50 protein-coding genes, 3 tRNA genes and 1 pseudogene (2 of these 54 only partly in view) are annotated in these 57,671 nt (G+C 48.3%); 29 read left to right on the top strand and 25 right to left on the bottom strand.

The window, feature by feature from the left end:
* On the bottom strand, nt 1-255 hold the 5' portion of the coding sequence (ltrA, locus tag AC56AD_RS02035; protein ID WP_012507238.1) for a group II intron reverse transcriptase/maturase. The gene continues 987 nt to the left of window position 1, outside the view; the window shows 255 of its 1,242 coding nt (coding positions 1-255); its start codon is at nt 253-255; its stop codon lies beyond the left edge, outside the window.
* Between the two features lie 517 nt (nt 256-772).
* Nucleotides 773-1,846, bottom strand: a pseudogene (locus AC56AD_RS02040) (ISL3 family transposase); the annotation flags it as partial.
* Between the two features lie 976 nt (nt 1,847-2,822).
* Here AC56AD_RS02040 and AC56AD_RS02045 point away from each other — a divergent pair.
* The 3 genes from AC56AD_RS02045 to AC56AD_RS02055 are packed head-to-tail and all read left to right on the top strand — an operon-like array spanning nt 2,823 to nt 4,748.
* Complete coding sequence (locus AC56AD_RS02045; RefSeq protein ID WP_012507240.1) at nt 2,823-3,059, top strand: hypothetical protein; 237 nt, start codon at nt 2,823-2,825, stop codon at nt 3,057-3,059.
* Nucleotides 3,052-3,465: a type II toxin-antitoxin system VapC family toxin gene (locus AC56AD_RS02050; RefSeq protein ID WP_012507241.1), complete on the top strand. Its 414-nt coding sequence runs from the start codon at nt 3,052-3,054 to the stop codon at nt 3,463-3,465. The genes AC56AD_RS02045 and AC56AD_RS02050 overlap by 8 nt, the downstream gene beginning before the upstream one ends.
* Nucleotides 3,466-3,479: 14 nt before the next feature.
* Entirely contained in the window at nt 3,480-4,748 is a 1,269-nt protein-coding gene (locus AC56AD_RS02055; protein WP_012507242.1) for an ABC transporter permease, read from the top strand.
* Between the two features lie 14 nt (nt 4,749-4,762).
* Here the strand turns inward: AC56AD_RS02055 and AC56AD_RS02060 are convergent, their stop codons facing one another.
* Both AC56AD_RS02060 and glmM read right to left on the bottom strand, forming a co-directional pair.
* On the bottom strand, nt 4,763-6,604 hold the full coding sequence (locus AC56AD_RS02060; RefSeq protein WP_012507243.1) for an ABC transporter ATP-binding protein: 1,842 nt from the start codon (nt 6,602-6,604) through the stop codon (nt 4,763-4,765).
* Nucleotides 6,597-8,033: a phosphoglucosamine mutase gene (gene glmM / locus AC56AD_RS02065; protein WP_012507244.1), complete on the bottom strand. Its 1,437-nt coding sequence runs from the start codon at nt 8,031-8,033 to the stop codon at nt 6,597-6,599. The genes AC56AD_RS02060 and glmM overlap by 8 nt, the downstream gene beginning before the upstream one ends.
* A gap of 55 nt (nt 8,034-8,088) precedes the next feature.
* Here glmM and AC56AD_RS02070 point away from each other — a divergent pair, with 55 nt between their 5' ends.
* The 10 genes from AC56AD_RS02070 to AC56AD_RS02115 all read left to right on the top strand — a co-directional run bounded on the left by AC56AD_RS02070 (nt 8,089) and on the right by AC56AD_RS02115 (nt 15,299).
* Nucleotides 8,089-8,226: a hypothetical protein gene (locus AC56AD_RS02070; protein ID WP_190274011.1), complete on the top strand. Its 138-nt coding sequence runs from the start codon at nt 8,089-8,091 to the stop codon at nt 8,224-8,226.
* Between the two features lie 98 nt (nt 8,227-8,324).
* On the top strand, nt 8,325-8,600 hold the full coding sequence (gene rpsT, locus AC56AD_RS02075) for a 30S ribosomal protein S20 (RefSeq protein WP_012507245.1): 276 nt from the start codon (nt 8,325-8,327) through the stop codon (nt 8,598-8,600).
* A 120-nt stretch (nt 8,601-8,720) separates the two neighbouring features.
* On the top strand, nt 8,721-9,323 hold the full coding sequence (ruvA, locus tag AC56AD_RS02080; protein WP_012507246.1) for a Holliday junction branch migration protein RuvA: 603 nt from the start codon (nt 8,721-8,723) through the stop codon (nt 9,321-9,323).
* A gap of 9 nt (nt 9,324-9,332) precedes the next feature.
* On the top strand, nt 9,333-10,601 hold the full coding sequence (locus AC56AD_RS02085) for a bifunctional folylpolyglutamate synthase/dihydrofolate synthase (protein WP_012507247.1): 1,269 nt from the start codon (nt 9,333-9,335) through the stop codon (nt 10,599-10,601).
* A gap of 319 nt (nt 10,602-10,920) precedes the next feature.
* Entirely contained in the window at nt 10,921-12,210 is a 1,290-nt protein-coding gene (gene rho / locus AC56AD_RS02090) for a transcription termination factor Rho (RefSeq protein ID WP_012507248.1), read from the top strand.
* Between the two features lie 369 nt (nt 12,211-12,579).
* A tRNA-Lys gene (locus AC56AD_RS02095) sits at nt 12,580-12,652 on the top strand.
* 34 nt (nt 12,653-12,686) lie between these two features.
* Nucleotides 12,687-12,768: transfer RNA gene (locus AC56AD_RS02100), tRNA-Leu, on the top strand.
* Nucleotides 12,769-12,866: 98 nt separating this feature from the next.
* On the top strand, nt 12,867-13,616 hold the full coding sequence (locus AC56AD_RS02105) for an electron transfer flavoprotein subunit beta/FixA family protein (RefSeq protein WP_012507250.1): 750 nt from the start codon (nt 12,867-12,869) through the stop codon (nt 13,614-13,616).
* A gap of 31 nt (nt 13,617-13,647) precedes the next feature.
* Entirely contained in the window at nt 13,648-14,631 is a 984-nt protein-coding gene (locus AC56AD_RS02110; RefSeq protein ID WP_012507251.1) for an electron transfer flavoprotein subunit alpha/FixB family protein, read from the top strand.
* 74 nt (nt 14,632-14,705) lie between these two features.
* Nucleotides 14,706-15,299 (top strand): bifunctional nuclease family protein, encoded by a 594-nt coding sequence (locus AC56AD_RS02115; protein ID WP_012507252.1) that lies wholly within the window; start codon nt 14,706-14,708, stop codon nt 15,297-15,299.
* Between the two features lie 109 nt (nt 15,300-15,408).
* Here the strand turns inward: AC56AD_RS02115 and bamA are convergent, their stop codons facing one another.
* Both bamA and uppS read right to left on the bottom strand, forming a co-directional pair.
* Entirely contained in the window at nt 15,409-17,913 is a 2,505-nt protein-coding gene (gene bamA, locus AC56AD_RS02120) for an outer membrane protein assembly factor BamA (protein ID WP_012507253.1), read from the bottom strand.
* Between the two features lie 22 nt (nt 17,914-17,935).
* Nucleotides 17,936-18,784, bottom strand: a complete 849-nt coding sequence (gene uppS / locus AC56AD_RS02125) for an undecaprenyl pyrophosphate synthase (protein WP_012507254.1) — start codon at nt 18,782-18,784, stop codon at nt 17,936-17,938.
* Between the two features lie 221 nt (nt 18,785-19,005).
* Between uppS and gatA the strand changes: the two genes are divergently transcribed.
* Complete coding sequence (gene gatA / locus AC56AD_RS02130) at nt 19,006-20,433, top strand: Asp-tRNA(Asn)/Glu-tRNA(Gln) amidotransferase subunit GatA (protein WP_012507255.1); 1,428 nt, start codon at nt 19,006-19,008, stop codon at nt 20,431-20,433.
* A gap of 46 nt (nt 20,434-20,479) precedes the next feature.
* The gene (sucD, locus tag AC56AD_RS02135) at nt 20,480-21,379 is read left to right on the top strand and encodes a succinate--CoA ligase subunit alpha (RefSeq protein WP_012507256.1); all 900 of its coding nucleotides are present in this window, start codon (nt 20,480-20,482) and stop codon (nt 21,377-21,379) included.
* Nucleotides 21,380-21,538: 159 nt separating this feature from the next.
* Here sucD and AC56AD_RS02140 read toward each other — a convergent pair whose 3' ends face one another.
* Nucleotides 21,539-22,519, bottom strand: a complete 981-nt coding sequence (locus AC56AD_RS02140) for a KpsF/GutQ family sugar-phosphate isomerase (protein WP_012507257.1) — start codon at nt 22,517-22,519, stop codon at nt 21,539-21,541.
* Nucleotides 22,520-22,644: 125 nt separating this feature from the next.
* On the opposite strand from AC56AD_RS02140, the gene AC56AD_RS02145 reads away from it, so the two are divergent.
* Both AC56AD_RS02145 and AC56AD_RS02150 read left to right on the top strand, forming a co-directional pair.
* Nucleotides 22,645-22,992: a hypothetical protein gene (locus AC56AD_RS02145; RefSeq protein ID WP_012507258.1), complete on the top strand. Its 348-nt coding sequence runs from the start codon at nt 22,645-22,647 to the stop codon at nt 22,990-22,992.
* A 23-nt stretch (nt 22,993-23,015) separates the two neighbouring features.
* The gene (locus tag AC56AD_RS02150) at nt 23,016-24,530 is read left to right on the top strand and encodes a lipopolysaccharide biosynthesis protein (RefSeq protein WP_012507259.1); all 1,515 of its coding nucleotides are present in this window, start codon (nt 23,016-23,018) and stop codon (nt 24,528-24,530) included.
* Between the two features lie 12 nt (nt 24,531-24,542).
* Here AC56AD_RS02150 and AC56AD_RS02155 read toward each other — a convergent pair whose 3' ends face one another.
* The 4 genes from AC56AD_RS02155 to AC56AD_RS02170 all read right to left on the bottom strand — a co-directional run bounded on the left by AC56AD_RS02155 (nt 24,543) and on the right by AC56AD_RS02170 (nt 27,529).
* Nucleotides 24,543-25,052, bottom strand: coding sequence for a Spy/CpxP family protein refolding chaperone (locus AC56AD_RS02155; RefSeq protein ID WP_012507260.1), 510 nt, complete (start codon nt 25,050-25,052; stop codon nt 24,543-24,545).
* 84 nt (nt 25,053-25,136) lie between these two features.
* A complete protein-coding gene (locus AC56AD_RS02160) occupies nt 25,137-25,520 on the bottom strand; it encodes a hypothetical protein (protein ID WP_012507261.1) in 384 nt (127 codons plus the stop codon).
* Nucleotides 25,521-25,586: 66 nt separating this feature from the next.
* Nucleotides 25,587-26,129: an RNA polymerase sigma factor gene (locus AC56AD_RS02165; RefSeq protein WP_012507262.1), complete on the bottom strand. Its 543-nt coding sequence runs from the start codon at nt 26,127-26,129 to the stop codon at nt 25,587-25,589.
* 17 nt (nt 26,130-26,146) lie between these two features.
* Nucleotides 26,147-27,529: a phosphoglucomutase/phosphomannomutase family protein gene (locus AC56AD_RS02170; protein ID WP_012507263.1), complete on the bottom strand. Its 1,383-nt coding sequence runs from the start codon at nt 27,527-27,529 to the stop codon at nt 26,147-26,149.
* Nucleotides 27,530-27,617: 88 nt separating this feature from the next.
* On the opposite strand from AC56AD_RS02170, the gene lpxB reads away from it, so the two are divergent.
* Nucleotides 27,618-28,760 (top strand): lipid-A-disaccharide synthase, encoded by a 1,143-nt coding sequence (lpxB, locus tag AC56AD_RS02175; protein WP_012507264.1) that lies wholly within the window; start codon nt 27,618-27,620, stop codon nt 28,758-28,760.
* A gap of 106 nt (nt 28,761-28,866) precedes the next feature.
* A complete protein-coding gene (locus AC56AD_RS02180; protein WP_012507265.1) occupies nt 28,867-29,154 on the top strand; it encodes a hypothetical protein in 288 nt (95 codons plus the stop codon).
* A 3-nt stretch (nt 29,155-29,157) separates the two neighbouring features.
* On the opposite strand, the gene AC56AD_RS02185 is transcribed toward AC56AD_RS02180, so the two are convergent.
* The 6 genes from AC56AD_RS02185 to ychF form a co-directional block, all read right to left on the bottom strand.
* Nucleotides 29,158-29,496, bottom strand: coding sequence for a hypothetical protein (locus tag AC56AD_RS02185; protein ID WP_012507266.1), 339 nt, complete (start codon nt 29,494-29,496; stop codon nt 29,158-29,160).
* A gap of 78 nt (nt 29,497-29,574) precedes the next feature.
* Nucleotides 29,575-32,475 carry a tetratricopeptide repeat protein gene (locus AC56AD_RS02190; protein WP_150085552.1) on the bottom strand — a complete coding sequence of 967 codons (2,901 nt, stop codon included), beginning with the start codon at nt 32,473-32,475 and terminating at the stop codon, nt 29,575-29,577.
* On the bottom strand, nt 32,399-34,369 hold the full coding sequence (locus tag AC56AD_RS02195) for an FAD-dependent oxidoreductase (protein ID WP_012507268.1): 1,971 nt from the start codon (nt 34,367-34,369) through the stop codon (nt 32,399-32,401). The genes AC56AD_RS02190 and AC56AD_RS02195 overlap by 77 nt, the downstream gene beginning before the upstream one ends.
* A 45-nt stretch (nt 34,370-34,414) precedes the next feature.
* The gene (locus AC56AD_RS02200) at nt 34,415-35,380 is read right to left on the bottom strand and encodes a 4-hydroxy-3-methylbut-2-enyl diphosphate reductase (protein WP_012507269.1); all 966 of its coding nucleotides are present in this window, start codon (nt 35,378-35,380) and stop codon (nt 34,415-34,417) included.
* Between the two features lie 76 nt (nt 35,381-35,456).
* Complete coding sequence (gene murI, locus AC56AD_RS02205) at nt 35,457-36,275, bottom strand: glutamate racemase (RefSeq protein WP_041526632.1); 819 nt, start codon at nt 36,273-36,275, stop codon at nt 35,457-35,459.
* 122 nt (nt 36,276-36,397) lie between these two features.
* Nucleotides 36,398-37,489 (bottom strand): redox-regulated ATPase YchF, encoded by a 1,092-nt coding sequence (gene ychF / locus AC56AD_RS02210; RefSeq protein WP_012507271.1) that lies wholly within the window; start codon nt 37,487-37,489, stop codon nt 36,398-36,400.
* Between the two features lie 117 nt (nt 37,490-37,606).
* On the opposite strand from ychF, the gene cmk reads away from it, so the two are divergent.
* Together cmk and rpsA are read left to right on the top strand one after the other, a co-directional pair.
* A complete protein-coding gene (cmk, locus tag AC56AD_RS02215; protein WP_012507272.1) occupies nt 37,607-38,302 on the top strand; it encodes a (d)CMP kinase in 696 nt (231 codons plus the stop codon).
* 123 nt (nt 38,303-38,425) lie between these two features.
* Nucleotides 38,426-40,204 carry a 30S ribosomal protein S1 gene (rpsA, locus tag AC56AD_RS02220; RefSeq protein ID WP_012507273.1) on the top strand — a complete coding sequence of 593 codons (1,779 nt, stop codon included), beginning with the start codon at nt 38,426-38,428 and terminating at the stop codon, nt 40,202-40,204.
* 180 nt (nt 40,205-40,384) lie between these two features.
* Here the strand turns inward: rpsA and AC56AD_RS02225 are convergent, their stop codons facing one another.
* The 3 genes from AC56AD_RS02225 to era all read right to left on the bottom strand — a co-directional run bounded on the left by AC56AD_RS02225 (nt 40,385) and on the right by era (nt 44,037).
* Nucleotides 40,385-42,202 (bottom strand): S8 family peptidase, encoded by a 1,818-nt coding sequence (locus AC56AD_RS02225; protein WP_012507274.1) that lies wholly within the window; start codon nt 42,200-42,202, stop codon nt 40,385-40,387.
* A 678-nt stretch (nt 42,203-42,880) separates the two neighbouring features.
* Nucleotides 42,881-43,096 (bottom strand): type II toxin-antitoxin system HicB family antitoxin, encoded by a 216-nt coding sequence (locus AC56AD_RS02230; protein ID WP_012507276.1) that lies wholly within the window; start codon nt 43,094-43,096, stop codon nt 42,881-42,883.
* Nucleotides 43,097-43,116: 20 nt separating this feature from the next.
* Nucleotides 43,117-44,037 (bottom strand): GTPase Era, encoded by a 921-nt coding sequence (era, locus tag AC56AD_RS02235; RefSeq protein ID WP_012507277.1) that lies wholly within the window; start codon nt 44,035-44,037, stop codon nt 43,117-43,119.
* Between the two features lie 105 nt (nt 44,038-44,142).
* On the opposite strand from era, the gene rodA reads away from it, so the two are divergent.
* The gene (rodA, locus tag AC56AD_RS02240; RefSeq protein ID WP_012507278.1) at nt 44,143-45,381 is read left to right on the top strand and encodes a rod shape-determining protein RodA; all 1,239 of its coding nucleotides are present in this window, start codon (nt 44,143-44,145) and stop codon (nt 45,379-45,381) included.
* A gap of 57 nt (nt 45,382-45,438) precedes the next feature.
* Here rodA and AC56AD_RS02245 read toward each other — a convergent pair whose 3' ends face one another.
* The gene (locus tag AC56AD_RS02245) at nt 45,439-45,894 is read right to left on the bottom strand and encodes a hypothetical protein (RefSeq protein ID WP_012507279.1); all 456 of its coding nucleotides are present in this window, start codon (nt 45,892-45,894) and stop codon (nt 45,439-45,441) included.
* A 172-nt stretch (nt 45,895-46,066) separates the two neighbouring features.
* On the opposite strand from AC56AD_RS02245, the gene mtaB reads away from it, so the two are divergent.
* Together mtaB and AC56AD_RS02255 are read left to right on the top strand one after the other, a co-directional pair.
* Nucleotides 46,067-47,428, top strand: a complete 1,362-nt coding sequence (mtaB, locus tag AC56AD_RS02250) for a tRNA (N(6)-L-threonylcarbamoyladenosine(37)-C(2))-methylthiotransferase MtaB (protein WP_012507280.1) — start codon at nt 46,067-46,069, stop codon at nt 47,426-47,428.
* 51 nt (nt 47,429-47,479) lie between these two features.
* Nucleotides 47,480-48,013: an adenine phosphoribosyltransferase gene (locus AC56AD_RS02255; RefSeq protein ID WP_012507281.1), complete on the top strand. Its 534-nt coding sequence runs from the start codon at nt 47,480-47,482 to the stop codon at nt 48,011-48,013.
* A gap of 262 nt (nt 48,014-48,275) precedes the next feature.
* On the opposite strand, the gene AC56AD_RS02260 is transcribed toward AC56AD_RS02255, so the two are convergent.
* From AC56AD_RS02260 to ftsH, 3 genes are read right to left on the bottom strand one after another with little or no spacing between them, the layout of a single operon-like run.
* Nucleotides 48,276-48,584, bottom strand: coding sequence for an HU family DNA-binding protein (locus AC56AD_RS02260; RefSeq protein WP_012507282.1), 309 nt, complete (start codon nt 48,582-48,584; stop codon nt 48,276-48,278).
* 37 nt (nt 48,585-48,621) lie between these two features.
* A complete protein-coding gene (locus tag AC56AD_RS02265) occupies nt 48,622-48,993 on the bottom strand; it encodes a sulfite exporter TauE/SafE family protein (RefSeq protein WP_012507283.1) in 372 nt (123 codons plus the stop codon).
* Between the two features lie 18 nt (nt 48,994-49,011).
* Nucleotides 49,012-51,000 (bottom strand): ATP-dependent zinc metalloprotease FtsH, encoded by a 1,989-nt coding sequence (gene ftsH, locus AC56AD_RS02270; RefSeq protein ID WP_012507284.1) that lies wholly within the window; start codon nt 50,998-51,000, stop codon nt 49,012-49,014.
* Between the two features lie 247 nt (nt 51,001-51,247).
* Between ftsH and gltX the strand changes: the two genes are divergently transcribed.
* The 5 genes from gltX to AC56AD_RS02295 all read left to right on the top strand — a co-directional run bounded on the left by gltX (nt 51,248) and on the right by AC56AD_RS02295 (nt 56,231).
* Entirely contained in the window at nt 51,248-52,756 is a 1,509-nt protein-coding gene (gltX, locus tag AC56AD_RS02275) for a glutamate--tRNA ligase (protein ID WP_012507285.1), read from the top strand.
* 100 nt (nt 52,757-52,856) lie between these two features.
* A tRNA-Phe gene (locus tag AC56AD_RS02280) sits at nt 52,857-52,929 on the top strand.
* Between the two features lie 150 nt (nt 52,930-53,079).
* Nucleotides 53,080-54,210: a carotenoid 1,2-hydratase gene (locus AC56AD_RS02285; RefSeq protein WP_012507286.1), complete on the top strand. Its 1,131-nt coding sequence runs from the start codon at nt 53,080-53,082 to the stop codon at nt 54,208-54,210.
* 171 nt (nt 54,211-54,381) lie between these two features.
* The gene (locus AC56AD_RS02290) at nt 54,382-54,930 is read left to right on the top strand and encodes a QcrA and Rieske domain-containing protein (protein ID WP_012507287.1); all 549 of its coding nucleotides are present in this window, start codon (nt 54,382-54,384) and stop codon (nt 54,928-54,930) included.
* A 35-nt stretch (nt 54,931-54,965) separates the two neighbouring features.
* Nucleotides 54,966-56,231 carry a cytochrome b gene (locus AC56AD_RS02295; protein ID WP_012507288.1) on the top strand — a complete coding sequence of 422 codons (1,266 nt, stop codon included), beginning with the start codon at nt 54,966-54,968 and terminating at the stop codon, nt 56,229-56,231.
* 121 nt (nt 56,232-56,352) lie between these two features.
* Here AC56AD_RS02295 and AC56AD_RS02300 read toward each other — a convergent pair whose 3' ends face one another.
* Nucleotides 56,353-57,671 carry the 3' end of an alpha-amylase family glycosyl hydrolase gene (locus AC56AD_RS02300; RefSeq protein WP_012507289.1) on the bottom strand. The gene runs 2,242 nt beyond the window's last position, so 1,319 of the gene's 3,561 nt are visible here — the last part of the coding sequence; its start codon lies off the right edge, out of view — the gene reads right to left on this strand; its stop codon occupies nt 56,353-56,355.

Consider the following 57,671-nt stretch of genomic DNA (forward strand, 5'->3'; position numbering starts at 1 on the left):
TACCCTGTCCGCCACGGTTGGAACACCAAGCATACGCACTCCTCCAGATTTCTTCGGAATGCCCACACCCCTTACCGGCGGCGGAAAATAACTGCCGGAACTGAGCCTGTTCCATACCTTGTACAGGTTGTCTTTCAGTTTTGTTTCAAATGCCTGTAACGATTCTCGGTCTACACCGGCTGCACCTCCATTAGATTTCACTTGTTGATACGCTTTCAAGACAAGTTCTTTGGAAATTTCATATGGCTTTGTCATACCGAAAAGCTCCTTCTGTTTGCACAGTTGACATGACTGTATGACCAGATGACGCGACCCCTTTGCTCCAGCCTCATTACAAGGCTTTCATTGCTCGTACGAGTCGCTCCGTCCCTTGATGGCGCATTGGTATTATCGGCCTCGCTTTTTACACTTGCGCCTTTCCCTTTGCATCGCCAACGAAGGTTCCTGTAGTTCAATACAAGAGCCCGAACCAGGATCACGCTGCCTTTATGCCGGACACCGCTTGGCCAGTAAACAGGTTTCCGCCAAACTTTTCCTGAATTAACTACTCCCTTCAGTTTTGATGTCATCTTAATCTTTTCGACACGTTCACGGCAGTTTGTTTGTACTCGTCTTCCTTGGCTCACACCTGACATCTTTACGATGCCTTTTCCGTAACGCTCACGACAAGGGCTTTTGACTAATGCCGCTTACGGTGGTTTGCACCCTGCTCCTGCAAGCCGAATGCGAGGGGACTTCCCTCATCTCTTATAATGCTTGGCTACAGCGCACAGTAATTGAGAATGTTCCCTTTATGACGTTCCATCATATCTTTCACTTTTATCAGTGGCTTCAGTTTTGTCTTGTCGACTAACTCACACCAGTACGCGAAAAATATCTCGCCCCTCAGTCCTGATGAGCAGTTCCAGAAATCACGAAAGATATTCTTCAACACCCAAGCCACACCGGTCTTAAATTCGCATGCTATCAACTCGTTAAACCGTGTTTTTTGGCTCTTGGTCATCTTTTCGGGATTTCGAAGCCAGGTGTATTTCGAGCCAACCAACCTTGTATCCCCATCTTTCTTCAGTTCCTGTGATTCCTGATGCCGAACCTTGTTAACTGCGTCATTAAGATATTTGCTGATGTGAAACCGGTCGTGAACAATATCAGCCGCAGGAAGGAGCTTATGTGTAGCTGTTGCAAAGGCTTGCCACATATCCAGCGATACCGACTTAACTGCCTTTCGTTGTTGTTTTGAAAGGGTTCCTAACAGCTTTTTCGTTGCTGTCAGTGTCCGATCCTCAATGACATCAAGTACTCGGCTTTTATCAAGATCATTGAGTATGGTGATGTATTTCTGGCCCGACCTGAAGCTTTTTTCGTCCATACCTACATGCACTACATCATCGGGCTCACGGCGTAGAAGTCCTCGCTCTACAGCACGTTTCATAATCTGATCCACAGCATGCCAATCAAGCTTGAGTATATTTGAGGCCGCTTGTACACTGGAACAGTGCTGGAGCAGAGCAACGGCAAAACCTTCAAACATGAGGGTAAAACGGGAATGGGGGGCCGCCCAAGGGACTGCTATGGTCTTCACACCACACGTTTCGCACTGACAACGGGGAATGCGTGCTATGATGATGGTTTCAAACTGCATGGTATCAAGATGCCGCCAACGTTGTTCAGGGGCCTTGTCATAGGCTTTCCCGCGCACCCCACATTGAGGGCATATTACTTCATCGCCTACAAAACGGAGGTGAACTTCTATCTTCAGACCAGAAACGGAAAGGTTGACATCATCGACCTCCCAGATGGCAGGAAATCCCAGTAATTGCTGGTAATGCTCGGTTAGTTTTTGCATCTTGGTGGTTAGGATTGAAATACTGCAGTCTACAATTTTATCCCATCATTCCACTAAATTATGCGGAGAGCCGTATAAAAAATAAAATAATATGACTAAAAAAAGAATAGGTAAGACAGAGTTTGTTAAATGGTTTGGACCAGTGCTCGAAGCTTTAAGGAAAAAGTAGGGCTTGGTGTTACACCAAGGACGGTTTATGAACCGGACATGACTTTTTTTGAACAGTATAGAGAAAAGAAATAAAGCTGGTAAAATGGGCATACTATAATTTCGTTGTCAAATATTGTTTGAAAAATACAGATTTACTCGCTACTTTTGGTGTTAGTACTATAAATCAGTGACAGTATTATTTTATTTGAGTTCAAATGATTCTGAAAAAATATGATAAGGTGGTGTTGTGAAGCGGATTCCTATTGAAATTTGAAAAATTTGAGGTTGAAAAATATGCCGAATATTGCAAATCTCAAAATCCCTCTATCAGGTAGGTTGGGAAAGTTTTCTGGATATTTTAAAGGATTTTTATAGTATCCATATTCATGATCACTTGAGCATTACATTTATATGACAGTACAATCAGGGTCATGAAGTTGAAGTAGGGAATTGCCATTAATGAATGAGAGAAATGCATAAACTGAATAATATACAGTTGTGTGAAGTATTGATTGTGGTGCTTTTGGTTTTTGCATATCGCATGTAAAAGGTTCTGGAAATGCCACAGAAGAAGGATTTCATAAAATATAAACTGGAAGCGAAGGATAACTGCTGATACTGCCTTGATACTTGGATCCTATTTTGGAAATTCTCCAAAATCCCGGCTTGGTTTACAGCATAATTTTGATATTGAAGCAGAATGGTTTGATCTACCTGTGGGTTTGAAAAAATAAAACGAATAAGAGCTGAAAATGTCTTGCAAAAAGCGATAGGTTCAATATTTGATTTGATAAAGAATTAAAAACTTCATAAAAATTATTGTACCATGATTACTGATACGCAGAGAAGAATGCAAATATTAAGAAAAGTACACCGGATCCCTGTTGATAAACTAAAAGAGTTGGACGAGTTTGTTTCAAAGCTTGAAGAAGGTATTGTAACAAAATCTAAAGCTCTTTCATTTGCAGGATCGTGGCGAGATATTGATGATACAGTATTCGATGAATTAACAAATAACTTGATAAGCAATCGTCAGAGAAACAGGAGGAGGATTGATGAATAGAGTTCTTGTTGATACGGATATTTTGTCATATTATTTTAAAGGTGATCAAGTTGTTGTTGGTAATTTTGAAAAATATTTGCAGCAATATGATTTGATCGAAATAAGTTTAATAACGTATTACGAAATTGTTGGAGGGCTATTGGCAAAAAGTGCACTAAAGCAATTGACCGTATTTGAGGATTTTGTTGTTGAAAATATTGTTCTTCCAATGACTGATAAATCAGCAAAGATTTCTGCGGAATTGTATTCTTTATTGAGACAGACTGGTAAAATAATTGATGATATTGATTTGTTGATTGCTGGCATTGCGATTGAGAATGATATGACTCTGGTTACCAATAACGAGAGCCATTTCGGAAGGATTTCTGGTTTAAGGATTGAGAATTGGAAAAAGCAGGGCCAATAAAAGGCAAGATTGTTATGCTGAAAACCTTGTTCTCCATAGCCGTGCGTCATCTGCTCGGGCGACGTCGGCAGACGCTGACCACTATTCTTGGTGTGGCGGTCAGTACGATGGTGCTGATTACCACCAACTCCCTTACCCGCGGTCTGCTCGACTCTTTTGTTGAGACCATTGTGAACGTTGCGCCTCACATTACGCTGAAGGGCGAATCCATGCGTCCCATGCCAGTTAATCTTTTTGAAGAGGAGCGCTCCCTCTCGGTTGCCTTTGTTGACAACAACATCAAAAAGCTTGATCCGGAAGAGGTGCGTAATTATCGTCAGATTCTTACGGTGTTTAGTTCTCCGACCTATGAAAAAAAGATTCTTGCCGCATCCCCCTATGTTCTTTCGCAGGTTATGGCTGTCAAAGGAAGCCGGAACCAGCCGCTGGTGCTCAAGGGTGTTCTGATTGAGAGAGAGGATGCGATCAGCGGTATCGGCAAAAAATTGACACAGGGTAACATCGCCCTGTTTGAAAAAACCCCCAATGCGCTCCTTGTGGGACGAACGGTTGCAAGGGATATGAACCTTAAAATGAATGACCTGGTAGTGATCATCCCCTCATCCGGAAAGAGTCGGCAGTGCAAGGTTGCCGGGATCTTTTTTTCCGGCGTCAATGCGGTCGATAACAGTGTTTTTGTTTCACTCAAACTAGCCCAGATCATTGAAGGGTTGCCAGCAAACAAGGTAACAGGCATAGCGCTGAAAGTGGCCGATCCCTTTGTCAATGCTGCACTTGCCAGCGAACTCGAACGGATTACCGGCTACCGTTGCCTCACCTGGCAGGAGGAAAACGCCAGTATTCTCTCCCTTTTCGCCCGCATCGGGTACATCGTTTTCTCTCTGGTGGCTTTTGTCGGCGTTGTCTCCGGGTTCGGTGTGGCGAATATTCTCGTGACCACCGTTTTTGAAAAGAGCCGCGACATAGCTATCATGAAGTCCTTTGGATTTTCTGCACGTCAGTTGGTTGCCATGTTTGTTCTTGAAGGGTTTATGGTTGGATTGGCGGGCGCTCTTGTTGGTGGGGTTCTTGCACTTGGTGCGATCGATCTCTTTGCCAGTTTGCCTGTCGAAAGTTCACAAGGCCCGCTGACCAAAACCGGTTTCAGCATGTCCTATAATCCCCTCTATTTTCTGCTCATCATCGGCATAACGGTTCTGATCAGTACGCTTGCGGCTATTCTGCCCTCAGCCAGAGCAGCCAAACTTGAACCGGTCAGTGTGCTCCGCGACAGCAGTCTGTAGCGTTGAGTCCACATTCAGGCAGGAGCGCCATTCTCCCCGATGTGGAGCGTTTGTTCGGGGTGCTGGAGCAGGTAGAGCTTGTAGTAGAGCCCTCTTTTTGCGAGCAGCTCCTGGTGATTGCCGCTCTCTCTGATCACCCCTTTGTGCAAGACAATAATCCTGTCCGCTTTCTGGACGGTGGAAAGCCGGTGAGCAATAATAATAGAGGTGCGTTCACTCATCAGGCGGGCAGTTGCTGCGTCAATAAGGGATTCAGTTTCTGTGTCAACTGAACTGGTGGCCTCATCGAGCACAAGGATTTCCGGATTGTAGAGGAGTGCACGGACAAAGGCGATCAACTGTTTCTGCCCAGAGGAGAGGCCAGTGCCGTTTTCAAGTACCCTGTACTGGTAACCTCCGGGGAGCTGGTCAATAAAGCGGTCAGCACCGACAATTCGCGCCGCTTCCCTCATCTCCTCATCTGTGACATCAGGTTTGCCAAAGGCGAGGTTTTCGCGTATGGTGCCAGAAAAGAGAAAGACATCCTGCATGACCACACCAATCAGTTTTCTTACCGAGTGTTCAGCTATATCGGACAGCTCTATACTGTCAATGCTCACCGACCCTTTTGCAAAGGGGTAGAGGCGGGAGAGAATATTGATCAGCGTGGTTTTGCCGCTTCCTGTTGCGCCGACAATGGCAATTTTTTCTCCATGCCGGATAGTAAAGGAGATATCTTTCAGTATCCAGTTTTCGCTCTCATAGGCGAACCAGACGTTCTTGAACGCGATGCTCTCTTTGAAGCACTCAATCTCCCTCTTTCCTGCAGGCTCTTCTATTCCTTCCTTTTCATCAAGGAGACGGATGATGCGGTCTGAGCTGGCAATAGCGGTCTGAATAACGTTGAATCGGTCAGAAAGATGCTGCAAGGGACGGAAAAAAAGCCAGATATACTGGACAAATGAGATAACCACTCCGATGGAGAGATCAGCCTTGAGCAGGCGGACTCCGCTGTACCAGATGACGAGGCCGGCAGCGGCAGAGCTGAGTGTCTCAATCAGTGGATAATAGATTGAAAAATAGAGGACTGTCCGGATGTTGGCATCCCGGTGATCGGCATTGATCGAGGCATATTTTCGCCCTTCGCGCTCTTCACGGTTAAAAAGCTGGACGATGCTCATGCCGGTGAGATGTTCCTGAAAAAAGGTGTTCAGACGGGCCTGATGGGTAAGCACATCCTGAAAGGCAATTCTTACCCTGTTTTTGAAAGCGATGGTCGCCCAGATCATCAGGGGAAGAATACTGAGAACGATAAGGGTCAACTGCCAGTCGATCCACGCCATCAGTACCACGATGAAAAAGAGCTGCAGAAGGTCACCAAGAATGGTGATGATGCCGCTGGAGAGCATTTCGTTCAGTGATTCCACATCACCGGTTGTACGGGTGATCAGCCGGCCTATCGGGTTTCGGTCATAAAACCGTGCCGGAAGCTTCTGCAGGTGTCTGAAAATATCCATTCGGATGTCCAAAACAGCCTTTTGACCGATAATCTGGGTCATCCAGGTCGTGATAAACTGCTTGATGCCATCAAGAAGAATGGCGCCTGCAAGAAAAATACTGATAACGGTAAGTCCCTTGAGATTGCCATGGGCGATATAGTCGTCAATGGCGATCTTTGTCAGATACGGGCGCAGCGGGCCGAGAAAAGAGCCAGCGATGGTGATGGCGATAGCCCAGGCAACAAGAGTCCTGTAGGGTTTGATATACCCTAAAAGGCGAGAAACAATGTAGAAGTCAACCGATCGTTTTTTCCCTTTCTGCAGGGTCTCATCCTGCTGAGGCCGGAAACTTGCTCTTCTCCCGGGGCTGTTACTCATGACTCTCAATACCCGCGACTCTTTGTTCAATTTCATGCTTCAGTTCGCTTGCCAGCTCATCAGCTCCTGTTTTTGAGGGCGCCTCAGCATAGATGCGTATGATGGGTTCCGTATTGGAAGGGCGCAGATGAACCCAACTGTCAGCAAAATCAAGTTTAAGTCCGTCAAGCCGGTTTGCTGCTGCGCTGTGGTAGTGGCTGGCAATATCGGTGAAGAGTTTTTCAAGCGCAGCACGGCTGGTAGAACCGAGCACAATTTTCTGTTTCGACATAAAATAGTCGGGAAAGGTACGCCGGAACTCGGACAGCGAACCACCCCCGTTCTCACTGCGCCAGAGAGTAAAGGCTTGTACGATAAGTGCGATACCGACCAGAGCGTCCCTGCCGTAATGCAGTTCCGGAAGGATGACCCCCCCGTTTCCTTCACCGCCAATAACAGCACCCACCTCTTTCATCATCTCGCTGACGTTGGCCTCTCCAATTTTTGCGCTGTAGCACGCCACACCATGTTTTGCTGCAATATCGCGCAGTGCCCGACTGCTCGAAAGATTGTTTACCACCGCTCCGATTTTGTGCTTCAGGTAAAAATCAGCGCAGGCAACCAGCGTGTACTCCTCTCCGAAAAGCGAGCCATCTTCGCAGAGCAGGGCAAGCCGGTCTACGTCAGGATCAACAATCAGGGCAAAATCGCAGCCACTCTCCTTGAGTGCGGCGATGGTGGTGGAAAGATTTTCCTCGATGGGCTCGGGATTGCGCGGAAAAAGTCCGCTGCCGCCACAGGCAACCTCAACAATGTTCTTGATACCCAGTTCAGTGCAAAGCCGGGGAATAATTGAGGCTCCAGCCCCTTCAACGCAGTCAACAAGTACCCGGAACTGCTCTTTTTCAATGGTTGTGGTATCAATACAGGGGAGATCGAGCACTTTTTTGATATGCAGTTCGTCATACTGCTCATTTTGGGAGAGTGTGCCGATCCTGTCCCAGTGTGCATGGACAAACAACTCCTTTTCAGCAATGGCAAGCAGCTCATCAACCTCTTCGGCGCCGAGGAATTCGCCCTTGTGGTTGAGCATTTTCAGTGCATTCCAGGCAACAGGGTTGTGTGAAGCGGTAATGATCAGTCCTCCGTCGGCACCCTCCCCTGTAACAGCAAGTTCAACGGTTGGTGTTGTTGCAATGCCGAGATCAACAACATCGCATCCGCAAAGCAGCAGCGTACTGCTGACCAGATCCCCGATTGCCTTGCCTGTCGGACGGGTATCGCGGCCAATGACAATCGTTGGCTTTTTTCCAGAATGGTTTTTGCCACATCTCTCTTTCTGACGAAAGACAAGGGAGGCAAAAGCCATCGCAAATGCTGTGAGATTTTTTGGGGTCAGGCTTTCGCCGACAATACCCCTTATACCGGAAACGCTGATCATCAGACTCATAACAAGATTGGTAACGGTGGTTAAAATTTTGCCCAATATACAGAAAAAAAGAGGTATGAACATGCAGGATGGGAGGGAGGGAGTCTTGTCATTGAGAAGTGCAGATGAAGAGGGTCGTGCAGGTGGGGTGATGGATACAGGGGAGTGCAGCAGAGGGTTAACGGGTGGAGAGATCTGCCGCATAGAGAGCTGAGAGAGGAGAGGGGGAGAAAATACTTTTGAATGTTTGCAGGTTTCTTCTATATTATATGCCTTTTGTTATTCAACAATATATTACTAACAGCACCTTATATGCCTTTACACAAATCGGCTGAAAAAAGATTGCGGCAGTCAGAAAGAAGAAATGCCAGGAACAGATCAAGGAAAAAAGAGCTGAAAGTTCTTGTTAAAACCATGCAGAAACTGATTGATACCAGTGCGGAAAAGGCGGTCGTCGAAGTTGCCTACCGTTCAGCGGTTCAGAAGCTTGATCGTCTCGGGGTAAAGAATTACATTCATGCCAATAAAGCATCCCGCAAAAAGTCACAACTGACACGTCTGATGAACAGTTATGTGAAAGCTGACTAAAGCGAGAGAGCTTTTTTTGGCGCGACCAATAGAGATCTTCATTGTCTGACATCCGGCCTCAAAAAGCCGCAGAGCATTTTCTGCAGTTGTTTTTCAGGCCGGGTTTCCATACCCTCTTTCATGTTTGCATATTTTCGCGGCAAGCTTACTTCGGTATTGCCAGAAGAGGTGGTTGTAGAGGTTTCCGGTATTGCTTACCAGTTTCTGATTTCAGCAGCCACACATCGTCAATTACCCGAACAGGGTAGTGAGGTGTTCCTTTTTTCACATCTTGTTGTCAGGGAAGATCTTCTGCAACTTTACGGCTTTTCGGGAGAAGAGGAGCGTCAATTGTTCCGGTTGCTTCTGCTCACTACGGGTGTGGGACCCAAACTTGCCCTCGCCCTTCTTTCCGGATTATCAGTTCAGGATATTCACGACGCTATTCTGACCAATACTCCCGAACGCCTCTACGGTATCACCGGTGTTGGAAAAAAGACGGCTGCAAGGATTATTCTTGAGTTACGCGATAAAGTTCTGAAACTTTCTCCTGTTTCTGCTCTTGCTTCTCCGGCCCGGCTTTCGTCAACCCTCTTGCGCGATGATGCCGTCAATGCTCTTGTAACTCTTGGATTTTCCAGAATCATTGTTCAAAAAGCTGTTGTAGCTATTCTCGAACAAAACCCCGGATTGACAGTCGAAGAGGTGATCAAAGCAGCTCTCGTCTCAATTCATAACAGTTAGCAGATAACGGTGACCTACCAGGAAGCTCTCGATTTTCTTTACCCACTGCATCGCTTCGGAATAAAACCAGGCCTTGAACGTGTTCGCACGTTGCTTGATCTTCATGGCTCACCGCAGAAGCGGTTGGGATTGCTTGTCCATATCGCCGGAACCAATGGCAAAGGGAGTGTTGCTGCGGCACTTGCCTCGATCTTTCAGGCTGCAGGTAAAAAGTGTGCACTCTATACCTCTCCGCATCTGGTCGATTTTACCGAGAGGATTCGTATCAATGGCTCCCGTATTCCACAGGAGAGAGTTGCCCACTACTGTACTCGTTTCCGTGATGCGGTTGTAGAAAATCACTCCACCTTTTTTGAGGCAACAACAGCCATCGCCTTTGCCTGGTTTGCCGATGAAGGCGTTGATGTTACCATCCTTGAGACCGGCATGGGCGGAAGGCTTGATGCAACCAATGTTGTGCACTCTGATTATGTGGTGATTACAACAATCGCTCTTGATCACACGGACTGGCTTGGCGGGACGCTACCCCTTATTGCTGCTGAAAAAGCGGCTATTATCAAAAAAGGGAGCAGGGTATTTACTGCTGTATCCCGGCAGGAAGCCCTTCTTCCGATACAAACGATGGCGGAATTGTGTGATGCACCACTTTTTGTTTATGGAAAAGATGCACTCAGTACCATTATTTCTGCTCAACCGGGAGTGCTTGAGCTTGAGGTTACGACAGCGTCCCGAAAGTATCGAGGCTTGAAGGTACCCCTTACCGGATCGTTTCATGCCGCCAACGTCTCCCTTGCCGTTATGGTGGCGGAAGACACCGGCATTGCTGCCGAACAGATCTCTTCGGGGCTTGAACGGTTATTGCAGACCGGGTACCGCGCAAGGCTGGAACAGATTGGTATGAATCCCGCCATACTTCTTGACGTATCGCATAATCCTGATGGTATGCGAGAAACCGTCAACACTCTTCTTTCTTTCCGGAAAAAATACCGCCGGATCTCTGTTGTGCTTGGTCTGGCTTCAGACAAGGATGCCAGGGCGGTTATCCGGGAACTGCATCGTCTTGAATGCTCTTTTGTTCTTGTCAATATTCCCTCGGAGCGCTCAGTTTCAGCCGAAGTACTCAGCTCAATATGTCAGGAAGAGGGCTCAGCGGCAACTGTATGCGCTACCGGCAGAGAAGGGCTTGCTTATCTGTTGTCAAGGGCAGGTGCTGATGATTTGATTCTTGTGACAGGCTCGTTCTATCTTGCAGGTGAGATTATCGCTACGGGAAGATGATAATACGCTGGTGTGAAGAACGCTTTTTTGTCGAAATTTTTTTATATTCTACACGAGCCACTGAAATTCTTCGTGTGTTGAAAGGAACATCCCGTTCCATAATTCCTTACCGTGCTTATCCCGTTTTCAATTATAGATAGTCTTCCCTGGTCATCTTCTTTTTCCTGCTTTCATGGTACATGATGAAGCGTTAAGAGGTAATCTTCCGATAATGTATTGTACGCATTACTGGTTATGGTGCAGGGATACTCACCGGTGGGGTGAGATGGGTTCACTATTTTATTGCCTTTTTAAATAACAAGCGTTGAATACAATCAAAATGTCGAACAATTCGGTTTGTAAAGGTCTGGACATCAATATGCTCCAGAAAAAGAAGGTTTCTGAACTGCATGTTTTAGCCAAAGAGCTTGGAGTGATGGCTGCCGGTTTGCGAAAGGAGGAGCTGATTTTCAAGATTATTGAGGCGCAGTCACAGAAAAATACCGACTCCGAAAGCGGTAACGTCATGGTCAACACCGGCGTTCTGCAGGTCATCCCGGAAGGTTACGGCTTTTTACGGTCAGCCAATTACAACTACCTTTCCTCTCCTGACGATATTTATGTATCCCCGTCCCAGATCAAGCGATTTAACATGCGTACCGGTGATACCGTCTCCGGACAAGTAAGGGCTCCAAAGGAGGGAGAACGCTTTTTTGCCTTGCTGAAGATCAACACCATTGATGGTAACGACCCTGAAATTACACGAGAGCGCCCCTACTTCGAAAATCTGACCCCCCTTTTTCCGCGAGAGCGCCTCAAGCTCGAAACCAAGCAGTCGGAAGCATGTGGCCGCATCATGGATATTTTTACCCCTATCGGTAAAGGGCAGAGAGGCCTGATTGTGGCGCAGCCGAAAACCGGCAAAACGATGTTGTTGCAGATGATTGCCAATGCCATTATCAAAAATCATCCAGAGGTCTACCTTATTGTGCTGCTTATCGACGAACGCCCTGAAGAGGTGACCGACATGGCCCGGAGTGTTCCGGCAGAAGTGGTAAGCTCCACCTTTGATGAGGATCCCGAACGTCACGTTCTTGTAGCCGATATGGTGCTTGAAAAGGCGAAGCGGCTTGTGGAGGTTGGTCGTGATGTGGTGGTGCTGCTCGATTCCATTACACGGCTTGCAAGGGCTCACAATACCATCATTCCCCATTCAGGAAAAATCCTGTCAGGTGGTATCGATGCCAATGCCCTTACCAAACCGAAACGCTTCTTTGGTGCAGCCCGTAATATCGAGGAAGGCGGAAGCCTGACCATTATTGCCACCGCGCTTATTGATACCGGTTCCCGCATGGATGATGTTATTTTCGAAGAGTTCAAAGGAACAGGCAATATGGAGCTTCTGCTCGACCGTCGGCTTTCTGAGCGTCGTATTTTCCCATCCATTGATATTCTTCGCTCCAGTACCCGTAAGGAAGAGCTGCTCTTTACACAGGAAGAGCTTTCAAGGACATGGTTGCTCAGAAAATACCTTGCCGACAAGAACCCTATCGAGTGCATGGAGTTCATGCGTGAGAAAATGGCTGACACCAAGGATAACAAGGACTTTTTCAAATACATGAATGCCTGAAGAGGGTATTGCCCCCGATCAGCGATACGACAAGAGAGATCCTCGCAGGGCAGCATTCGACCTCTTGATGCAAAGAAGAGACTCTCTTCCGTTCGTGCATCGGAGTGTTTCCTGTCGATAGTCTCTCCTGCGACAACATTTTATGAAAAGAGTAGGAATAATTATTTGCAGTTCTGAAAAAAGTTTCTATATTATCTGCCTTTAAAACAAGAGGAAAGACACTTACTATATGCCCTGCGGAAAAAAGAGAAAACGTCATAAAATGGCGGTACACAAGCGCAAAAAGATGCGCCGTAAGAATCGGCACAAGAAGCGCCAGAGATACCAGAATAAGTAAGTTCCGGTACTCCAGTACCATGGTTACAGGTTGAGAATATAGCTCAGTCGGTAGAGCATCTGCCTTTTAAGCAGAGGGTCGAAGGTTCGAGTCCTTCTATTCTCACTGACTGCTGGTTTGAATTCAGTAGTTAAGACAAGCCCGAGTGGTGAAATTGGTAGACACACTATCTTGAGGGGGTAGCGCCGAAAGGTGTAGGAGTTCGAATCTCCTCTCGGGCACTTGTTTTTTTCAGAAAAGCCGCTTCAAAGCGGCTTTTCTGATTAAAGTGAAATTTTTATTGCACATGGTAGTGCAATGGCTATCAGGAGAAACTGCTATGGATATTGCTGTCTGTCTCTGTCAGGTACCCGATACCGCCTCGGTTATCACCGTTCTTGATGGAGCTGTTGACCTCTCAAGAGTTCATGAGGTGATGAATCCCTTCGACGAGTATGCTCTTGAAGAAGCGGTACGTCTCAAAGAGCGTTTTGAAGGGAGTGTTGTGACCCTCTTCTGCGTAGCTCCCCCCTCAGCAAAAGAGATGCTCCGCAAAGCCCTTGCCCTGGGTGGAGATAGGGCTGTACTGATAAGCGGTACAAAAGAGCCATCAGATCCCTTTCAGACCGCCTTGCTTCTCAGCCGTGCAATTTCTGCCTGTTACGCGACGGCTCTTCCGGATCTTATTTTTTGCGGTAAGCACTCAACCGACTTTCAAAGCGCCCAGGTTCCACTGATGCTTGCCGAACTGCTTGATCTTGCATCGGTCAGCGCCATTATCAAACTGAACGCATCAACTGAGGGCATTCAGGTTGAGCGTGAAATTGAGGGGGGCATTGAATTGCTCGATCTTCACTATCCGGCACTCTTCAGCGTTGAAAAAGGGTTGAATGTGCCGCGTAAAACGACGATCAAAGCGGTCATTGAAGCGCGAAAAAAACCGATTGATCATCTATCCCTCACGCTTAGCGAGAGCCCTTTTGTCGCCATTACCGCCATGAAGCCCCTGATAAGGAAAAAACAGTGTCGATTTGTGTCGGACGCAAAAGAGCTGATCCGGCTGCTCGGTCATGAAGAGGCTCTATTCTGAGCTGAGAGGAAAAAGAGGAGGCAATAAGGCTATGAAGAGATGTTTGGTTTTTCTCGAACAGAGGGAAGGTGTTGTTAAACAAGCTTCCATTGACACCTGGAACAGGGTTCAGGAGCTTGCCACCCTGCGACCGGACATAACCGTCTCAGCTCTCCTTGCTGGCCCGGCGGACCTCCGTCAGCTTGAAGGCCGTATGGCAGGAACGGGGGTTCTTTACCTGGCCAGTGACGCCCGTTTCAGCAGGTACAATCCGGAACACTATCAGAGGTTGATTACTGATATCATGAAGAGGGAGGCGTGCAGTGATCTCTTTTTTGCTGATACGGTACTCAGCCGTGATCTTGCACCCCGGCTCTCCGTGCGTCTTAAGGCATCACTGCTCTCGGGATGCTCAATCATTGAAGATATCGCCTCCGAGGCTTCTTGCACAAGAGCGCTCTATTCTGGTTCCGTAATCGCCTCGTTTGCACCCCGGCGTCCATTAAGCATTTATACCACCTCTTCACGTCCAACGCATCCAATCATCCCTTCCGAAACTCATATTTCACTTGTTCTCCTTGAGCCACCCGGTTTCATCGAAGCGACTCTTTTACCTGTTGTTTGCGGGATGGTGATGCGTGAAAGCGGTTCAGACGTGACAGAAGCCGGAATTATTGTTGCCGGTGGCAGAGGAATGGGCAGCGCAGAGGATTTTGAGCAGCTTGAAGAGCTTGCCCGGCTCCTTGGAGGTGTCGTGGGAGCGAGCCGTCCCGTGGTTGATGAAGGGTGGCGGCCACATGCCGAACAGATCGGCCAGACTGGCAAAACTGTGGCTCCAGCCCTCTATGTTGCCTGTGCCATATCAGGTGCACCTCAGCATCTGGCCGGTATAGGATCATCCAGAAAAGTGGTTGCCATCAACAGTGATCCTCATGCACCGATTTTTGATGTTGCTGATTATGGTATTGTTGGTGATGTGCACCTTGTACTGCCAAAACTGATAGAAGGGCTGCAGGAATTTTTGAAGAAGAGATGATTAACTGTTATATAATGGTTGTGTGCTGATGGCACGCTTTATGGAAATATTGAGCATAATTATTCTTTGAGCCCATGCGTAAACTTCAGGTAGATATTCTTGGACTTTCGACAAGTCCCCATACCAACGGAGCCTATGCCCTTATCCTTTATGAACTTGAGGGAAAACGTAAACTACCGATCATTATCGGCGGCTTCGAGGCGCAGGCCATTGCCCTGAAACTTGAAAACATTAAACCCCCGAGGCCATTTACCCACGATCTTTTCAAAAATATTGCCGATGCGTTTCATTTGCATGTCAATGAAATTATTATTGATGAACTGCACAATGAAACCTTTTATGCCAAAGTAGTCTGTGAGGTGAACGGTGAAGTGCATGAAATCGATGCACGTCCCAGTGATGCTATCGCCATTGCTGTGCGTTTTAATGCGCCACTTTTTGTCACAGAAGAGATCATGAACGAGGCCGGTATCAAGGAAGAGCAGAAAGAGGAAGGTGAAGAGGATGGCATTCCCCTCGAAACAGAAGAGAGAGTTGCAGGGCTGCTCAATCCTGAAGCGCTGCTCGACGAGCTGCAGGCGGCCCTTAATGACGCCATCAGCAACGAAAACTATGAAGAGGCCGCAAGACTTCGCGACGAAATATCGCGGATGAAAAGGAGATCCTGAAGAGAGAACTGTTTTTCAGTGTATTCGTATTTCCTTCAATCTTGCCAGGGTCAATGTCACCGTTTCGGTCACCCCAATGGACATTGACCCCTTCAGATCGTAACCGGAGTTATTCCATTGTCGTGCCAAAGCTGAACATGAAGCTCCATCCCTGTTTTGTCTTGTCCGGAACGCTCTCGACGGCGTCGAAGCCATAGCCGTAATCAAGTCCGATTTGACCGATAATAGGCAGGTAGAGTCGGAGGCCAAGTCCGGCTGATTTTTTCAGATCCGAAAAATCAACTGCCTCCGCATTTTCCCAGAGATTACCAGCTTCAACAAAGGCAAGTCCATAGATGCTTACCGAGGACGACAGGGTAATCGGGTAGCGCATTTCAGAAGTGAACTTCGAGTAAATATTTCCTGCATACAAGCTTGAGCTTGCCGAACTCCCTCCAAGTTTTGTCCCAAGGCTCCGGTCGTCATACCCTCTCAGCGACACCGTTGGCAGCGAGGACATGCCACTGCCACCCATGTAGAAGTACTCGGTGTAAGGGATGTAATCATTTTCATTGAAAGTCGACAGATAGCCGTGTTGTGTCGAAAGGTTCAAAACGAACTTTTTTGTAATCGGGAAGAACCAGCTCGAGGTTCCGGTGAATTTGTAGAAATCAACGGTACCCGGCAGTGGTCCGCCGGCAAGCTGTGCCGTTATTGAGTTTTTGCTGCCCCTTCTCGGATAGATCGGGCTGTCGATACTGTTGCGGCCAATGGTTTGCGAAATGGAAAACTCGTCGGCCTTGACGGGAGCGTTTGGATCGGTATAATCAACAAAACTGAGGAAGCCACCTTCACTGTGAAGGTATTTCAGTTTCCAGTTGACTGAGCAGTAGTCATCTGGCCAGGCCAGGCGCCTTCCGATGGAAAGTGTCGTACCAGTCTGGTCGATCGTATTTGGGTTATCGATACTGTCATCCGTGTAGTCGTAGGCACGATGAGTTTTAAAGGCTGAAAAACCAAGTGCAGTAGGTCCGCCAAATGCCCATGGCTCAGTAAAAGAGAGACTGAGTGTATTGTAGTCGTAACTTCCGAACTGCCATTGCAGGCCCAACTGCTGGCCATCACCGTGTGGCAGAGGCCTGTATGCATCACGGTTGAAAATATCCTGCAGTGAGAAGTTATTGAAAGTGACACCGATTGCGCCGGTAAATCCGCTGCCGCTGTAACCGACCGAAGCGTTAAACGTATCGGTCTGTTTTTCGTTGACCGAGTAGATCAGGTCAACAGTGTTGTTTTCAGGGTTCGGTTGAATGTCCGGGGTAATCTGTTCAGGGTCGAAGTAATTGAGCATACTGAGTTCGCGGATACTGCGGACAACATTCTTGCGGCTGAACATATCGCCAGGAACCGTGTAAAGCTCACGGCGGATCACATGATCCTTTGTTTTGGTATTGCCTTTGATCTTGATGGTGTTGAGCTGGAACTGCTCTCCCTCGCGCAAAGAGAGGACCAGATCGACCAGATCAGGTTTGACAATCTTTTCATCAATGTTTGCCCTGAAGGCGAGGTAGCCGCGATCAAGATAGATTGAACTGATATCGGAGTTGTCCTGCGAATAGTTCAGGCGCTCCTGGATCAGTTTGGGACTGTAAATATCACCCGGCTTGATTCGGAACGTTTTCTCAAGAATCTCCGTAGTCGCAAACTCCTTCGTATTCCCTTTCCAGGTGATTTTTCCGATTCGGTATTTTTGCCCCTCCTCAAGATAAATATCGAGAAAAAGTCCTTTTTTATCATCCGTGTAGCTAATTGCATCGCGAATAATACGTGCATCCCGGTAGCCGTTGTTCCGGTAAAACTCAATCAGCAGATTTTTGTCATCACCGAATTTATCGGTATCAAGTTTAGGTGTTCCGAAGATTTTACGCCACCATGAGTTTTGTGTCGTCTCCTTGAAAACGCCTCTCAGCTTATTTTGGCTGAAAGCGCTGTTGCCGTGAAAAGTGATTCTCTCAATTGAGACTTTCGCTCCTTCCGTAATCGAGAAAATAGCTTTAACCTGATTTTTTCCGTTCTCCACCAGGCGGAAGGTTGCTCCTGCCGTCAGGTACCCCTTCGATGCATAGAACTTTTCGATTTTATTGCTGGCAGTAAGCAACTCCTGTTCGCTTATTTTTTTACCAGTCACAAGCGCGGCTGTTCGCTTCAGCTCATCATTTTCCAGCTTGCTGTTGCCTTTAAACGCGATATCAGCAAGCACCGGCAGCTCATTGACGGTGAATTTCAGCGCGATGTTATTTTGGCCAAGATCACTTTTTTCAACCTTGATATCACTGAAAAGCTGGAGTTTCCAAAGATATTGGAGCGCTCCTGAGAGCTCCATTCCGGGGACGGAAATTTTGTCCATCACTTTCAGCGGAAGGCTGGTCGTTAATTCCTGTTCGCTGAGTGATTCAAGGCCGCTGAAGGAGATGGCCGTCACGGTGTAGATCTCCTTTTTCGGTGTCGTTATTTTTGTCTGCTCTGCTGCCGCGGGCTTTGCAACAGGCAGATTTTTTGCTTCAACGGTTTTCCCTGCAGCATCAAGGGCAAGAGCAAGTAGAACCAACGTTATCAGTTTTCGCGTTTGTTTCATGAAGTTTCCGGGATCAATCAGGTTAAAGCTTGTTTGTTGGTATATTTTTTTTCTGAACTTGTTCACTTGTCTGTCCAAATCTTCTCTCTCTGCTTTGAAATTCCCGTACGGCCTCATAAAGCTGAGAACGGTGAAAGTCGGGCCAATAGGTGTTGGTAAAGAAAATTTCGGAATAGGCGCACTGCCAAAGCATGAAATTGCTTATTCTGAACTCACCGCTTGTCCGAATCAGCAGATCGGGATCGGGTATGGAGCTGGTGGAGAGGTATGATGCGAGCAGATGTTCATCAACAGACTCCGCATTGATTCTTCCCGCCTGAACATCAAAGGCAATCGCCTGGCAAGCTTGGGTAAGATCCCATTGACCGCTGTAACTGAGAGCAATATTCAGCATCAGTTTGCTGTTGTTCTTGGTAAGTTCCATGGTTTTTGTCAGAACAGAACGTACTTTTTCAGGCAGAATCTCCATTTCTCCGATAACATTGAGACGGATGTTGTTGTCGTGGAGTTTACGGGTTTCTCTTCCAATAACCTTGACAAGAAGCTGCATCAGCGCCGAGACCTCTTTTTCCGGCCTTTTCCAGTTTTCTGTTGAAAAGGTAAAGAGGGTAAGGTAGCGAATGCCAAGTTGGGAGCATGATTCCACAACATCCCTGACCGATTCTACACCAGCGACATGGCCTTCGATTCTTGTTTTGCCCTTCAATCGTGCCCATCGTCCATTTCCATCCATAATGATTGCAATATGGTTGGGGAGCTGACACGTCGCTTTCAGATCAGCCTGAATGCGTTTATCGTCATCATCAGTATCCGAGGAAAACCAACTGGTTTTAGGCGTTGCTGTAAAGTCCATTATTTTTATAAGAGCCATAAATCCTGGTTTCTGTCTTGTCGCCTGAAGGTCAATCATTGAGCGAAGAATACTAATCTTGCGGCAGACTAAATCACCCCAAATTGAATAATATGCAGTTATTTCTTATTATACAAACTTTACACGGAACGGAGAGCCAGCATCAGGAGAGCTATTTTTTTTCTGAACGGTAAATATCCGGATTTCCAGAAATCCTTCTCATAAAATAATTCATAACAGACGTGCAATTTAGTAGTTACGAAGATCTTCGATCCAGGCTTGTCTCGCATGCAATAACCTGTGAAGAGGTCGTGCGTTTTTATTTGGAACGTATAGAGAATCATCGCGGCGATAATATTTACATAACGGTTTTTCATGATCAGGCGTTGGAACGGGCAAGAACCCTCGATCGGAAACTCAGGGAGGGAGGGAATCCTGGAAAATTGTTCGGGATGCCTATGGCAATCAAGGACAATATTGCCATGAAAAATTGCAGGCTTACCTGTGCCTCGAAAATTCTTGAGAATTACGAAAGTGTTTATGATGCCACTGCAGTGCTCCGACTTGAGGAGGCAGACGCTATTTTTCTTGGAAAAACCAATATGGACGAGTTTGCCATGGGCAGCTCGAATGAGAATTCAGCATTTGGCAACGTTCCCAATCCCTTTGATAAAACAAGAGTTCCTGGAGGCAGTTCAGGTGGATCTGCTGCTGCCGTTGCAAATGGCCTTGCTCTGGTGGCTCTCGGATCGGATACCGGAGGCTCTGTTCGTCAGCCAGCAGGTTTCTGTGATATTGTTGGGCTGAAACCGACCTATGGCAGGATCTCCCGTTATGGTCTTGTGGCGTTTGCCTCCTCCTTCGATCAGATAGGAGTGCTTGGTCTGAACTGTGATGATGTTGCTCTTGTGCTCGGGGTTATGGCGGGCAAGGATGAAGGTGATGCCACTTCCTCCCGGCATCCCGTTGCCGATTACGCATCTGAAATGGCGACGCTCTCTGTTGATGGATTAAAGATAGGTGTACCGAAAGAGTATTTTCCTGAAACACTGAACCCTGAAGTATCCCGCATGGTGAAGGGAAAGCTTGAAGAGCTTCGCGCTCAGGGAGCTGAACTTGTTCCAGTCACGCTTCCTGACAGTGCATATGCCATAGCAGCCTACTACATACTTGTTACCGCCGAAGCCTCATCCAATCTTGCCCGTTTTGATGGTGCACGATATGGCTACCGCTCCGAAATGTCGGAAGATCTTGCCGCCATGTATGTCAATTCAAGGACAGAAGGGTTCGGCAGGGAGGTCAAGCGCCGCATTATGCTTGGAACCTACGTGCTTTCCGCAGGCTATTATGATACCTACTACAAAAAGGCACAGCAGGTCCGCCGGGTTTTTCAGGATCGGTATCGTGAGGCCTTGGATAAGGTCGATGTCATAGCCGGTCCGACCTCACCCTTTCCTCCTTTTGGGATCGGTGACAAAACCGAAAATCCTCTTGAAATGTATCTTGCCGATGTTTTCACCGTTCCGGCAAGTATCGTCGGTATGCCGGCAATCAGTGTTCCACTCGGGTTTGACAGTATGAACCTGCCTGTAGGGATGCACCTTATCTGTAATTTTTTTGAGGAAGGAAAGCTGCTCGGGATAGCCCGACACATGCAGCGATCCCTGTGAGTTTCGGTAGGAGTATTTAGCAACTTAATTTTAATGATACGGTAAAATGAGTGTATTAGTAAACAAGGATACCCGCCTGCTCGTGCAAGGGATAACCGGTGGGGAAGGTACCTTTCACACCTCCCAGATTCTTGAATATGGAACCAATGTGGTCGCCGGAGTCACACCGGGCAAAGGTGGTATACTCTATCATGGCAACGAAAAAGACAAGTTTTGCCGACCAGTGCCGGTTTTTGATACAGTACGTGAAGCCGTGCAGAAGGCCGAAGCCAATGCAACCGTCATTTTTGTTCCGGCAGCATTTGCAGCCGATGCGGTTATGGAGGCTGCTGATGCCGGACTGAAAGTGATTATCTGTATCACTGAAGGCATTCCTGTTAACGATATGATGAAAGCATATGCTTTTGTCAAGCAAAAGGGAGCCGTTCTTGTGGGGCCAAACTGTCCGGGCGTTATTACTCCAGGTGAAGCCAAAGTTGGTATCATGCCTGGTTTTATCCACAAAAAAGGAACGATTGGGGTTGTTTCCCGGAGTGGCACCCTTACCTACGAAGCGGTTCACCAACTGACAGAGGTTGGTCTTGGTCAATCGACCTGTATCGGTATTGGTGGGGATCCAATTATTGGTACCCAGTTTATTGACGCCATCAAGCTCTTTGCTATGGATGATGAAACTGAAGGGCTTGTGATGATCGGTGAAATAGGTGGAAGTGCTGAAGAGGAAGCTGCTGCCTACATCAAGGAATACTTCAAAAAACCGGTTATTGGATTCATTGCCGGTCGCACAGCGCCTCCAGGCCGGAGAATGGGCCATGCCGGCGCAATTGTATCCGGAGGAAAAGGAACAGCCGAAGACAAAATAACAGCAATGGAAGCAGCAGGCATTCATGTTGTAAAAAGCCCCGCCGATATTGGCGAAGCAATGCTAAAAGCACTGGGTCGGTAAGGCAAAGTTAGGTCAGGAAAATAGGAGTTATGGGACTTATGGGACTTATATAAGCCCTGTTGGTACTATAACTCCTATAAGTCCCATAAGTCCCATAACTCCTATACTTCCCATAACTTCCCAACTTCCCATAACTCCCCAACTCCCCAACCTCCCCCCCTATAACCCCAGTACAATTAAATCATGAATATGCACCATTCCAACAGGATGCTGTTCATCGTCGCACACCAGCAACTGTGTAATGCGCCAGGTTTCAAGAATGTCAAGACACTCTTTAGCCATGGTGTCGCCTGTGACAGTCTTGGGATTTGCAGTCATAACTGAACCCGCGCTGAGGTTGAGGAACTCCCTGCCACTCTGCACCAGGCGACGAAGGTCACCATCGGTAAAAATGCCGCACAGCTTACCATCATCAGTTATAACAGCGCTTACTCCATATCGCTTCGATGTCATTTCAAGGATAAGACCGGTCACCGAAGCACTCTCTGACACGATAGGGACAGCATCGCCTTTTGCCATGATGTCACTTACTTTTACAGTCAACCGTCGTCCGAGTGATCCTTTGGGATGGGTCAGCGCAAAATCTCTTTGTGTGAAATTTTTCACCTGCATCAACGCAATGGCAAGGGCATCTCCCATGGCGAGCATAGCCGTTGTCGAGGTTGTCGGTGCCAGATCATACGGACAAGCCTCTTTTGCTATGCCGGTATCAAGTGTGATATCCGCTTTCTGGGCAAGAAAAGAGCGGGGATTGCCAGTCATCGCAATAATTTTTGCACCAATCTGGCGGAGTGCCGGGATGATAAAGTTCAGCTCCTCGGTTGTGCCGCTTTTCGAAAGACAGATGACGGTATCGGTATGACCGACAATCCCAAGATCTCCATGAGCGGCATCTGCCGGATGAAGAAAAAGGGCTGTTGAACCAGTTGATGACATCGTTGCGGCTATTTTTTGTGCAATGATACCTGATTTCCCCATACCGGAGATGATGATTTTTCCCTGGCATGATGCAAGAAGTTCCACGGCAGCCGAAAAACTCTCATCAAGTCGTTCGGCTATCAAATGAATGGCGCGGGCTTCCTGATCAAGAATTATTTTTCCAAGCGCTGTAATTTCCTGTTTTTGGGATGGTATGCTCATGGTCTTCTGGCAGAATTGATGCTTCAATGAAGAAAAGATGGTTGGTTACTATTTTGATAAACTCTAATATCGGCTAAATTGAGCAAATACCGTTTTCTTTGCTAATCGACATAACCCGATTTCCCATGAGTTGGCTCGTTCTTCTGGGTATTTCCCTGTTACTTTTTTTCCTTCTGGTTTTTTTGCTCACCAGGTTTTTGGGATATATGAAAAAAGAGCAGAATCTGCAGATAGAATCATTTAGAGACTCGATTATTGACAAAGACAACCCTGTCGGCCTGTATGGAGATGAGCTTGAAAAACTCAAGCAGCAGCAAAATGAGGCGCAGCGCCATCTTCAGGAGGTGATATCAAAAATTCCTGTTATTCAAAAAGATGGCAGGTTTCAGATTGATGAGGAGGCGATACGACAGCGCCGGGCAGCCGCTCAGGCCAATGGAACCTCTGCGACAGCAAACGATGGTACCGTTTAAGTATTTCTGATTTTATTTGTGGCATGTTCTCAAAGTTAAAGCTTCTTTTCAAAGATACCGTCATCTACGGTTCAAGTACGATATTGGCCCGCAGTCTCAATTATCTGCTGGTTCCCCTCTATGCAAACAAACTTTCAACGTTTGACAATGGGGTACAAACCATCATTTATGCCAATATTGCTCTGGCAAATGTTCTTTTTTCCTATGGCCTTGAGACCTCATATCTCAAGGTCGTTTCCGATTCGGCAGATCATGAGAGGGATGAGACGCAGCTTTTTTCAACAGCTTTTCTGACACTTTTCCTCACCTCAACCCTGTTTGCTGTCGGCATTGCGCTTTTTGCGCCGCTCCTTGCCCAGCTCATAGGGCTCTCTGCGGGAGATTATCTTTTTGTCCGCTATGCAGCCCTTATTTTATGGCTTGACACCCTGCTGGTCATTCCCTTTGCAGAACTTCGCCTCAAAAGAAAAGCCTTGCAGTTTGCCATCGCCAGAGTAGCAGGTGTGGTAGCGGTTGTTATCAGTGCGGTGATTCTTATTGTTCCCCTCAATGCCGGTTTGCCAGGCGTCTTTATTGCAGAGGCATTCGGATCCCTGATCAGCCTTCTGCTGGTCATTCCGGTTCTCCGTCAGTTCAGGCTCTTTTTTTCAGCCGACCAGTTGCGTTCCATGCTTCGCATAGGGCTGCCCTATGTGCCGACAGGGATCGCCGGACTTCTGATTCATCTTATTGATCGCAATATTTTAATTCGCATATCCCCCTCAACAATTGAGCGTATTTATGGAAAAGGCTACCAGCCCTCCGATATTGTCGGTATTTATGGAAGAATTGCTGCGTTTGGTGTGGTGCTCCAGCTCTTTATCCAGGTTTTCCGCTTTGCGTGGCAGCCTTTTTTTCTTCAGCACTCCAAGGATCCGGATGCAAAACAGTTGTTCCGGCATATACTGAGTATTTCAACCCTTTTCACCATGTTCCTGGCGCTTGCAGCCACCTTTTTTGTGCCTGATCTGGTTCGCTATCACTATGGTGGAAGTTTTTACCTGCTCCCTCCCCGCTACTGGATCGGGCTATCAATTTTGCCGTGGATTTTTTTGAGTTACGTTTTTGACATGATCTCAACCAACCTCTCTGCAGGACTTCTTATTACCGGAAACACCCGTTATCTGCCTGTCGTCACCTTTGCCGGCGCTGCTGTAACAGCGTTTTTCTGCTGGTGGCTTATTCCTCTGCGAGGCATGGATGGCGCCGCTTATGCTATTGTGGCAGGAACGGCTGTCATGTCTGTTGTCATGGCCTGGTACTCACTAAAAGTTTTTCCGCTCCGCCATGACTGGCTTAAACTGTTTTTGCTGCTTGTAACGGCTGTTGCGATGGCATCAGTTCAGTTCCTTGCAGGGTCTGAGCTGCCCCAGGCCGGGGTTGTTTTTGCCTTCAAAATCGGGTTGCTCACCCTCTACCTTCTTATTGCAGCGGCCCTTTTTCGTCATGAGGCGCGGCTTGTTGCTGTTAAAGCAGGGCAAAAATTCCGCAGGAGGTGATTACTGCCACTCTCAGCGACCCGGAGATGGGTTCTCTCCCCACCGCTCACTTCTGTCAGGCCGCTTTCGTGCAGCAATACGCTCCAGTATTATCCTCAGCGAATCCCGCTGTCCGGGTGTACACACCTTTGCCAGTTCATGAAAGTGAAAGGCAAGCTGCCGTTCTACGGCTGCGTGACGGGAACCGATATTTCCAGCAATGCTCTCTATTTTTATGGTATCAGGCTTTTCTTGCAGAGCCTCCTGAATCAGTTGTTTTTTCAGCAAGGCAATTGCCTTCATTTCAGCTCCGACGTTGTGAAAATGTTCCTTTCGCAGTTTATCAAAACTGATCCTCTGCGACTCATCAAGGTCAAGCTGCCTGCTAAACGAGAGGCGCTTTTTGTTATGGATTACCGATTCGGTTCCGGGTATCAGCCTGCAACTCTCACGCCACCACAACGTAGCAAGCAGCGTCACATTGAGCACAGCGAGCAGCACAAGCGCTGTCGTAACAAGTCGTCTTGAATCAAGAAGGTTCATGGCATCCTCAAATCAGATTCTCCCTGCATAAGGCAGGAATTTCGTATCATCGTTTTCATCGGCTCTTTTTTGTATTGTGTCGCTTCAAGGATACTCCTCCCCCCCTGTTTCTGTTGCGGGAGAAGTGGTCGCAGCAGTCTGCTCATAGTAGGCAAACTCCTGACTGCTGTAGTCATCATTCTGACTGTCAAGCAGTTCACTGACAGCCCCTCCTGTTACCTGACGGTTACCATCAAACACCGATACAAGCGCTGAACCGAGATTAACAACAAGCAGGAGAGCCATAAATGCCAGGCGAAAATCAAGACGATCGCCCCTTCGAACCCTGGCTCCCTCTCCGAATTCCCGTTCCACTCTCTCCATCAGCCGTACCCTGAAGAGATGGTGCACCTCAAGAGGCTGCAGCTCATCAAGTAATGCCATGGTCTCAACGACCCTGGCCTCTATATTTTCATCACATTTTTTCATCTGTACACTCCTGTTTCATTGTGTAGGACGACAGGTATGTCAAAACCTTGTGGCTTGAAGAAAAAATCACTGTTCGCTATAGTAGGCATAAAGCTTATCGTGAAGGTTTTTTTTTGCCCTGTGCACCAGGGATTCGACCGCTGATACTGATGTTTTAAGGAGATCAGCGATTTCCTGATTACTGTACCCCTCCTGTTTGCTGAGAAGAAACGCGGTTTTTTGACTGTCGGGAAGCGAATTCAGGGCATTTTGCAATATTCTTGCCTGCTCGCTTCCTGCCAGAGCTTCGGCAGGATTATCCGTGGTGGGGGCAGCAATCTCTTCAGAGGGATCAGAAACACCGATAATTCTTTTCAATGAGCTGAACCGCTTTTTCCTCTTCAAGCGACGCAGGTGATCAAGCGACTTTGTGACGGCGATTCGGTATATCCATGTCGAGAGTTTTGCCTCTTCACGAAACTGCTCAAGAGAGCGAAACACCTCAACAAAAACATCCTGAGCAAGATCCTCTGCATCTTCTCGATTAAAAACAAATCGGTAACAGGTATTGACCACCATCTCCTGATGTTCGGCAACAAGGCCTTTGAACAGCTCTTCGCGGGCTCTCATACCTGACACAAGCCTCTTCAGGCGAGTTTTGCAGCAAAGGCAAGAACTTTGTCAACCTTCTCCTGTGAGTCAGCCTCACAATAGAGACGCAGTATCGGTTCTGTGCCGGATGGGCGGATAAGCATCCATCCACCTTCAAAGTGATATTTGTAGCCATCGAGATTACTGAATTTCAAAACTTTATAACCGGCGATGGTTGCAAGATCTCCCTTTGATGCGCGGTCGATAATGGCCTGTTTTTTTGCATCACTGACATGCAGATCGTGGCGATTGTAACAGAAAAAGCCATACTCATCATAGAGTTCCTGAACCAGCTCCGAAAGAGTCTTTTCGCGGCGCGTCATCATCTCAAGGATCAGCAGGCCAGTATAGACGCCGTCCCGTTCCGGCAGAAACGCCGTAATACCTATGCCGCCCGACTCTTCACCACCCATGAGGATATTATTGGTTGTCATGAGTTTGCTGACATGCTTGAAGCCGACCTGAAGTTCATGCATGAGCAGATGATGCTTCTCGCAGATTTTATCAATGACATCGGTCAGCGCAAATGTTTTGGCGACCTCACCGGTCTGATGCTTCTCCTCGACCAGATCCTTGAGAATAATGGCAAAGAGTTTATGGGAGTCCACAAAGGCGCCATGTTCATCAAGCATACCAATCCTGTCGGCATCACCATCATTGATAATGGCGACATCAGGTTCAACCTCCTTGAAAAATTCGATAAACTCACCGATATACTGAGGCATCGGCTCAGGATTGATCCCTCCAAACCCCGGGTTGATGCTGCAATGGTAGCAACTGAGCATGGACTCATCAAACAGGCTGGTAAGAAGATCCTGTCCGGCGCCATGCATGGCATTATGTGCTATCTTGATGCGTGATTCGCGGATCAGGGGGAGATTGATGCTGCTTTTCAGGTAGTTGAGATAAAATCCCTTCATATCGACCAGCTCAATCAGCTTTTTGTCGGGTACAAGAAGGGTTTGCGGATCGATTTCGAGAAGATGGCTCTCAATTTCAGCAATGACCTCCGGGTGCGCTGGACCACCATAAGAGGCTTTAACCTTGAATCCATTATAGATAGCCGGATTGTGGGAGGCCGTGATGACAATACCACCAGCAAGCTGCTTCGCTTTTGTATAGAGAGAGACGGCAGGTGTTGAGGCAAAACTATCAGACAAAAAGACCTTAAGCCCCTGCGATGAAAAAACTTCCGCAGTATATTCAGCAAACTCTCTCGACATGAAGCGTGTATCGTAGCCAACGCACACCCCCTTCGCCCTGTTCGGGTGGCCGAGAAAATATCGGGCCGAGGCCAGTGCTGCAAGTTTGAGGTTGTCAAACGTATAATCTTTTGCTATAATCGCGCGCCATCCGTCAGTACCGAATTTAACTTGCATTCTTTATTGAATTTGATATAATAAAAAAGAGCCACATCGCTCTAAAATACAGATTCCCGGTCGTTCATCCAATTATCTCTCTTTTTTGATGTCAAAAAAGCTTTTTGTATTAGCAGGTGAGCTCTCCGGTGATATGCATGCAGCCGGAGTCATCACTGAACTGCTGAAAGCAAGGCCTGAACTCAAGGTTTTTGGTATCGGTGGTGAAAAACTGCGCACTCTTGGAGCAGAGTTGCTCTACGACACTGCGCAGATGAGCATCATGGGTTTTCTTGACGTGCTCAAACATGCCGGATTTCTTCGTCGGGTTATTCGGGAACTCAAGGAAGCCATACGTCGTGAAAAACCACAGGCAGCCTTTCTTGTTGACTATCCAGGCATGAACCTCATGATGGCCCGTTTTTTTCATCAACTCGGTATTCCGGTTATCTACTACATCTCCCCCCAGGTTTGGGCATGGAAAGAGGGTCGGGTAAAGGCGATCCGGCGTGATGTTGATCGGCTCCTTGTTATCTTCGATTTCGAGGTTGAATTTTTTCGACGCCATGGTATCAATGCAGAATTTGTCGGTCATCCCGTTATCGAGCAGCTTGCAGAACTCTCACTGCCATCCAGAGAGCTTTTTGTACAGAGATATAATCTGGCGCCGGATACCCTTCTGATCGGTCTTCTTCCAGGAAGTCGCAAGCAGGAGATTGCTCACATTTTACCGGAAATGCTGAAAGCAGCCCGTCTGCTGAGCCAAAATTACCGTGTGGTTTTTCTCTTCGGACGCGCACCGCACCTCGACGAAGAGGTTTACCATGCATGGTCGGCATATCCGGATCTTTCCGTTATCAACTGTTCGGCTTATGAAGTCATGCAGTACAGCGATCTTGCACTGGTCACCTCTGGTACCGCAACGCTTGAATCACTCTGTTTCGGTGTACCAATGGTAGTTGTCTACAGGACAGGATGGCTTAATTACCTGATTGGTCGTCAGTTGGTAAAGCTGACAAGCATTTCACTTGCCAACATTGTAGCCAAAGGGCTCGGAAGCAGCGAAAGGGCCGTGCCCGAACTTATCCAGCATGAGGCCAGTGGAACGGAGATATACCAGACTGCCTGCACAATCCTTGACGATCCCGAAAAAGCCGGCACGATGCGCCGCGAGCTGCTTGCAGCAAGGGAAAGGCTTGCCAGCGACTCACCTTCACACAAAATTGCGGCGATTCTGCAGGAATATCTTTAACATGATGGAGAATTGTACATCCGTTGGCCCGAAAAGCCGGAACTCCATCTCTTCCGTCATCAGGGTTTACGACTCTTGTTCGTGATCAATAAAAAAAGCTGATACTATGGAAAAAGCAGTTGCATACCTCGTTGGTCATCCTGTACTCTTTATCATTGCCGTCATCATTTCGATCATGATCCTCTTCTCCTTTCTCAGAAGGGTCATGCGGCTCTTTTTTGTTGTTGCAGCCATGCTCATCCTTTATGCCGCCTGGCTCCATTTTACCGGAGGCAACATTCATCAATCCTTTCACCATATCGAACAGGGGTTCCAGAGTGTGATCCATGTTGTTGGAGAGCTGTTCAAGTTCCTCCTTGATTTTTTGAAATCTCCCCAAAAAGGGGGAGTGTAACGCTCAGTTTCCACTTGCAGCAACGTGACGCAGAACTTCCTCGCTTTGCAGTAACCGGTCGTAATACCCGTATTGCTCCATTTTGTCCGATGCAGCCAGATTTGAACTTAAAATTTCGGATTCGGATACATCTGTTTTGGAAGCAATCATGAACTGTTCCGCCATGTCAGAGTAACCCGGATCACCCGGGTTAAAAATAGCGGCTATTATGCCCCCTCCATACTCATCACCAATTTTCTGCGGCGCTCCAGACGAGCATACTGCCAGAGAAACCGTTCCGACAGAGGTAAGCAGCAATGCTTTTACCAGTCTGCAGGAATCATCATTTCCACATATTTTCATAGTGTCATAACTTTATCGTTACGCTATAACAGAGAAGTCTTGCGTTTAGCCTCAATAACCGGTTTTAACTCTACGCTTTTATCGTGTTTTGCCCGTTATGAGCAGGGCTCGTTTTTCAAGCTCCCCTGCGGCCCCATCCCTTCCTGTTTTCCGGTAAAGGAGCGCAAGATTTTGAAGAATTTGTGCAATAACGGGGTGATCGGGGGAAAGTGCGCACTCAACAATAGCGATCGAACGGAGATAGAGTGGCTCAGCCTCGGCATGTTGGCCTTTGGCATCCAGAATTACAGCAAGGTTATTCAGGCAGGTCGCAACGCTTGGATGAAGAGTGCCGAAATTCTTCTCCCTGATTGCAAGTGACCGTTTAACGCAATCCTCAGCCTCATGATCGTCTTTGCTGGCGAGGTACCCTTCTGCATGGTTGTTCAGGGCGACCATATGGCTGTCGTGATGCGTTGCATCAACATTCTCCATGATGGCCATCGCATCGCTGTAAAGAGGCGCGGCCTCGGCATGGCGGCCTCCAGCAGAGTAAAGCGCCGCAAGGTTGTTCATGCTTATTGCTGTATCAAGGCTTTTCGGGCCAAAGAGCCTCTTCGTGATGTCGAGAGCTCGGAGATAGAGCGGCTCGGCTACAGCATACTCTCCCTGATCGGAGTAGAGCAGGGCAAAATTGTTAAGAGTCAGGGCAATATCGGGATGAAGGGGAGGAAAGAGCTTTTCCCGTATGTCGAGAGAACGGCGGTAAAGAGGAGCAGCTTCACGGTATCTGGCCTGAATGCGAAACAACTCTGCCATGTTATTCAGACTTGTTGCGATATCGGGGTGAAGAGGAGCAAACAACTTCTCCCGTAGAGCCAGAGAACGGGTCAAAAGCGCCTCGGCCTGTGTATACTTGCCCAGGATAGTGTAAAGCACCCCAAGGTTATTCAGGCTTGTTGCCAGATCAGGGTGTTCAGGAGTGAGTACTTTTTTCCTGATGGCGAGCGCACGTTGGGAGAGAGGTAACGCTTCAGCATATCTTCCCTCACTTTTGTAGAGTGCCGCAAGGTTACTCAGACTCGTTGCGACATCAGGGTGTACAGCGCCAAAGAGCTTCTCCCTGATTTTCAGTGAACGTATGAAGAGAGGTGCTGCCTCAGCGTATTTTCCCTGATTTTTTTTCAGGACGCCTGTGTTGCAGAGGCTCAGGGCAACATCGGGGTGTTCCGGGCCAAAGAGCCTCTCCCTCATGGCCAGCGCACGGCGGTTGCAGGAGTCGGCCTCTGCATACCGGCCCTGAATGCGCATCAATTCTGCAAGGTTATTGAGTGTCGTTGCAACTTCAGGATGATCAGGGTGAAGAGGGCCAACAAGCTTATCGTGAATGGCAAGCGCCTGGCGGTAGAGTGGTTCGGCCTTTTGATATTGTCCGAGGGTAAAGTAAAGCCCTGCAAGATGGTTCATGCTCAACCCTGTATCATGATGCTCGGTACCGAGAAGCTTTGTCAGGGTGGCCAGCGCAACCTCGTGGAGAGGAAGAGCTTCTGCCATGCGGCCCATGCTGACGTACAGCTCTGCAAGATTGTGCATACTTTTTGCCACATAAGGGTGTTGCAGGCCAAAGTTTTTTTCTCTGATGGCCAGTGCGCGCATCGACAGTGGCAACGCTTCAGCATATTTCCCCTCACTTTTACAGATTAATGCAAGGTTGCTCAGACTTGTGGCTACTTCAGGGTGAAGAGGGCCAAGCAGCTTCTCCCTGATGGCCAGCGCCCGGCGGCAGAGCGGTTCAGCTTTGGCGTACCTTCCCTGATTGTTATAGAGGAGTGCAAGGTTGTTCAGGTTTGTGGCCACCAAAGGGTGTTCAAGGCCAAAAGCGCGCTCCCGGAGAGCAAGAGCTCGCAAAGAGAGAGGTTCAGCTTCAGCATACCGGCCTTCAGAGCGGTAGAGTTCCGACAAGTTGTTGAGCGCCCTTGCTGCATCTGGCTCGGCGCTGCCTGGATTGTTTTCCCAGATATCAAGAGCACGGAGGTAGAGTGGTTCAGCTTCGGCATACCTTCCCCGGTCATAGAAAACTCTTGCAAGATTGTTCAGACTCTGGGCAATATCGGGGTGATTCTCTCCGAAAAGTTGTTCCCGGATGGCAAGCGAGCGTTTGCAGAGAGACTCAGCCTCTGCATAGTGACCCTGCATATAGTACAGCTCGCTCATATTGTTCAGGATCAGGGCAAACTCCGCATTGAGAGAACCGAACATCCGCTCCTGTATGGCAAGCGCACGGGTCAGAAGAGGCTCTGCTTCGGCATATTTTCCTTCGGCATTGTATAACATGGCCAGATTGTTGAGACTCACGGCCACATCGGCATGATCGGGGCCAAGCAGCTTCGTGCGAATATCGAGAGCCCGGAGGTAAAGTGGTTCAGCCTCAGCATACCGTCCCTCGACAAAGTAGAGAGCCGCAAGGTTGTTCAGGCAGAGCGTCAGATCGGTTTGAGCAAGGCTGGAATCCGATACCTCAAGCGCTTTCTTGGCTTTGATGATCTCTTGTTCGTAGCTTTTTGCCGAATAGAGCCTGTCGGCATCGCTATTGACTGCCGCATGGAGCGTCTCGTTACACTCAATCGTGAAAAAGATGAAAAGGCGGACAAAAATTGCCAGAATCACCCCGGAAGTGAAGAGAGACGAAGGCGCCTTTTGAGAGCTACCCTCAGGTGACTGACAGGGCGTCAATCCATTGCAGCCGAAAACGCACATGTACAGAAGAGAGAGCGTTGCCTGAAAGATGTTGATGATCCTGACCCCGGACGACCCCGGACGCTTTAAAATACGAAGTGTTTGGCTGAAAAAAAACCGGAAGAGTACTTTTTTTTTATCGATTGGGCCTGCTGTGGCTATGGCAAGTGAGTGCGCCCGGTTTGTATCAGGAGAGGCCCGGGGGGCGCGACAATGCTCCTGTGGGGCAGCTTTCAGCCATGACGGCAATGTCGATAGCTCCATCAAACTCCTCAAGCATCCGCACACAGATGCCACAGTCAACGCACTTTTCGCGTTCCATGCCCATATCGGCATTTTCTGCCCGGTAAAACCCCTGATGATCATGCTTTTGTGCAGCTTCAACGGGCAGGTAACGGGAGGCGAGTACCCGCAACCGACAATCGTTGACGGCATTGCAGCGGCATTGCAGGCAGCGCAGCGCCTCCTCACGGGCCTGGGTTTCCGTGTATCCTGTAACCACTTCGCAGAAGCTGTTGGTGCGATCGGTCGGCAGCAGTTCAGCCAGAGCCACCCTTTCTGCCGGTTCAGCCTTGTCGTAGAATGCCCCTGGAGCCTCATCACGCGCTCCATAGGAGGAGTTAAAAGAGGCTTTCGGAACCGTAACGGCTTCATCCCCCAAAAAAAGGTTGATGGCATAAGCAGCCCGTTTTCCCTGCTCAACGGCCTGGATGGCCGTATCAGCCCCGGTTACACAATCTCCACCTGCAAACAGCCAGGGTCTTGCCGATTGCAGGGTCTCGGGGTGAACCAGCACTTCACCGTGCTCCGTGCTGCCGATACCGGCATGATCTGCTACAGAGCGGTCAATCTGCTGCCCGATAGCCGAGATGACCGTGTCGGCCATGATGGTGAATTCCGATCCCTCAACAGGTACCGGTCTCCTTCGCCCCGATTGGTCAGGCGCGCCTGGCTTCATCATGATAGCCGTTATTTCAAGAGCATCATTCAGCCTCCTGATTGCAGTCGGGGCAGCCCATTCAACAAGCGAGATCCCTTCAGACAGAGCCTCATCGATTTCAGATGCGTTGGCAGGCATCTCTTTTCTTGAACGGCGGTAGAGGATGGTAACCGTAGAAGCTCCAAGACGCATTGCGCTTCTTGCCGCATCAATGGCGGTGTTGCCTCCACCGGTAACGACGACCCGCCCCTCCAAATGAGGCTGATCATCTAAAGCAACCCTTCGCAGAAAGGCGATGCCGCTCGTCACGCCAGGCTCATCTTCACCGGCAATATGCATTTTCGAAGCCTTTTGGGCGCCAATCGCAAGAAAAACAGCATCAAATTGAGCCTGAAGCGTTTCAAGGGTGACCTCTTGACCGAAAGTGGTATTGAAACGGAACTCCAGACCCATCTCGAGCAGGGGAGCAATGTCACTGTCGATAACGGTTTCAGGAAGCCGGAAGCGGGGAATGCCGTAGCGCAGCATTCCGCCAGCCTCCTCACTCGACTCGAGAATGGTCACCCCATGTCCCTTGCTGAGCAAAAACCAGGCAGCGGAAAGGCCGGCAGCTCCGGCGCCGACAATGGCCACTTTTTTCCCTGTTTTCGGAGCAATTTCAGGGATGAACCGCTCGGGTTGCGCCGAATCCCTGTCGGCAGCATAGCGTTTCAGGGCACAGATCGAGACCGGCTGGTCTACACCGTGCCGGCGGCACTCATCCTCGCAGGGAGCCGGGCAGATACGACCGAGAATTCCGGGGAGAGGAATGCTCTGCTTGATAATCCGTATGGCCTCACGCTCATCATGGCGGGCAATGGCCGCGACAAAATCCGGGATATTGCAACCTGCAGGGCAGGAGAGCTCACAAGGCCCCATGCAATCACCTCCATGCTCTTCAATGATCCGTTCAAGGCTCTGACGCCTCATGGCGCTGATCTCCGCGTTGTCCGTTTCAATAACCATCCCCTCGGAAGCCAGTGTATCACATGCCGGAACAAAGCGATTTTTGCCCTTGATCTCAACAATACACATCCAGCACGACCCCGTCTCGTGCAGGGAGTTGAGAAAGCAGAGCGTTGGAATCGTGATACCAGCCTCCGCAGCCGCTTCAAGAATCGAAGTTCCCTGTGCTGTTGTAACTGCCTGCTGATCGATGATAAGAGAGAGCTGCTTCATGGGTATAAACAAAAAACGTTCCGGATTGTTGTGCGTTGATGGCCCTTACTGTGCAAAGTTCTTTTCAAGATGGAGAGCGACTTTTTCAAGATGCCACATAGGCGTTGAGGTGGCGCCGCATACGCCCACCGTCGCCACAGCCCTGCCGTCACTGTTGCGTAACCATCTCTCCTCAATCTCCTCAATCTCTTCGATAAAATAGCTCCGGGGATTTGCCTCCTTGCAGATATGGTAGAGTACCTGCCCGTTAGAACTTTTTTTCCCGGCCACAAAAATGACAACATCATTGGCAAGGGAAAAGTCATGCAACTTCTGGTTTCGACTCGATACCTGGCGGCAGATGGTATCTTTGAAGAGCAGCGAAGGCATGGAGAGCACTCCGGTCATCGCGGCAGTGATATCGATATCGCGAATGGCCATCCATGCGCTCTTTTCACTGGAGAGGTATTGAGCGAAACGTGCCTCAAGAAGCGCTTTCAGCTCGTAAAATCCCGGAACATCCATGGTGGTCTGAGAGATGAGCGCACTTTTTTTTGCGAGGTCAAGTCCCTTTAACTCATCAGGATCACTGAGATCAGCATGTTTGATAATGACAGCCTGGTTGTTGCATTGGCCGTTGATACCGATAACTTCCGGATGGCTCTGTTTGCCATAGATGATAATCTGGTAACCCAGCTCAAAAAGTAATCTTGTTGTGCGTTGCAGTCGGGAGACGACCGGGCAGGTGGTGTCGGTAACCGTCAGATTATTTTCACGCGCAATCCTGTAGGTTGAGGGAGGCTCTCCATGTGCCCTGATAAGGACGTGAGCATCTCTGAGCTCCCTGAAAGCCCTTTCATCAACGGTTACAAGGCCGAGAGCTTCAAGCCGTTTCACCTCGACCTCATTATGGACAATATCACCGAAAGAGTATAATCCACCCTCCTGCTGGAGCTTTTCTTCGGCGGCATAGATAGTTCCCTGAACTCCAATGCAGAAGCCTGATGAAGTTCTGTCGAGGTTTATGTTCACGCTGTGCACACATTAAATGATCAATAGGGAGAAGTCAAAAGTAACAAGTATGAAGGCAAAAGGCAAAAGCGATCTGCTATACTTCCACCAGTTCAACATCGGGCAATTCGGAGCCCATGAAGAGCTGGTAGAGCATGCTGAATTTCTGTGGCAGATCGCTGACCAGAAGGTGCGGTGCAGATACCTTCAGGGAAGAGGAAAGATGGCCCGATTCCTCAAGGAGCTCTCTCGTTCTGAGGGCAACAGCTTCAGCCGAGTCGATGATACGGATTTCAGGGCCAACAATCTCTTCAATCACCTTGCGCAGAATCGGATAGTGTGTACAGCCCAGTACCAGCGTATCGATTCCCTCTCTGGTAATTTCTGCCAGATACTCTTCAGCGATAAGCCTTGTTGCCAGATGGTCAATAAACCCCTCCTCAGCCAGCGGCACAAAAAGAGGACAGGCTCGCGAAACAACCTCGATCTCCGAATTAAATTCATTGATCGCAATACCATAGGCATTCGAAGAGACCGTTGCCCGGGTGCCGATAACCCCGATCCGGTTGTTTCTTGTCACCTCGGTGGCAAGCCTGGCGCCCGCCCTCAGAACCCCGGTAACAGGGATCACGCCGCATGATTTCTGAACGACATCAAGGGCAAGAGCAGAGACCGTATTGCAGGCCACAATGATTATTTTCGGCTGATAGCGCATAAGCATAGCCGTATCGTCGGCAGCATACTTCCTGATGGTAACCTGTGATTTCGGCCCATAGGGTACCCTTGCCGTATCGCCAAAATAGAGAATGCGCTCGAACGGCAAAGCCGCCTGTACAGCCTTCACAACAGTCAGCCCGCCAATACCAGAATCAAAAATACCTATGGGAGCCTCAGTGGTAACTTTATGGTGCAGCATCATATATAAAAAGAGTACGCAAAAAAGGTAAAAAGCGCCGTAAAAAGTGATCATCCCCTCTCCATAGAACCCATAAGTCCCATGACTCCCATAAGTCCCATATCCCCTATTCTCTTCAAAAATCAAACATTAAACCGAAAAACAATAACATCCCCATCCCTCACAATATACTCCTTCCCCTCCGAGCGAAGCTTGCCCGCCACCTTCACCTTCTGCTCTGAACCAAGTTCAATAAGGTCACGGTAGTACATCACCTCAGCCCGGATAAACCCCTTTTCAAAATCAGAGTGGATTGCACCGGCAGCTTCCGGCGCAGCGGCACCCTTCCGAATCGTCCAGGCATGAACCTCCTTTTCACCTGCGGTAAAATAGGTCTGCAGGCCAAGCAGGTCATAGGCGGTCTTGATCAGCCGGTCGAGACCGGAGAGATGCAGGCCAAGACTTTCAAGAAACTCCGGTCTCTCCTCCTCGGGCAGTTCAGCTATCTCTGCCTCGGTTTTTGCACTGATGATCAGCATTTTTGAGCCCGATGCTTCCGCTATTTCAGCAACCTTTCTGGTGAAGTGGTTTCCATCCGGAAGGTCGGTCTCAGCAACATTTGCAGCAAAGAGGATTGGTTTCGACGACAGGAGAAAGAACTGCCGGGCAATTGCCTGCTCCTCCGGGGTTTCAATGATCTTGCGGACAGGAATGCCATCACTGAGCCCACTGATAATTTTTTCCGCCACGTCAAGCTGCAGGAGCAGCTCTTTATCCTTTCGTGCATTTTTCCGGAGTCGGTCAATCCGGCGCTCCATACTGTCAAGATCGGCCAGCATCAGCTCCGTTTCAATCGTGACGATATCATCAGCAGGATCTATTCTCCCCTCAACATGGATGATATTGTCATCTTCAAAACAGCGGACAACATGGACGATAGCATCAACCTCCCTGATATGGGAAAGAAACTGGTTTCCAAGCCCTTCGCCCTTGCTTGCCCCTTTGACCAGACCGGCGATATCAACAATTTCAAGAGTTGCCGGTACCAGCGTTGGTGTTTTTACGACATCAGCAATCTGCTGCATCCGTTCGTCCGGTACAAGGACGGTTCCCACATTGGGCTCAATGGTACAAAAGGGATAATTTGCCGCTTCAGCCTGTTTGGCCGTGATGGCATTGAAAAGCGTGGACTTTCCGACATTTGGCAATCCGACAATGCCGCAGCGAAGTGACATAAAAAATATTTTTTGAATGAGTGGCCGTGACAAAAATAAGGGTTTTAACATGTAACCAATATGTTTGGAAAAAGCAAATATTTTTTATAAAATAGCAGGCTAAATCAAAATGCTCAAGTGAAACAGGAAACGGGAAAAAAACGTATCATTATTGCCATTGACGGTCCGGCTGCATCCGGAAAAAGTACTACAGCACGCAAGGTCGCGCACCTGCTCGGGTACACCTATATTGATACCGGCGCCATGTACCGGAGTGTAACTCTCAAGGCTCTGAAGCAGGGAGTTCTTGATAGCCTGCACCATTCCCCCGAGAGCGTTTCCGGTTTGCTTCACGATATTGTCATCCATTTTGAGGGCGACCACGTTTTTCTTGATGGCGAGGATGTCACTGCCGAAATCAGATCGAACCAGGTGAGTCGCGAAGTCAGTTTTATCAGTTCACTCAAACCGGTACGTGACCGACTTCGTGAGATGCAGCAGCATCTCGGCCGTCAGCGGGGCGTTGTCATGGATGGGCGCGACATCGGCACCGTTGTCTTTCCCGATGCAGAGCTGAAAATCTATCTTGTTGCAGACGCCCGCGAAAGGGCCAAAAGGCGCCATGCCGAACTGACGGCAAAGTCTGCCGAAGGTGTTGAGCTGCCAGATCTTGACTCGCTTGAACAGGAGATAACGAAAAGGGACCGGGATGATGCCGAAAGAGAACATGCCCCCTTGAAAAAACATCCCGAAGCCTATGAAATTGATACATCAGCAATGACCATCGAGCGTCAGGTAGAGATGGTCTGCCAACTTGCGCGGGCAAGGGAGTGACGGGAGCCCCGACAGATATTACAAGAAGACAACACAAATAATTTTTTATTAAACCATAAAACCGCCAGGCCGATATCTCTCGCGGCAGGCAGGCTAACCTACAAGAGAGGAAGGAAAAAATTAATGGCAGAAGCATTCACACAGGAAAAAAAGGTCAAGGAAAGACCGGCAAGAAAAAAACTCAAATTTTTTGCGCATTACGAGCCCGCTGAACTTGCATTGATGGAGCAGCTTTATTCAAGCACGCTCAACGAAATCACCGAAGACGAAATTATCAAGGGCAGAATTGTCTCGATATCCAACAAGGATGTTACCATTGATGTTGGTTTCAAGTCGGAAGGTATCGTCTCTCTGCTTGAATTCAGGGCTGAAGATGAAGTACAGGTAGGCGATGATGTTGAAGTCTATCTTGAGAACATCGAAGACAAGATGGGACAGCTCATTCTTTCCAAGAAGAAAGCCGATGTTCTGAGAATCTGGGACAAGATCTATGATTCAATCGAGAACGATACCATCATCAATGGCAAGATCATCAATCGTGTCAAGGGTGGCATGACGGTCTCCCTTTCTGGTGTCGAAGCCTTCCTTCCCGGTTCGCAGATTGATGTAAAGCCGGTTCGTGATTTCGATGCCCTTGTTGGCCAGACCATGGACTTCAGGGTTGTCAAAATCAATCCGGTTACCCAGAATATTGTTGTCAGCCATAAAGTTATTCTCGAAGAGGCTTATGCCGCCCGTCGTGAAGAGATGCTCGCCAACATCAAGGTTGGCATGGTACTCGAAGGCACAGTCAAGAACATCACCGACTTCGGTATCTTTGTCGATCTTGGCGGTCTGGACGGTCTGGTACACATTACCGATATCACCTGGGGCAGAATCAACCATCCTTCAGAGGTTGTTGATCTTGACCAGCCCATCAAGGTTGTGGTTGTCGGCTTTGACGAGAACACCAAGAGAGTCTCTCTTGGCATGAAACAGCTTGAATCACATCCTTGGGAAAATATCGAGGTCAAATATCCCGTCACATCCAAGGCACAGGGTCGTGTTGTCTCCATTACCGATTACGGCGCTTTTGTTGAAATCGAAAAGGGTATCGAAGGCCTCGTCCACATCTCGGAAATGAGTTGGACCCAGCACATCAAGCATCCAGGGCAGTTCGTCACCTTGGGGCAGGAAGTCGAATGTGTGATCCTCAATATCGACAAGGATCATACCAAGCTCTCCCTCTCCATGAAACGGGTGAACGAAGATCCATGGATTGCCCTTTCAGAAAAATATATCGAAGGTTCACTGCACAAGGGAACAGTCAGCAACATCACCGATTTCGGTGTCTTTGTTGAGCTTGAGCCCGGTGTTGACGGTCTGGTACACATTTCCGACCTCTCATGGACCAAAAAAATCCGTCATCCAAGTGAACTGGTCAAAAAGAACCAGGATCTGGAAGTCAAAGTACTCAAGTTTGACGTACATGCACGCCGTATTGCCCTCGGTCACAAGCAGATCAACCAGGATCCCTGGGACGAGTTCGAGCAGAAATATGCAGTAGGCGCCGAAACACCCGGAGAGATCTCACAGATCATCGAGAAAGGCGTTATTGTCATTCTTCCTGGAGATGTCGATGGATTTGTTCCAGTATCACATCTGCTTCAGGGTGGCGTAAAGGATATTCACTCATCCTTCAAGATTGGTGATGCCCTGCCGCTTCGTGTCATTGAATTCGACAAGGAGAACAAGCGCATCATTCTCTCAGCCCTTGAGTACTTCAAAGACAAAAACAAGGAAGAGATCGAAGCCTACCTGGCAGCTCATCCCAATGAGAAAAAAGAGATTGAGGCAGCAACCGCTGAACTCGAACCTCCGGTCAAATCCAGCGAGAAAAAAGTGAGCGAAAGCGTTAAATAAGTCACTCTTCTTTCCTGCACGTTGTAACAAAAAAGCCTTCTCTTCATCAGGGAAGGCTTTTTTGCTATGGGTAGGAGCATCCGTCAAATCGGAAGGTTTAACTTCGATCAGTCTGCGTAATGCCAAGAATATCTGACACTCTTGAGGTTGTCATCAATATCATCAATAACCAATGCCAAATCAGCTATCGACCAGAGTAAGTGTAAAGCTGTTTTTTCCCCGGTTATACCCGTGATACTCAATCTCCTCAATACAGTACTCAAATTCCAGGCTGTAAGTGCCGGGGGCTGTATCACTTGTAATCAACGCATACTCTCGGGTAGTACACCTTGATGGTCCTAACGTGCCATAGCAAATAAGGCTTGACGCTGCAAGCTCAACTGCCATTTCATTATTAGGGAGTACATAATTTGGTATGATACGTATGGCAATAATCTTCAGACCTTTAAAAGTGATGTTGCAATAGGGGTTGCATGCTGTGATATAGATGATTTCTGTATCATGAGTTTCAATTTGGTCCTGAGGTGAGTCACCCCAATGCAGTTTAAAGCATGGCTCCAGACTGGGGGAAATCGTTACTTCTGTGCACTCATGCAGAGTGCATGCAGGGGGATTACTATTTCCTGCAATGGTAAACTTTTTTCGAATGCTGGCGTAATATAATCGGCGTTCTTCCAGGATTACACGATAACGGCAGGGTGAGCAGCCACATCCGCAAAGAATTTCTTTCAAAAAAGTAAAATCAATGCGGCCTGTTCCGATGTAACGATCGGGATATATGGTGGATACGTAGGTCTGTACTATCTCCAGATACTCAGGTTGCGTAAGCCCGGACAAACGCGAACGGATAATGGCAACCATAGCAGATACATGAGGAGCCGCCATCGAGGTGCCGGATAGTTGCATGAAACCACTTGAATTAACGCTAACTGGCACTGTAGACCAGATATCCTTCCCTGGAGCCGCCACATCGACGACACTTCCCCAGTTTGAGGATAACGAACTGGAAAATATCGCTCGCGCATCGTTTATGTCCGTCGCTGCTACACAAATGACTTGCGGGTCGCTCGCCGGATAATAATTTATTGCATCGACACCATCATTTCCTGCGGCAGCTACAATAACAGGGGGTGGAGTCTGAGCAAGTGCAGCCCCGATAGCTAAAGAGATAACAGGGTCAAATGGTACCTGAACCCCCCAACTACAGTTAATGACATCAGCACCGAGCCCTATTGCCCAGTAAATGCCACTAGCCGCCATGGCGCTTCCCGTTGGCAAACTACCATATATTCTTATTCCCATGAGCTGGGCGGCAGGTGCTGCGCCGATAACGCCATACAGGTTATTTCCACGTGCAGCGACAATACCTGCAACATGAGTACCATGACCAAGAGGATGATAATCTGTAATATCCGATATAGGGCCATTGTTTAAGTTAATGCCATGTACTCCTGGGTAGACTTCCCATAATTGATGCTGGAGCTCCGGGTGTGTTGTGTCAATTCCTGTATCTACAATGGCAACGACCGGACCACATCCTCGTGAGCAATCCCAAACAGCTTCAACATTGGTTTTTTGATGCCCCCAAAGCTGACTGTTCATCGTATCGTTGGGAGGTATCTGGAAGTTAAATAGCTTTACTTCAACTTCTTCTGTCACCGACTCTAATGCATTATTATTTTTGTACTTATGGATAAACGCATTCCGCAATTCCTGAGTCTTGAAGACCACCTGAAAACAGCGATGCAGCTTTTGTTCTTCAGGAATCATGTTTTCATAAGACTCTTTGATGCTCGATTCATCATCTATTTTTTTATCAAATTCCCCTTTGGAGAATGCCGTCAAACGGGCAGGAGAAAAAAAAACGCGCTCGAATGTTACAATACCATCACCCGTTGCGACGCTGCGTGCCTCGTCGAGCAAAAAAATGGTTTTGAAAAACAGGTTGGCTGCGGGTGGCAGAGGGTTACCGTGTTGAGTGTCTGCAGTTGCGTTCATTTTGAAGGCTCCTTAACGTTTAGTGTTCTCAGATATCATGAACTTGAACTCAATTCATCATTATCGTTACTATTGTCGAAGGATAGGCGTAAAGTGTAAGTTGTGTATTGATTGTATGAAATATTTGTGAATAAAGCCAGGTATTTCTGCTTTTTTATGGTGTTGTGTCACGGATGCGCTCATGTCAGGTTTTTATTAACTCTTTTCGATAATTGTTATTATGAGGTAAAAGTGCAAAAAATGCAGACACTTGAATATTTGCATTTGTTATACCCACTTTACAATAACGAAGGAAATAATGCCCTTCGTGTTCGCATTGCGTTTGTGCAGAAAACACTGGCCGAGAGGCTCGGTGTATGTGAGGTGCTTGGGAGTAAGTGTCAAGGAAAGCTTTTATTATGGTCGATCAGGACACAATTGAACTTCGAAGCGTTTTTTTGGGGGGAGAGCGGGGAGAGCGGGCTAATGACTGAAAAGCTCTCGTGGTTAAAGTCCATGCAGCGTAAATCCGGCGGATGCGAGGGTAAGGATTGCGTTCTTACCTGGGGAGATCTCGCCTTATGTCTGAAAGGGCGACGCAGCAATGTGGGGCAAGAAGTCAGCAGAGGCCATAATAGCCCCATGTTATAGTTTTTTTCGCTCAACCACTATATGAAGCTTGCTGTGCACCAAAGTATTTCAGGCATACATAAGACGACGACCATTAGGTTCCGGAATTGGGTCACCGAACTCTGTTGCCGTATCTATCCAAAGAAGCATCGCCTCATTTACATTCGCAAGGGCCTCCTCCTGTGAGGCACCATGTGCCATGCAACCAGGAAGTTCCGGGATTTCAGCAATAAAAGCGCTATCCTCTTCGCTCCAGTATAAGATGGTCTCATATTTGTGTCTCATTTTCGCCCGCCAAAAGGTATTTAATGATATCCGTAACTTTTCAGGAAGTTCTGATTCTTTCGCCAGTCGGGCCGAACCTTGATAAAGAGCTCAAGGAAGACCGGGCGGCCCAGCATCTCCTCAATATCCTTTCTTGCCGTCTGGCCAAGCTTCTTCAGAGCGGCCCCCTTGCTGCCGATCAGAATCTGTTTCTGAGTCTCCCGTTCAACGATAACCGAACAGCGGATAAGATCCTTTCTTGTTGGATCATTTTCGTACTGTTCGCGGAACTCATCAATAACCACTTCGGTAGAGTAGGGAACCTCACGGCCATAGAGCAGAAATATTTTTTCGCGGATAATTTCACTCACGAAAAAGCGTTCCGGAGCCGTACTGAGCGTATCTTCCGGATAGAGCGGATAGTCGAGCGGAAGAAACGGCTGAATGGTCTCGATAAGCTGCGGGAGGTTAGTCGCTTTCAATGCCGAAACCGAGAGCACGGCAGCCGGGTTCCAGCTCTTTCTGACGAACGCCTCAGCCTCCTCCTGACGTTCAGCGCTGACCAGGTCACATTTATTCAGAACAGCAATAACCGGTTTTCCCGCTGGTTTCAGCCAGTTGCCAAAAAGCTCTTCGGCGAAAGGGCGGTCAAAAAAATCCTTTTTTCCTGAAAAGGGGAGCAGGGCAATGACCACATCGGCATCTTTCAGCGTATCGCGGATCACTCCAAGCATCGATTCATGAAGTTTTTGTTGCGGCTTCATGATTCCCGGCGTATCAAGAAAGATAATCTGACACTTTTCGTTATGGTAGATACCGGTAATTTTTTTTCTGGTAGTTTGCGGCTTGGGTGTTACAATGGAGAGCTTGTAGTCGAGCAGCTCGTTAAGCAGGGTAGATTTGCCTGCATTGGGCGGCCCGATGATAATGGCGAAACCGCAGGAAAAAGGAGAAGATGACATGGAACTTTTTTATAAAAGGTTCAATCTGTTTGCACAAATACAATACTGACTATACTAAATTACCATCTGTCATGATAATGAAAAAAGGGTAAGCTCAATACGCAAATGGAAAAACAATCCAAACTTGATCTCTCGCTTCTGCTATCGATGTCGGGGCTTATTGTTTTCGGGCTCATGGCCATTTACAGCGCAACAAACGGAACGGGCGACACAACCCTTTTTTACCGACAGTTGGTCTGGGCTATCGTTGGCGTGGTCGCCTTGCTCTTTGTCTACTATAACGATGTTCGTTTTATCAGGGATAACTCCTATATCTTTTACGCTGTCGGGCTGCTGCTTCTGGTGGCCGTTCTGATTTTTGGTAAAAAAATAGCAGGACAGACAAGCTGGATGAAAATTGGTTTTTTGAGTTTTCAGCCCTCTGAAATAGCCAAGATGGCGACCATTCTTGCACTCGCAAGATTTCTTTCCGATGACGAAACGGACATCAGCTCAATTCCCCATCTGCTGGTTGCCCTTGCAATTCCCTTTTTCCCCGTCCTGCTCATCATGCTGCAACCGGATATGGGAACCATGCTTACCTTTTTGCCCCTGATTGCCTCCATGCTCATTCTTGCAGGATTTGATATCTATGTTCTGATGTTGATTGTTTTTCCCGTCATTCTCATGATTTCCGGTTTCTTCAATATCTATTTTATTTTTGTTCTTGCATTGCTTCTGATGACCATACTACGTCTTCAACATACGAAATTCAACGTTCATCAGTTGTTTGTTATCGGCTCAGGTCTTGCTGCCAGTCTTTTTACCCACAATTTTGCCAGTGAAATTCTCAAGCCTCATCAGATAAAAAGAATTCAGACCTTTATTGATCCCATGTCAGATCCAAGAGGCGCAGGATATAACGCCCTCCAGGCTAAAATAGCGATCAGTTCAGGCGGTTTTTTTGGTAAAGGATTTCTTGAAGGAACTCAGACGCAACTGCGTTTTATTCCCGCACAGTGGACTGATTTTATTTTTTGTGTTATTGCCGAAGAGCTTGGTTTTATTGGAGCATCCCTTTTGATTGCGCTTTTTCTTGCGCTGATTCTCAGAATAATCTGGGCTATTCATTCAATAAACAACAAATTCGTTGAACTCACACTTGCCGGATTCGTTTCGCTCTTATGTGTCCATGTGATTATCAATATTGGTATGACGCTTGGCATGATTCCGGTCATTGGAGTTCCTCTTCCTTTTGTCTCTTATGGCGGCTCTTCTCTGGTCGGAAATATGATTATGGTTGGGCTGGCAATGAATTTCCTTCGGAACAAAAGAACTCTCGGTTATTCCGGAAGGTTGGGATAAAACGAAAAAAGCGCATGGTGATGCGCTTTTTTCCCTGAAAGGCTCCTTCGCAGGAGTTCACCTGATTCTGTAGACAAAACGTTTGCCCTCTTTTCCTGTCGGGACACGGTCGATTTCCGGATCAGCCACCCCATACTTGTTAAACCAGAGGCTCACGGTTGTTCCCTTTATATTCAGTGCCTCAGCAATATCCCGTGGTTTGAAGCTCTTGTCAGGATTCGTCCGGAGCAACTCCTTGATTGATGCGCCAAGCTGGCCGCGTGCAAACTTCGAACTGGCAGTTGGAACAGAAGCAGCTCCCTCAAGCCTCGAAAGGTTTGTTTCAAGCTTTTTTATAACGTTTGCAAGCTCATCTTCCAGGGGCCTCACTTTTTCATTGAACTCTTTCTGAATCAAATTGATCTCTGCCTGCAGATTCTTTTTTTCTTCAACAAGTGACTGAAAATAATCAATCCTTTGAATAAAAAGATCATATTTGTCAGGCGATCCACTCTCTTTTATTATAGCGCTCATGGTACTCTCTCTTTGTGTTTTGAACAGCAATATCGTTATTCGGCTTAAATATATACTAATATCTTTATCCCTGCAAGACGATACTATTGAGTCATCATGGTTTGTCATTTATTGTTTTTTCTTTATAATGACGAGCGCTTTCAGAGTATGACAAAGTGAGAAAAAGAATAATATGAAAGAACATAGCAATAAAAAAGTTGCTGCTGTAACACTTGGATGTAAACTGAACTATGCCGAAACATCCACTATTCTTGATCAATTGTCCAAAAAAGGCTGGCTGTTATCGTCGATTGGGGAGAGAGCAGATCTTATTATTATTCATACCTGTGCAGTGACAAAACAGGCAGAACAGAAATGTCGTCAAAAAATAAGGGCGATTAAAAGAAAAAATCCCTCCAGCAAAATTGCTGTTATTGGTTGTTATTCCCAGTTCAACCCTGAAGCGCTTTCCGCAATAGATGGAATAGATGCAATCCTCGGCAGTAACGATAAATTTGACATAAAACGATATGAAGATATTCTGCTCGGGACGGAGCCATCACCCCTTGTCAGGGTTACGCCAGCCAACACGATTGAAAAGGTATACCCAGGCTATTCACTGCCGGCAGCAGCAAGTTGTGAACGAACCCGTGCATTTTTGAAAATACAGGATGGTTGCGACAATGGCTGTTCCTACTGTGCAATTCCCCTGATCAGGGGAGGGTCACGATCCCTGCCTGCTGCCCATATTGTCGAGCGAGCCCATCTGCTGGCCTCGTCCGGATATCGGGAGATTGTGCTTACCGGTGTCAATACCGGTGATTATCGTTCTGGAGGCCTCAAGCTGAAAGAGCTGTTACGCATGCTTGAAGAGGTCAGTATCAGTCGTATTCGTATCAGCTCCATAGAGCCCGACATTGTTGACCGTGAGCTGATTGCACTTGTTGCAGGATCAAAAAAAATTGTACCCCATTTTCATATTCCCCTTCAAAGTGGTTCCGACAGAATCCTCAGGGCCATGCGCCGCCATTACGATACGGCACTCTATCGCGACCGGGTGTTGATGTCGGTTGAAAACATTGCTGACTGTGCAATTGGAGCCGATGTCATGGTTGGCTATCCAGGAGAAACAGAAGAAGATTTTCTGAAGATGTACCATTTTATTGAAGAACTTCCTCTTGCCTCCCTTCATGTGTTCAGTTGTTCAATTCGTCCCGGAACCCGGCTTGCCCTCCAGATCACAAACAGTGAGCGCAAACCCGTTGAATCCGCAGAGATCGCCCGGCGCTACAGCGAACTTGCAGAGCTTGGCCGTCGGCATGAAGCCCGCTTCAAGGCACGTTATACCGGAAAAGAGTGCATGGTACTCATCGAGCGCTCAAAGCCCGTGGAGGCGGGGCAGCCCGCATACAGCGGTTATACCCGAAACTACCTCAGAGTCCTGGTTGAGAGCAACGAAAGCCAATTGCAACACACCCTTCCAGGAAATGAAGTGCCGGTACGGATCGACTCCCTCGATGAGGATTTGAATTTAAAAGGGAGAGTGCTATCTTGATTTTCATGCCCTGTTCTTCTCTCTTCTTATTAACAAAATCATTCAGAATCCATGCCCATTAAATCCCGTATTCGTTCCATTCCCGACTATCCAAAAAAAGGGATCCTCTTTCGCGATATCACCACACTCATCAAGGATCCGGTTGGTTTCCGGCTGGTTATTGACAGTTTGACGCAGCACTATCTGCAAGAGGGGATGGATTTTGATGTTATCGTCGGTATTGAGGCGCGGGGATTCATTATTGGTGGTGCGCTCTCCTATGCGCTTGGCAAAGGCTTCATTCCCGTCAGAAAGCCCGGAAAACTGCCTGCTGATGTTGTTTCGCAGGAGTACCAGCTTGAGTACGGAAGTGACACGATCGAAATTCATGTAGACGCGCTCGTTGCAGGTCAGAAAGTTCTTCTTGTTGACGATCTGCTGGCAACCGGAGGCACAGCCCTTGCAGCCGCAGCATTGGTAGAAAAGGTTGGCGGCATTGTCGCCGAGATGGCATTTATTGTCAATCTTCCCGACATCGGAGGAGAGAGAAAAATCCTTGAAAAGGGCTACAGCATCTACTCCCTTACCGATTTTGAAGGCGAATAACGAAAAGTTCACCCGATAGCGCATCTCCCTCGCATCGCAAGCTCATGAAACGGCAGTTACGGCTGCCGTTCATCTCCCCTCAGCATGTGCACTCACGACCCCTTCATCTCCTTCAGGGCATCATGCTCCAATTCATTCTGACGCCAGGCTCTTCACTCAGCGTTGCAGGAATGCTGCACGAAAACAACACACCGACAAGCCCTCACATGCTGACGGTCGCGCCCAGGGAACTCCCTGACGGCTATCACCTCTGTTGGCAGAGTTATTCAGTATCGCTCTTCAGGCTTTCACTTACCGCATGTTTGAACTCTTTCGAGATTTTGAATGTCGGCACGTTTTTGGGCTCCACCGTCACCTTCTCGCCTGTTCGCGGGTTTCTTGCCTGACGAAAATTTTTATGCCTGATATTGAATGAGCCAAAACCCCTGATCTCAATTCGCTTTCCGGTTTTCAGTGAATCAATGATGCTTTCAAACAGGCTGTCAACCACCGATTCCGTTTCATTTTTTGTCAAGCCGGTTTTGTGCGCGATAACATTGACAAGATCAGCCTTTGTGGTCGTTTTTCCCATGGTAATGGACGGTTCAGATTATTAATGAAGTATCTGCTTATTTAAACCAAAGATGAAGAGCGACAATTCCCATAAAAACAGCAAAAGCCTTGCGGAGAGTATCACTTGAAAGATGGATTGCTATTTTAGCTCCAAAATAGGCCCCTGTAAAGAGCCCGGCGGCAATAAGAAGAGCAATCCAGATGTTCGTTGTCGAAATTTTTCCGGAATGATAATACTCAATCACTCCAAGCAGACCAACCGGCAGAAGCAGCGCCACAAGCGACGTAGCAATAGCGCTCTGCTGCGTCATGCCAAAGAGCAGCACCAAAGCAGGGACAATGATGATGCCTCCTCCGACGCCGAACATGCCCGAAAGGATACCAGCCGAAACGCCGAGAAAAAGCAAAGCAGCGATATGCATTGGCATTTTTGCAGTGATCTCCGGTTATGCGGTTACAGGATTGGGAAGAGCACCCTGTCCAGGGCCTGTAATCTCTTGTATCTCCCTTGCGTTCAGCGACTCTTTTTCAATCAGTATTCCGGCAAGTCGATGCAGAACAGCAAGCTGTTCACTGAGCACCGTTTTTGCATTTTCCATACACCCCATAATGATATTGCGAACCTCAACATCAATCTGCAGGGCAGTCTCCTCACTGTACTCGCGAATATGGGAGTAATCCTTTCCAAGAAAAACCTCCTTGTGGCTATCCCCATAGTTAATCGGGCCCAGTGATTCACTCATACCCCATTGTCGCACCATCCTCCGGGCAATATCGGTCGCCTTCTCAATATCGTTTGCCGCGCCCGTACTGCACTCCTGAAAAACAAGCTCCTCGGCCACCCTGCCACCCAGCGCATAGGTAATCATCGCAAGCAGGTACTCCCTGTTATGGGTATAGCGGTCTTCGAGAGGCAGATAAGCGGTAAGACCGAGACTGCGTCCCCTTGGAATGATCGTTACCTTATGGATAGGATCAGATCCCTTGGTATGAATCGAAACAAGCACATGGCCAGCCTCATGATAGGCCGTCAGTTTTTTCTGCTCATCAGAAATAAACATGCTTCTCCTTTCGGGGCCCATCAAGATTTTATCGCGTGCCTGCTCGAAATTGACGGCTGTAATAAGCACCTGTTCATGGCGTGCAGCGAGAAGGGCAGCCTCATTGACCAGATTTGCCAGATCAGCGCCCGAGAAGCCAGGAGAGCTTTTTGCAAGCACCGTGATATCGACATCCCCATCAAGAGGCGTATTTCTGGTATGGATTTTCAGAATGGCTTCGCGCCCCCGGATATCAGGTTTGTCGATGGTGATCTGGCGGTCAAAGCGTCCCGGTCGAAGCAGTGCGCTATCGAGGACATCAGGGCGATTTGTTGCCGCAATCAGGATAACATTCTCGTTTGTCGTAAAACCATCCATTTCAACAAGAAGCTGGTTCAGGGTCTGCTCCCTCTCATCATGACCGCCACCCAATCCAGCGCCCCGGCTTCTTCCGACCGCATCAATCTCATCGATAAAAATGATACAAGGCGCATTTTTCTTCGCCTGTTCAAAGAGATCCCGAACCCTGGCAGCGCCGACGCCGACAAACATCTCAACAAAATCCGCACCCGAAATGGAGAAAAAAGGAACCTTTGCCTCACCGGCGATGGCCTTGGCAAGCAAGGTTTTTCCGGTACCTGGAGGGCCAAGCAGCAGCACCCCTTTCGGTATTTTTCCGCCGATTTTCTGGAATTTTTCAGGATTCGTGAGAAACTCTACCGTCTCCTGCAACTCTTCAATGGCCTCATCAACACCGGCAACATCCTTAAAGGTGGTTTTAACCTCAAACTCGCTGACCATCTTTGCGCGGCTTTTTCCGAAACTGAAAATATTTTTTGCCTGGGCGCCATTCTGTCCACTCATTCTCCTGAAAAGAAAAAAATAGAGAGCCGCAAAAATAATCCATGGGGCGAAGAGCGCTAAAAAAGTGTTCAAGTCGCTGGAGCCCTTCTCAACCTTCAGTCGCACCCCCTTTTCCGTCAGCATATCAGCCTGTTCAAGAGTGAAAGAGGGAACCCTCACGGCAAAACGATTCGTCTGCAGCGTCGTTTTGTCGATGAGCTGAAGCTGGGCTGGTGCGTTCAGTTTTCCGCTCAGGATTGCCGATTTATCTTCATACGTTTTAACCGTCACCTCCGTAACGAGGGCTCTGGAAAGAACGGATTTATACTCGTTATAGGTTATCTCAGGGGCATCAGTGCCTGAAAAAAAACGAAGAAAAACAAAGAGCATCAACAGTCCTGCCATCAGAAAAAGAAGAAAGCCAGGAAACTTTCCCTGTGGACTTTCGCCTTTAGAGCGAAACCATCCGGGGGTACCGCCCTCTTCCTGCACAGGCTTGAACTTATTTCGCGAGCCATCTTTTCCTGGTCTCTTTACGGGATTTTCAGACATAAAAAATGTTAGGTAATGACACAAAATGTAACTTGCTACATTAAAAGTAATTAAAAGTAAAGTTACAATCGAGAACAAAAAGTTTTTTTTAAATGTTTCCTTGACTGAAAAGTTTTAGCCATTACGTGCAGGGGATTCAAGACTTTCGGGTTAATCTTCTATCTTATGAATGAATGCGGTGAGTTTTTCTTAAATTCCCAGCTCTTCCAATAGCTCCCTGTAAACAATTAACAGTACGACGCTCATTATGGTTGGTCAAAGGGTTAGAACCAGGTTTGCACCTTCTCCAACAGGATATTTGCATGTAGGCGGTCTGCGAACCGCCCTGTATAACTACCTGTTTGCAAAAAAAATGCACGGAGACTTCATTATCAGAATTGAAGACACCGATCAAACTCGGAAAGTTGAGGGGGCGCAGCAGAATCTTATCAAGGCCCTTGAATGGGCAGGAATTGTGGCTGATGAAAGTCCTGAAAAAGGTGGCAACTATGGTCCCTACGTCCAGTCCGAGCGACTTGATCTCTACGGACGTTACTGTCAGCAACTGCTCGACGACCAGCATGCCTATTACTGTTTCGCAACGCACGAGGAGCTTGAAGAGAACCGGCAGCTCCAGATAAAACAGGGTCTTCAGCCGAAATACAACAGAAAATGGCTCCCTGAAGAGATGGGTGGTTCCATGCCGCCGAGTGTCATCAGAAAAAAACTTGACGAAGGGGGCCCCTACGTCATTCGCATGAAAGTGCCCGATTACGTTTCAGTCTGGTTTGAGGATATCATCCGCGGTCCCGTCGAATTTGATTCCGCAACCATAGACGATCAGGTGCTGATGAAATCAGATGGTTTTCCGACCTACCATTTTGCAAGCGTCATTGATGATCACTTGATGGAGTTCACCCATATCATCAGAGGCGAAGAGTGGCTCTCCTCCATGCCAAAGCACCTTCTTCTCTACGAATTTTTTGGCTGGGAACCACCCAAGGTTGCTCATCTGCCGCTTCTGCTCAATGCTGACCGTTCAAAACTCAGCAAAAGGCAGGGAGATGTTGCCGTCGAAGACTATATCCGCAAAGGGTACAGCAATGATGCCATCATCAATTTTGTAGCCATGCTCGGCTGGAACGAAGGAGAGGGGAGCGAGCAGGAGGTCTACAGCATGGAGCAGCTTATTGAAAAATTCTCGCTCGAACGGGTAGGCAAGGCCGGTGCTGTTTTCAACATCGATAAACTCAACTGGCTCGAAAAACAGTACATCAAGAATCGGCCCACAGAGCAGCTTGTTCCCGTCATAAAACCGATTCTTCTGGCCGAGCTTGAGCGCAAGGAGACGATGATGCCCGTCGACCTCATCACCAGTGAAGCCTACCTTGAAAAAGTTATCGAGCTGATGCGCGAGCGCGTCGGATTTGAGCACGAATTTGTAACCTTTTCCTCCTATTTCTTTTTCGAGCCCGACTCCTATGATGAGGAAGCCGTCAAGAAGCGGTGGGCGCCCGACACCAACTCACTGCTTCAGGAGTTTACCGAAATACTCGCCACCCTCGAAGAGTTCAGTGCAGAGAACATCGAAGCGCATCTCAAGGAGTTTGTTGCCCCGAAAGGTCTGAAAGCAGCAGCGCTCATACACCCCCTGAGAATAGTCTCCTCCGGAGTGAGTTTTGGCCCGAGTCTCTACCACATGCTCGAAGTACTCGGCAAAGAGACCGTACTTCGCCGCATTCTGAAAGGGAGAGAAAAAATCACCTTTTCGGCGTAGCCAGTCGGATGGTATTGCGGAGCGCAGCGCCTGAGTGCTCCGCAATTTTGTTTTTTCTTTTTGTTGTGAAAGATTTATTCCTATATTTTGCCATCTCGGAGGACAGATAGCTCAGTTGGTAGAGCAAAGGACTGAAAATCCTTGTGTCGTGGGTTCGATTCCCTCTCTGTCCACAACGGTTAAAGGCGGCACAAACAATGTTGTCATCTTTTTCACATGAACATAGCTCCTCCACTATCCTGCGATCCACCTTATCCGACTCACATATGTCATGCAAAGCATCCCGCAATGCACACCGTGTTTGAATATCACCAACCCCCCGCATGAAAATTACCACAAAGCTCGATCAGGAACGCTGGCACGAAATGCAGGATCCGGGAGCGTACGAGTGGTGGTACTTCGATGCTGAAGACAAAGAGAGCGGATTCTCTTTCGTCCTCATCTGGTTCTCCGGCTTTCCTTTTTCCCCATACTACACCAGCCATTACGAAAAGTGGAAAAACCGGAGCCGGGCCGACGCACCCTCACCCTCCAACTACTCCGGCTTCAGTTTCCAATTGTATGAAAACCAGCGAGAGATCATCAATTTCATCCGCGAGGGTCGCCGCGAACTCTTTGAAAGCAGTCGCACCGATATTGGTGTCCGCTTCGAAAAAAACCGTTTTACCTACAACGCACTGCGGGACGAGTATACCCTCGACATTGACTTTACCTTTCCGGCCCGTCACAAAGCCCTCAAAGCAACCTTGCTGTTCAAATCGTGCAAGAGGCTCGTTTACGAAAAAAAAGATAACAACAACAACGGCAGGGTACCCCTTCACCAGTGGCTTTTAAGCGTTCCGGGAGCCGATGTCGAAGGCGCCATTACCATTACAGAAACATCAGACCATACCGTTCGTACCATTCCAGTCAAGGCGAAAGGCTATCATGACCATAACCTCGGCGCCGTTCCCATGCAGGAATATATCTCCCGCTGGTACTGGGGCCGTGCCTTTTCCGCGCACTTCGACATCATCTATTATGTCGTGTTTTTTAAAAACAACGACTATCAACCACTTTCCCTCCTGCTTCTTCACGACAACCAGAGCGAAACCTTTACCATTTATGATACAGTGCAGTTTCATGAAAGCAACTTCAGACGAGGTCTTTTTTCCCCCCTGCACAGCCGCGATCTTTACCTGCACTTTGAACATGCAAACCTGAAAATTCACCACAACACCGTGCTCGATGCCGGGCCCTTCTATTTACGTTTTGCCTCCTCAATCACCCTGCAGACCGAGGATCAGCAGATCGAGAACATCACAGGGATATCGGAATTTCTCAATCCACTCCGATTAGAGTCAAGGTTTATGCGCGTTTTCACCCGCAGCCGCATCTGGCGAGATGGAGAGGCGTCGATCATGTACGGCATTTATAACCGTTTTAAGCGTTCTTTGGATTGGAATAATCGATGAAAAAATTATAAATTCACTCTCTGTTTGGGTTCGCCTGAATTTAATACGTGAAGGTTGCTGTTATTCGCTATCAAATATGGAAAATGGAGGCAGTAACGTATTGTTTTAAGCCACGGGCGGTAAATACCTTTTGATTTGATAACATAGATATAAAAAAGGAGACAGGTTGTAATGGCACAACAAGGTAATTTCAAGAGCCCGTCAAGAATGGGAGGACTTGGAGATAGCGCGTCACCCTCTTCGGCCGGTTCAGTTTCCGGTGGCAAGCCCCGGGATCAGGGTATCAAAGAGGCCGATTTTGAGCGTCGCAGTTTTCTTGGAAAAATTGTTGGAGGCGTCGGAGCGGCAGTGGCCATATCAACATTGTATCCGGTTGTCAGATATCTCATTCCGCCACCCCTCAAAGAGGTCGCAAGCGTCAATGAACTGAATGTCGGCAAGGCAACAGAAGTACCTGAAAATACCGGCAAGATCTATCAGTTCAACAAAGACAAGGTCATTGTCATCAACGACAACGGAAAGCTGACCGCATGCAGTGCAGTGTGTACGCATCTCGGCTGCAGTGTAAGTTGGGACAATGCCCAGAACCTCATCTTCTGCCCCTGTCATGGAGCGAAGTACCAGCAGACCGGCGAAATCATCTCAGGCCCGCAGCCGTTACCCTTGGCTCCGTACAAAGTAAGGGTTGAAGGGGAAAATCTCATTATTTCGAAAGCTTAACCTTTAATTTTTGAAAACCAAGGGAGTCAGGAAAGATGGCTGAAAACAATAAAAACGCTATGGCAGGAAGTGCTCCGGCCAAGCCGAAACCCGCCGCTCCGGTTGCCGCCAAGCCGGCTGCTCCAGGCACGGCAAAACCCGCTGCTCCAGGCGCGGCCAAACCTGCGGCCTCCACAGGCGGCGTCTATAAACCACCCGTAGAGCGTGCGGCCTCAAATCCCTACAAGGATTCGAGAGTCAGTGACCTGGGCGCATGGTTCCAGGAACGATTCTACGTTGTACTGCCGGTAATCGATTATCTGAAGAAAAAGGAAGTCCCAAAGCACCGTCTCTCATTCTGGTACTATTTTGGCGGCCTCACCCTTTTCTTCTTCATTATCCAGATTCTGACCGGTCTGCTGCTTCTCCAGTACTACAAACCAACAGAAGCAGAAGCATTCACCTCATTTGTCTTCATTCAGCAGGAAGTACCCTTCGGCTGGCTTCTTCGCCAGATGCATGCATGGTCGGCCAACGCAATGGTCATGATGGCCTTCATTCACATGTTCAGCACCTTCTTCATGAAGTCCTACCGTAAACCACGTGAGTTGATGTGGGTGAGCGGATTTGTCCTGCTTGTGCTCAGCCTCGGCTTCGGATTTACCGGATACCTTCTTCCCTGGAACGAACTCGCATTCTTTGCAACCCAGGTAGGAACCGAAGTTCCAAAAGTTGCACCCGGCGGTGCATTCCTTGTCACTCTCCTGCGTGGTGGTGAAGAGGTGAGCGGTGAAACCCTTACCCGTATGTTCTCACTGCATGTAGTGCTGCTTCCCGGTCTTCTGATGCTGGTACTCTCGGCTCACCTGCTTCTGGTTCAGGTTCTTGGCACATCGGCGCCGATCGGATACAAAGAGTCAGGCATGATCAAAGGATACGAGAAGTTCTTCCCGACCTTCCTTGCCAAAGATGCAATCGGCTGGCTGATCGGTTTCGCTCTTCTTGTCTACCTTGCAGTGGTTTCCCCCTGGGAGATAGGCGTCAAGGCCGACGCACTTGCCTCTGCGCCACTTGGCATCAAACCCGAATGGTATTTCTGGGCACAGTTCCAGTTGCTCAAGGATTTCACCTTCCCCAACGGAGAGCTGGTTGCAATCATCCTCTTCACCGTAGGCGCAATCCTCTGGATACTGGTTCCGTTCATTGACACCAAGTCATCAAAAGAGGAGAAAAGTCCAATCTTTACCATCATTGGACTGCTCGTTCTCGCCTTCCTGCTCATCAACACCTATCGTGTTTACCTCGAATCCGCAGCATTATAAGCCACTCAATTCTGCAACAAAAAAAGCCCGGTTCACTACCGGGCTTTTTTTGTCTATCGCATCTCACTGAAAAAGAAAAACAGCCTCTCTCCCAACCACTTCTTGCGGGGCTACGGGGCGACTATACTTTCAGTCGCATCAACTCGCCAATCTCATATCCCGAAAGGAAAGCCTCCATGTCAAGCGCTCCTGAAGCCTCCACCCAACGGGCAACTACCCTCTCCATTTGCTCAACCTCAACCTCAACCTCAACCTCAACCTCATCATCAGAAGCAACCCCATAACGCTCTTTCAGCAACTCCTGTAACGTAAGCCACGCCACCAGAACGCTGAAACGATGCTCGCGGAACCATCTTTTACCATGCCGCTCATCAAATTGCAGCATACGGCCCAGATGGAGCTGATTGAGGGTAGAGAGCGCTTTCACAGGAGCGAGCAGAGAGGCCTCAGCCGCTTCATCTGCTCCTGCAGCCGCCGGTTGAGGAGTGAGCATGCAGACAAGCAGGTCAGGCAGGTTTTCAGCAGGAATACCGATCATTCCCGATTCAGGATAGATTGCCCTGAGCGCATCACTCATCAGCCAGTCATCAATCAGGTTCGAATGGATCTCTCCGGCTGCAGCAACCATCTGCTGCACTGCATCAAGCATAACCCACTGCCGCACAAGGGTTGCATACTCCAGGCCCCCTTCGCTGCCCAAACCAAGAGCCAACTGAAGTTTGCCGGAATGCGCATCTCCCTTCAGAAGATCCGGAAAGAGGAGAGCCCTGCCATAAAGCTCAGCCGCCTTCGATGCAAGAGCGGAGGGAACAGCAAGCGGTTTTTCCATAATTTCACTGAACGTAGCGCCAGCCCTGTTAAGCAGCGAAGCCACGGCACTCTCGAACAGGCCAATCGCATCGCTTTCCACTCCACACTCATCCACAGCAGGAAGCAGTTCCCCCGTCAGGGCGGCTGTGATAATCCGGTGCAGCGGCGAGAGACTCATGGCAAGAGCAGCACGCTCTATCGACTCGAGCCCCCGGCCATTGAGCTCCGCAGCAAGCCGGTCGTAGGGCCTGAGTTTTGACGGCGTAACAACCCTGAAATCAAGGAAGACATTATACTTATAGCCATCGAGAGCAACAAGGAGCCCATTGTCGGCAATCTCCCTGCAAGAGCGGAGAAACTCCATACCACTCGCATGATCCCTGAAGATAACGAAGGCATTCTCCTGACGGCCAATATTGAGTCCTTCAGAGAGTGAACTCTGGCGGATCTCATGATCCTGCAGATAGCCGACCGAAGTTTTAATCCAGCCCGTAGCCTGTTCAAAGCAGTTGTTAAAGACAACAAGGGCAGTTTCCTCACCCAGTCGATTGGAATAGGCGAAGATATTCTCATTGACTGCCCCTTCCGGTGAATAGACATCATAAAGGAAAAAATTGCGCACCTCGGCAA

It is taken from the genome of Pelodictyon clathratiforme (assembly GCF_982375515.1).

Coding starts and splice junctions, on each gene's coding strand:
- ftsH (WP_012507284.1), bottom strand. CDS start 51,000: ATGTCTGAAAATCCCGTAAAGAGACCAGGAAAAGATGGCTCGCGAAAT.
- AC56AD_RS02055 (WP_012507242.1), top strand. CDS start 3,480: ATGCTGAAAACCTTGTTCTCCATAGCCGTGCGTCATCTGCTCGGGCGA.
- uppS (WP_012507254.1), bottom strand. CDS start 18,784: ATGGCTCTTATAAAAATAATGGACTTTACAGCAACGCCTAAAACCAGT.
- rpsA (WP_012507273.1), top strand. CDS start 38,426: ATGGCAGAAGCATTCACACAGGAAAAAAAGGTCAAGGAAAGACCGGCA.
- ruvA (WP_012507246.1), top strand. CDS start 8,721: ATGTTTGCATATTTTCGCGGCAAGCTTACTTCGGTATTGCCAGAAGAG.
- glmM (WP_012507244.1), bottom strand. CDS start 8,033: ATGAGTCTGATGATCAGCGTTTCCGGTATAAGGGGTATTGTCGGCGAA.
- AC56AD_RS02290 (WP_012507287.1), top strand. CDS start 54,382: ATGGCACAACAAGGTAATTTCAAGAGCCCGTCAAGAATGGGAGGACTT.
- AC56AD_RS02255 (WP_012507281.1), top strand. CDS start 47,480: ATGCCCATTAAATCCCGTATTCGTTCCATTCCCGACTATCCAAAAAAA.
- AC56AD_RS02060 (WP_012507243.1), bottom strand. CDS start 6,604: ATGAGTAACAGCCCCGGGAGAAGAGCAAGTTTCCGGCCTCAGCAGGAT.
- AC56AD_RS02260 (WP_012507282.1), bottom strand. CDS start 48,584: ATGGGAAAAACGACCACAAAGGCTGATCTTGTCAATGTTATCGCGCAC.
- mtaB (WP_012507280.1), top strand. CDS start 46,067: ATGAAAGAACATAGCAATAAAAAAGTTGCTGCTGTAACACTTGGATGT.
- AC56AD_RS02145 (WP_012507258.1), top strand. CDS start 22,645: ATGAGTTGGCTCGTTCTTCTGGGTATTTCCCTGTTACTTTTTTTCCTT.
- AC56AD_RS02050 (WP_012507241.1), top strand. CDS start 3,052: ATGAATAGAGTTCTTGTTGATACGGATATTTTGTCATATTATTTTAAA.
- sucD (WP_012507256.1), top strand. CDS start 20,480: ATGAGTGTATTAGTAAACAAGGATACCCGCCTGCTCGTGCAAGGGATA.
- AC56AD_RS02195 (WP_012507268.1), bottom strand. CDS start 34,369: ATGAAGCAGCTCTCTCTTATCATCGATCAGCAGGCAGTTACAACAGCA.
- AC56AD_RS02165 (WP_012507262.1), bottom strand. CDS start 26,129: ATGAGAGCCCGCGAAGAGCTGTTCAAAGGCCTTGTTGCCGAACATCAG.
- AC56AD_RS02180 (WP_012507265.1), top strand. CDS start 28,867: ATGGAAAAAGCAGTTGCATACCTCGTTGGTCATCCTGTACTCTTTATC.
- murI (WP_041526632.1), bottom strand. CDS start 36,275: ATGCTGCACCATAAAGTTACCACTGAGGCTCCCATAGGTATTTTTGAT.
- AC56AD_RS02225 (WP_012507274.1), bottom strand. CDS start 42,202: ATGAACGCAACTGCAGACACTCAACACGGTAACCCTCTGCCACCCGCA.
- bamA (WP_012507253.1), bottom strand. CDS start 17,913: ATGAAACAAACGCGAAAACTGATAACGTTGGTTCTACTTGCTCTTGCC.
- AC56AD_RS02170 (WP_012507263.1), bottom strand. CDS start 27,529: ATGCAAGTTAAATTCGGTACTGACGGATGGCGCGCGATTATAGCAAAA.
- rho (WP_012507248.1), top strand. CDS start 10,921: ATGTCGAACAATTCGGTTTGTAAAGGTCTGGACATCAATATGCTCCAG.
- AC56AD_RS02045 (WP_012507240.1), top strand. CDS start 2,823: ATGATTACTGATACGCAGAGAAGAATGCAAATATTAAGAAAAGTACAC.
- AC56AD_RS02285 (WP_012507286.1), top strand. CDS start 53,080: ATGAAAATTACCACAAAGCTCGATCAGGAACGCTGGCACGAAATGCAG.
- AC56AD_RS02155 (WP_012507260.1), bottom strand. CDS start 25,052: ATGAACCTTCTTGATTCAAGACGACTTGTTACGACAGCGCTTGTGCTG.
- gltX (WP_012507285.1), top strand. CDS start 51,248: ATGGTTGGTCAAAGGGTTAGAACCAGGTTTGCACCTTCTCCAACAGGA.
- lpxB (WP_012507264.1), top strand. CDS start 27,618: ATGTCAAAAAAGCTTTTTGTATTAGCAGGTGAGCTCTCCGGTGATATG.
- AC56AD_RS02115 (WP_012507252.1), top strand. CDS start 14,706: ATGCGTAAACTTCAGGTAGATATTCTTGGACTTTCGACAAGTCCCCAT.
- AC56AD_RS02160 (WP_012507261.1), bottom strand. CDS start 25,520: ATGAAAAAATGTGATGAAAATATAGAGGCCAGGGTCGTTGAGACCATG.
- AC56AD_RS02245 (WP_012507279.1), bottom strand. CDS start 45,894: ATGAGCGCTATAATAAAAGAGAGTGGATCGCCTGACAAATATGATCTT.
- AC56AD_RS02265 (WP_012507283.1), bottom strand. CDS start 48,993: ATGCCAATGCATATCGCTGCTTTGCTTTTTCTCGGCGTTTCGGCTGGT.
- AC56AD_RS02110 (WP_012507251.1), top strand. CDS start 13,648: ATGAAGAGATGTTTGGTTTTTCTCGAACAGAGGGAAGGTGTTGTTAAA.
- era (WP_012507277.1), bottom strand. CDS start 44,037: ATGTCATCTTCTCCTTTTTCCTGCGGTTTCGCCATTATCATCGGGCCG.
- AC56AD_RS02070 (WP_190274011.1), top strand. CDS start 8,089: ATGAACATGCAGGATGGGAGGGAGGGAGTCTTGTCATTGAGAAGTGCA.
- AC56AD_RS02190 (WP_150085552.1), bottom strand. CDS start 32,475: ATGGAGCTATCGACATTGCCGTCATGGCTGAAAGCTGCCCCACAGGAG.
- AC56AD_RS02150 (WP_012507259.1), top strand. CDS start 23,016: ATGTTCTCAAAGTTAAAGCTTCTTTTCAAAGATACCGTCATCTACGGT.
- ychF (WP_012507271.1), bottom strand. CDS start 37,489: ATGTCACTTCGCTGCGGCATTGTCGGATTGCCAAATGTCGGAAAGTCC.
- AC56AD_RS02140 (WP_012507257.1), bottom strand. CDS start 22,519: ATGAGCATACCATCCCAAAAACAGGAAATTACAGCGCTTGGAAAAATA.
- AC56AD_RS02295 (WP_012507288.1), top strand. CDS start 54,966: ATGGCTGAAAACAATAAAAACGCTATGGCAGGAAGTGCTCCGGCCAAG.
- rpsT (WP_012507245.1), top strand. CDS start 8,325: ATGCCTTTACACAAATCGGCTGAAAAAAGATTGCGGCAGTCAGAAAGA.
- AC56AD_RS02185 (WP_012507266.1), bottom strand. CDS start 29,496: ATGAAAATATGTGGAAATGATGATTCCTGCAGACTGGTAAAAGCATTG.
- rodA (WP_012507278.1), top strand. CDS start 44,143: ATGGAAAAACAATCCAAACTTGATCTCTCGCTTCTGCTATCGATGTCG.
- AC56AD_RS02230 (WP_012507276.1), bottom strand. CDS start 43,096: ATGAGACACAAATATGAGACCATCTTATACTGGAGCGAAGAGGATAGC.
- AC56AD_RS02105 (WP_012507250.1), top strand. CDS start 12,867: ATGGATATTGCTGTCTGTCTCTGTCAGGTACCCGATACCGCCTCGGTT.